Source organism: Pseudomonas sp., from assembly GCF_035277045.1.
Lineage (GTDB): Bacteria > Pseudomonadota > Gammaproteobacteria > Pseudomonadales > Pseudomonadaceae > Aquipseudomonas.
Genome location: NZ_DATELE010000281.1, coordinates 1 through 55,254, shown reverse-complemented (window position 1 = coordinate 55,254; position 55,254 = coordinate 1). Strand labels below are relative to the sequence as shown.

The window sequence follows — 55,254 nt, the reverse complement described above, 5'->3', positions numbered from 1 at the left end:
TGAGCCTCCCTCTCGCAGGCTTACTTTGATCTGCCATGGGCCCTACACTTGCGCTGGCCGGGCGGCCCTCTACGCCGCCTCCCTCCAACCTGCAACGAGTAAACCATACTATCGCCGGAACAATTCTCAGGTTTCCTGATCGCCGCAATGCTCATCACCGCCACGCCGGGCCCGGACAACCTGATGGTGCTGGGCATGGGGATTTCCAAAGGCCGCAAGCAGGGCATCATGTTTGGCCTCGGCTGCGCGATGGGGTGCCTGAGCCATACGCTGCTGGCGGTGGTGGGCATCAGCGCCCTGATCGCGGCGTCGGCCGTTGCGTTCACCTTGCTCAAGGTGGTGGGCGGGCTGTATCTGATCTGGCTGGGCTTCAACGCATGGCGTAGCGCTGGCGCGGTGAACGTCAAGGCGGTGGGCCCGGTGGAAACGTCGTTGGCGAGGCTGTTTTTCAAAGGCTGCTTCGCCAATGCGATCAACCCCAAGGTGGTGCTGTTTTTCCTGTCGTTCCTGCCGCAGTTCGTGGTCGCCGAGCACGGCCAGGTCGGCGCGCAAATCGCCGCGCTTGGGCTGACCTTCACGGTGCAGGCGGCTGTGCTGTTTGGGTTGCTCGGCTACTTCTCGGGGAGTATCGGCCAGTGGCTGAACCGCAAGCCTGCGGCGGGGGTGATTCTTGACCGGGTGGCTGGCACGGTGTTCATGGGGTTGGGGTTGAAGCTTATCTTTACCCGATAGCTGCCTCGTACCACTACATGGCCGAAATCTACAATCACTGGGGCATTTTCGGACATACAGTACAGAGTCCTGAGCTGCGCCTGTGGCGACAGCGAATGATTCCAGGCGAGGCTTTCACAGCGGGGCTTCGCCTACTGCCACGGAGAATGCGAACGTGCGGTTCATCGGTTCTGAACAGATTCAATCGGTACTCGAGTGGGAGGGCGTGCTTGACGCGCTCCACCAGGCTCACCTCGGCCAGCGGCCGCTTGCCGACAGTTATTTCATTGGTGATGCGGCCTACGGTCTGTTCAGCCGCGGGGTGGTGATGCCCGGCCGCGGCGCGGGGGTGAAGATCGCCTCGATGTGCCCGGCCAACGCGCAGGCATCACCGCCACGGCCGACCGAATACGCCGCCTTCCTGGTTATCGACGAGATCAGCAAAGCGGTGGTCGCGGTGCTGGATGGTCCTTCTATTACGGCCTGCAAGACTGCCGCCGATTCTGTCCTCGCCGCACGGTACCTGAGCCGGAAAGACAGCGAAGTGCTGCTGGTGCTCGGCGCCGGCCCGGTGGCCAGGGCCTTGACCGACGCCTATCTGCACATCCGCCCCTCGATTCGCGAAGTGCTGTTGTGGAACCGCTCGCCGCAGAAGCTTGAGGCGGCGCGCGAACAGCTCAGCCAGCGCGGGATTGCGGTGTCCATTGTTGACGACCTGGATGCGGCAGTGGCCCGCGCTGACATCATCAGTGCCGCGACAAGCAGTGCTTCGCCCCTGATCCACGGGCGTCACGTGCGCCCTGGCACGCATGTCGACCTGGTCGGTGGTTTCCGGCCTGACATGCAAGAGGCCGACACCGATCTGCTCGGCAAGGCTCGCGTGTTCGTCGATGATCGCCAGTCGGCGGTGGTGGCGGGGGATATCTGCAGTCCGATCGAACGCGGGGTGCTGCGGGAAGCTGATATCGAAGGGGACCTGTTCGACATCTGCCAGAAAAGAGACCTCGCCCGCGCGGGTGATGAGATCACCGTGTACAAAAATGCCGGCGGAGCGCATCAGGACCTGGTGGTGAGTCAGTATGTGATTTCTCGGCTCTGAACCTGCGCGGGGCACGTCTGAGAGCAACTGTCTTCTGCCGAGGTAATCACAGCCCCCGGCCCGGCAACGCCGGGCCCTGTGGGAGCGTGCCTTGTGCCGCGAAACGAGGGCAGAGCCCTCGCCGGGGCGCAGAATTATCGTGTTGTGCGGTAGTGGCAGGGGACACTGAATGCAGCCCGCTGCCCCCTTGTAGCGCCTATACGATTTTGGGGCCGCTGCGCAGCCCATCGCGGCACAAGGCGCGCTCCCACAATGTCCTAACTGCGCCGGTCAGGGCGAAAAGAGGATTCCTTTCATCCCCCATCAGACTCCCATGGACGGTCAACCACCATGACACACAGCTACCAAGGAAGCTGCCTCTGCGCAGCTGTCCGCTACGAACTCCTCATGCCGCCCAAAGCGGTGAGTCACTGCCATTGCAGCCAATGCCGCAAAGGCCACGGGGCGGCGTTCGCAACATACGGCAGCGTCCCGCGCAGCGAGTTTCGAATCCTCAGCGGCGCAGAGAACATCACAGCCTATGCATCTTCCGAAGCCGTGCTTCGCCAGTTCTGCTCGCACTGCGGCTCAACCCTGTTCTGGTCGAAGTCCCAGGGCGATCATGCCGACTGGATTTCTGTCGCGCTGGCTACGCTCGACACGCTGTTCATTCCGACGAAGCAAAGGCATGTGCATGTGGAATTCGGGACTACTGGGTAGTTCTCCAAGGATGTTATGGAAGTACAGCGCCTCTGCTACTCGACCAGCTCGACGTAATTGGACTCACCACCGCCAGTCGCGCCGGACAACCACCCCCAGACAAAGTGAAGCGTCGTGCGCCCAGCCTGATCAGCGCCCACCGTGCCGCGCGACCAACCGGCGAGAATCTCGCCATCGGTGGTGATGCAGTGGTAGAGAAGCTCGATGGTATCCGGGCCTGTGACTCGGCCAACCTGGTGACCTGTGCGGATTCGGCCGCCTTGGTAGGTGCCGGTGATAGCGCGGTCTTCGACAAGGTAATGGAAGACTGTGTCTGATCCGGAGAGACCTTGGGAGTTGTTGGCTACTATGAAGCGGCGATTGTGAAGGCGTTGGTTGAGCTGGGGGAAAGCGTTTTCCATGAGGGTGTGTCCTTACTCGAAGCAATCCATTCATTTGATGTGCACCGTGAGCCGCGCAGCACGGTTATGTGAAACGCTGGCGAAGCCTACCCCGCAAGGGCAAGACCATACTGTCCAAGGTAACTGCCTAGCCTCGGCCTAGCATTGGTCCACACTCTTGATCGGCCCGAATCGCTTGAATGTACATTTCAACCGCATCGTTCGAGGTAGTCCTTTTTCGACGTTCACACGTCGAAGCTGATCGATTGTGACGTCTGGATCAGCCGAGGCGGCCGCGGAACTTGCGCACGATCCGGCAAGACAGACCTTGTGGACTACCAATTTGATAGCCTTGGCGTCATCCACGTGCTGCCCTTTCCCATTAGCGGCAGTATTGGAAACAGTGGTAAGTGCGTTAGCGGCACTGTTACCAACAACACCGGAATTTTCACAGGAATGTAGAGCGGCGCAGACAGCCAAGGAGCTTAGTACAGACAATCCGGTACCCAGCACAGTATCAGCCATCGCTCCGCTGTTTTCGACGTAATCCGCTGCCGGGCCTGCGTAAAGTTCGGTGACGGAATAGGTGACCCTGGCGTTTCCGTCATCAGCAACCTTGTAACCTGCTGCTTTCAAGCTCGAATTGACGCTCCGAGCAATGTCGTCGCGCCCATCGGTGGAGATAGCGCTTACAGTACCCGACCAGCTGTCAGCGTCCTGCAGATAGCGATTCACAAACGCCGATTGAACATGAATCGGACCGTCATCGAAGACAGCCAGCCTGTTGGGAGAACTACATCCCCCTAAGGCAGCGACCATGAACAACACGGGAAAGAGCGAACAGGTTTTGCCCTTCAAAACACGAGCCTCGATGGATTAGGGTAATCGGCATAGGATACTGGCCTTATGCCATTGGAACTACTTTCTAAAAGACCGTTTGCTGTGAAAGAAGTGAACTAGAACATACGCCATCATGACGTTAATCAACGCCACCAGCACGCTTCTCAGAAACGACTCGACTAGCGACATTTCACCAAGGCCATGAAGCAAGGCCGTCTGGCAAACCAGGATCAGCGTACAGACACCCGCGACGCGCCAGTATCTTTTGCGCGCCAACGCCGGGGTTGTTACACCGACACAGATCAGGCCCCAGAGGCCGCTCAAGATGGAAAGTCCGTTAAACACCATGCTGTCTCTTCCCTGAGGCATTCAAAAGAACGGATCTTACACGGCCTTCCAATCGACGCCACCAGGTGTAAAGCAGCCGTTCGCCGAGGACGTAGCGCGAGCTGCCGCTGTAATGGGGGTAAACCTGATGGATCAGTCGCCTCGGTCAAAGCCAGACCGCATCCCAATGTGGATAGTCCCCCAGCCGCTTCACCAAGCCCGCCCGCAGCGGGTTCATCACGATGTACCGGGCCAATGTCTGGATATCATCCTCACGCCTCAACGCCCGGTCGTGAAAACCCTGCTGCCACAGCTTCCCCGTCCGGTTGCGAGCACGGTTGATGCTGCGAGCGCTCTGGGACTTGACCCGACGCATCAATGTTTTCAAGGTGACGTCCTGTAGTTCGACAAGCCAATGGAAATGATCTGGCATGATCACCCAGGCAAGAGACCGGGCTGAATGCTCGTATTGGGCGCGTCGGAACTGGTCGACCACCAGGCGAGCCGACTGGAAGTGACTGAGCAGAGGAGCGCGGTCTTGAATGACAGTAGTCAAAAGGTAGAGTCTTCCTGGCTCTGAGAACCTGCCGCGGCGAAGTGCTTTTGAATGTGAGAGATCCATTTCACATGCTCCTTGAAGGGTGGTTTCAAGGTAGCCAGCGGCTGGTGGACTTGTGGGATGTCTGTGGCACTGGATGTGTCTGGACCATTCGCTGGCAAGCCAGCTCCCACAGGTACGGCGCCGCCTCCAGGATCAACGCCGTGCCTGTGGAAAACTGGCTTGCCAGCGAAAAGGCCACCCCGACACTGCGCCAACGTCAGTATCAGCACCCTACGTGTGGGAGCTGGCTTGCCAGCGAATGGGCCTCCCAGACACTGCGCCAACCACAGTATCAGCGCCATAACTGTGGGACTGGCCATCAGCTCACAACCCCTTGCTCTTCAGCCGCGCCGCATGCTCCAGATACAGCCGCACCGGGCTCACGTTCCAGCTGGTTATCCCGGCCATCTGGTTCACGGCGTCGAAATGGTCCATGGGGTAGTCCGAGCGGATCACCTTGCCCAGGTGCGAGCTGTAGCGCCCGACCAGTCCATCGTTGGCGTCCTTCTCGTTATAGAACAACTTCGACAACACGATGCTGTTCAGATGACTTGGATCGAGTGGCTGCAAACTTTGAAAGTTCTGCACGATCCCGCTCCAGGAATAGTAATACACGCCGTTTTCAACTTCGTTGCCTTCTCCGCCCCAGGTGGTGGGCAGGCCTTGGGGGTACTGGTGGTTGAAGTCGGCCAGGCCTGCGCTGGTCAGCGATCCGAACGCTGCTTCGGGGTCGATCGGGTTGTGCGGGTGGCCGCTGATGAAGGAGATCAAGGTACCGACCGCGCCCAGCAGGGCCAGCACGAAGGCTTCGGGCAGTTCGCCTGGGGTCAGGGCTTTGTGCAGCTGGTCGGCGATTTCGGAGCCGTGGTTGGGGCAGCTGACCGAGGTGACGGATGCGACCTTTTCCGGGTGCAAGGCGGCGACGTAGCGGGCGGCGAGGGGGCCTTGGCTGTGGCCGATCAGGTTGACCTTGGCGGCGCCTGTTTCGCGCAGGATGCGGTTGACGTGTTCGAGCAGTTTTTTTCCGCGCTCTTCATTGCCGTGGACGGCTGGAATGTTGACGGCGAATACAGTGGCGCCGGCGCGTTCCAGGGCTTCTTCGATTTCGAAGAAGTAGGGATAACCGGCGATTCTATCGAAGCCGAACAGGCCGTGAACCAGAACAATGGGGTATCGGGTGGACGCAACGTTGTCCATGTTCATACCTATTGATAGTGGTGGCTAATGGAATAGATATAACGGACTGCCTGGGCTGTTGCGGGTGAAACGTAGTTTATAAAGTTGGCGGGCGCAAAGGCGCTTGGTCGGCTTCGGACCAACTGCCCTGCGCGCCGGCCACGCTTCAAGCCGGGCGGCGCAGCACCACTACGCGCGACATGGATCGCTGGCAGACTTCGTCGCGCTGGTTGAGCACCAGGCTTTCCACATGGGCGATGCCTCTGTCGGGGCGCGACCGGGAGGGAATGATCTCCTGCACGGTGGTGATGACCCGCAGCACGTCACCGGGCCGCGTCGGTTGGGGCCATCGCACTTCGCTGCCCGCGCCGATCAGGCCGCCGGCCACGGGCAGGCTTTCCACGAGCAGGCGCATGCACACCGCCGCGGTGTGCCAGCCGCTGGCGGCGAGGCCCTCGAAGAACGTGTCCTTGGCGAGCTCAGGGTCGGTATGGAAGGGTTGTGGGTCGAATTCACGGCCGAAAGCCAGGATCTTTTCGGCGTCCATCAGGTAGGTGCCGCTGGTGAAAGTGTCGCCCGGGGACAGGTCCTCCATGTAGAGCGGGGCTTCGGGGGAAGGCTTGGCTTGCATCGGGGTTCTCCGCCGGTGGGTGAGCCTTGATGCTAGGTCTGGAATGGCGGCTTATCAACACTGGCGGTTGGGCGGTGGAGGCGCGGCTGGATCGTCAGAAGGCTGGACGTCGATGGCGCGGTGGAGGCAGGGGGCACCGTATATAGCCAGTGCCCTTTGCAGCGGTTATTCGATTTCAGGGCCGCTTCGCGCCCCAATCGCGGCACAAGGCCCGCTCCCACAGGTTGCTCGGCTGCGCCGGGCACTGCTGCGTCTGGGACTGCGAAGCAGTCCCTTGTGGGAGCGCGCCTAGTGCCGCGATCGAGGGCGGAGCCCTCGCCGGGGCGCATGCCTGTCAGGCCCCTCGGTTGAGGCAGGGAACACTGTCCATACCCAGCGACCCTGCCTCACATCTATCAACCAGCCTCCTGCCCCGCAAGCCCAACCCCGCGAGTACCCGCCCGCGCCCGCCAGGCAAACACCAGCACCATCACCAACCCCAATCCCGCCATCATCGCCCCGGCCAGCGAAATCGCGGGATACCCGAGCCCGGCATTGATCACGGCACCCCCCAGCGCAGCACCGATCGCATTGCCAAAGTTGAACGCGCCAATATTCACCGCAGACGCAAGATTCGGAGCATCCTTGGCCGCATCCATCACCCGCATCTGCAACGGCGGCACCAGGGCAAAGCTGGCAGCGCCCCACACCAGAATCGCCAGTGCGGCCGGCAACGGCCAGCGCATCAGCACCGTGAACGCCAGCAATACCACGATCAACACCGCCAGCGAGACGATCAAGGTCCGGTCAACCGACCGGTCCGCCGCCCGGCCGCCCCAGATGTTCCCCAATGTCAGGCCAACCCCAAAGAGCACCAGCATGGCGGTGATGAAGGTAGTGGAGGCATGCATCTGGCTATGCAGAATCGGCGCGATATACGTGAACACGGTAAACATCGCCCCCGAGCCAACCACGGTCAGCGCCAGCGCAGCCAGCACCGGCCCGCGCCCCAGCACGCGAATCTCGGCCAGCACACCGTCGTTTTTCGGCAGCGGCACATCTGGCAGGGCGTACCACAGGGCGGTCATGGCCAGCACACCAAGCCCGGCGATGCCCCAGAACGCGGTGCGCCATCCCAGCAACTCGCCGAACCAGGTGGCCAGCGGCACGCCGCCAATGGTGGCGAGCGTCAGCCCCATGAACATGGCGGCCACGGCACCGGCGCGCTTTTCAGGAGGCACTACGCTGGCCGCCACGATCGAGCCGATGCCGAAGAATGCCCCATGGTTGAGCGAGGTCACCACACGGGCGATCAGCAGGCTCTGGTAATCAGTCGCCAGCGCCGACATCAGGTTGCCGAGCGTGAAAATGGCCATCAGCCCGATCAACAGCTGGCGCCGTGGCACCTTCACCGTCGCCAGGGTCATCAACGGGGCGCCGATCAGCACGCCCAGTGCGTAGGCGCTGACCAGCAACCCCGCCGTGGGGATCGATACCCCCAGGTCAGCGGCGATGCTGGGCAACATGCCCATGGGGGCGAACTCGGTGACACCGATGCCAAAGGCACCGATGGACAGTGCAACCAAAGGTGGATTGAAACGCATGAAGGACTCCTTATCTGTGCCGCTAATGCTACGATCCGTCCTTTCGAAGCGGTAGCCCGTTTTATGGGCAATCACCTTTGCGCTAGAGGCACAAATGGATGTAAGCGGGCGGTCTGGAGAGATGGAAGTGTTTGCCACCGTGGTGCAGCAGGGCAGCCTGTCCGCCGCGGCGCGGGAGCTTGGCCTGACGCCCTCGGCGGTGAGCCGGATCATCGCGCGTGCCGAGCAACGGCTTGGCACCCGCTTGCTGTTGCGCACCACCCGCGCGATCACGCTCACCGCCGAGGGCGAGGCGTACTTGCGCGGCGCGCGGCGCATTCTGGCTGACCTCACCGAGGTGGAGCAGGCGATCACCGACCAGGGCATGCCCAGGGGCCGATTGCGGGTCAGCGCGGCCCTGGGCCATGGCCGGCTGTCGATCGTGCCCCTGGTGACAGCGTTCAGCGCCCAGTACCCGGAGGTGCTGGTCGACCTCGCGCTGGGGGACGAAGTCGTCGACATTCTTGGTGGCGAGGCTGATGTGGCAGTGCGCTTCGGCCACCTGCCCGACAGTCCCTTGAGCGCGCGCTGCATCGGCAGCACCGGTCAGGTCATCGTCGCATCGCCCGCGTATCTGCAACGTCACGGCACCCCCGGTGCACCTGAAGAGCTGGCCCGGCACAACTGCCTGCGATTCAACTTCCGCCGAGCTGCACCCGATTGGCCGTTTCGCCGCGAGGGCCAGGACTTTTCCCTCAAGGTGAGTGGCAATATCGAATGCAGCAGCGGCGAGGCCCTGGCTCAATTGGCCAGGCTCGGCGCCGGGGTGGCGCGCATCGGGTCCTTCACCGTGGCCGACGACCTGGCGAGCGGCCACCTGGTACCGTTGCTCGAAGCCTTCAACCCCGGGGACCGGGAGCCGGTGCATGCTGTCTTCGTCGGCGGCCCGACTATGCCGGCACGGGTAAGGGTGTTCGTCGACTTTCTGGTGGAGCATCACCGGATGTAAGCCCGCGGTAAACCCGCATCCGGATCAGAGGCGAAGCCGGTGAGAACGACCGCTTGCAACCAAGGCTTTGGCTATTTAACAGGCGCTTGATAGAACTTTTTTCTATTAATCGGTCTATGTGGATGAGCACATCGGCTCGGCAGCTGCGCCTCGCAGTCTTGCTCAGCCAGATGGCCACACGTCCAAATTGCCAAGAGGTTGCCTTCCTCATGAAATTCCATGACCCACGGATAATGCTCTTCGCCCTGTTTGCGTTCGCGGCAGTGGGCTCGGCATCAGCAACACCGATGAAGACCCCAGCCTCTGTGGTAGCCACCGCGCAGACGCCCGCAAATCCCTGGCCAAGCCTGGCCAGCGTGACCGACCGCCAGCCAGGGCCGCTGCTGGCCCATGACGATCGAGACCGGCATGACGGCCGCTGGCACGATCACCGGGACGACCGGCGCCACGACTGGCGCAAGGATCAATGGCGCAGGGAGCAGGCCCGCCGCGAAGCCGAGCGCCGCCGCTATTGGGAACGCCATCATGACCGCGCCATGGGCCATCATCGCGGCGACGATCACCGCTACTATCGCCGCTAGTCCGCTGCCTGGGTCAACGCCGCTCCGCAGGCGCGGCGTTTGACCTCCATGAAGCAAGACTTGAAGTGCGCCAGGGATTGCTTTCAAATCACGGCCTCGACTTTTCCGATAGCAGGGGCCCATGAATTCGCCGCGTAACGATTCGCCCCTGCCTGAAGACCTGCGCGTGTTTCTGACCGTGATCCGCAAGGGTAGCTTCGCGGCCGCCTCCGATGAGCTCGGCGTTTCCCCGGCCTACATCAGCAAGCGCATTCGCGTGCTCGAGGAAGGCCTGGGCACGCGCCTGATCCACCGCACCACACGGCGCATCGCGCTGACCGACGCCGGCGAGCGCGCCCAGCGCTGGGCTGTCCGCATCCTCGATGACCTGGACGACTTCGTGGGGGAAATGAGCAACGTGCGCCAGGAGCCCCGCGGACTGCTGCACATCTGCAGTACCTTCGGCTTCGGCCGCAATCACGTCGCCCCGGCCGTGGCGCAGCTGTCGTCGGCTTACCCGAGTCTGGAAATCCGCCTGGATGTGTTCGATCGGGTGGTCGATATCATCGCCGAAGGCTTTGATCTGGAGATTCGTATCGGCGACGACCTCCCGCCCCAGCACATGGCCCGCAAGCTGGTCGACAACCAGCGGGTGCTCTGTGCCACTCCTGAGTATCTGGAGCAGCGTGGCATTCCTGGCAGCCTCAAGGACCTCGATGGCCACGACTGCCTGGTTCTGAAGGAGCGCAACAATCCCTTTGGGGTTTGGCACCTGCAGTACGAGGGGCGCGAGGAGTCGGTGCGGGTCAATGGGCCACTGTCGTCCAACAATGGCGAGATCGTATTGCAATGGGCGCTGGGAAGCCGTGGGGTTCTGCTGCGGTCGTACTGGGACGTGAAGCCGTTGATCAAGGCGGGCAAGCTGGTGCGGGTGCTGGACGGCTACACCCAGAGCGCCAACATCTGGGCGGTGTACCCCACGCGGCTGGCGGACTCGGCGAAGCTGCGGGTTACCGTGGAGTTTCTCGAGCAGTATTTCCGGGCGTTGGCTGACCGGTAGAACGACATGAGCCCGCAGGGTGGGTTTGTGGGTGGCTACGGGGCCGACCGGTTGGTTGTTTGGCGTTCGGCACCCTGCCATTACCGCGTAAACCGGTAATCCTGCGCCCCGGCGAGGGCTTCGCCCTCGATCGCGGCACAAGGCTGCTCCCACAGGGCCCGGCGCTGCCGGGCCGGGGGCTGGGGGGTACCTCGGTAGAGAGCCTTGTGCCGCGAAATGAGGGCGAAGCCCTCACCGGGGCGCAGGATCACAGGACTGCGCGATGCTGGCAGGGAACACAGACAGCTGCTCCCCCAGCGCCCGGCTACGCCGGGCCAGGGGCTGCGATTCCGGATGGAACACCATACCCCCCACCCCTCAAGCAAAAATCCCAAGCAAAACCGTCGCACCAATCACCGTCGCCGCACCCCCCAACCGGGTCGAGATCTGCGCGAAGGGCATCAGCTCCATACGGTTGGAGGCCGAGAGTATCGCCACGTCCCCCGTACCGCCCAGTCCGCTGTGGCAGCAGGTCACGATGGCGGATTCGATAGGAAACATCTTCAACAGGTTACCCACCAAAAACCCCGCCAGGGTCATGGCGACCACCACCGAGGTGCACACCAGCACATAGCCCACCGAGAACACGTTCATCACGCTGTCCAGCGGCACATAGAGCATCCCCAGGCCGATCATCACCGGCCAGATGAAAGCCGTCGACACCAGTTTGTAGAACTGCTTGCTACCCTTCTCCAGGCGCGAGGGCAAAACCCGCAGATATTTGAACAGCACCGCCACGACGATCATCATCACCGGCCCCGGAATATGCACGATCTTTTCCAGCAGCCCGCCAAGGATGAAGAAGCTGCAGATCAGCAGCACCCCTGCGCCCATGTAGCGGAAGTCGATGGCATCGGTGTCTTCCTTGTCCTTGAACAGGTCGTTTTCTTCGCGGGCGCGAATCAGCATGCCATTGCCGCTGAGGCTGGGCCGCCTGGCGGCGAGGCGCGCCAGGATGCCCGCGCAGATGATGGCGACGATGTTGCCGACGACAGCGGCCGGCACCAGCTGCGCCACATACTGCTCAGGCGTGCCGCCAAGAATATGCGAATAGGCCAGCGACAGCGGCAGGATGCCTTCGCCTATGCCGCCACCAATGATCGGCACGATGATGAAGAAGAACGTGTGGTGCAGCGAATAGCCAAACAGCACGCCCACCAGCATCCCGGCGCTGACCGCGGCCAGGGTGCCGACCACCAGCGGCACGAACATGCGGATCATGCCCTGCACCAGGATGAAGCGGTTCATCCCCAGGATGCTGCCCACCACCAGGCTGGCGATGACGAAGTAAAGGAAGTTGGCATCCTTCATCAGCATCTTGGTGGCATCCAGCGTGGCGCTGCCGAAAAAGCCATGGAACACCAGCACCGACGGCAGCAGCAGGCAGAGGATCGCGCCCCCGCCGATCTCGCGCAGGATGGGCAGGCGCTGGCCGACCTGGCCGAAAAACATCCCCAGCGTCATGATCACCGCCAGGCCGCCAATCATGGTCTTTGGCAGGTAGCCGTAGTGTGCGGAGGCGAACACGATCATCGCGATGCCCAGGAAATACGGCAGGGGTATCACGCCGATTTCGTAGGACAGTAGCCGGCGCAGGGGGGAGGGCGATGCGCTGCTGCGGTCAGCGGCGCTGTCGAGTGTGCTGTTCATTGTCTTTCCTCTGTTGTTCTTGTACGAGGAGGTGTCGAGTGGGCTCGATCACGTATCGAACCCCGCCACGGTCAGGCGGGGTTCGTCTTACCGGGCTCAGGCAAGCCAGGGATTTGCAGCCAGGTGACGCGTTTCGAACTGGCGGATCTGTTCCGTGCGCTGCAGCGTGCTGCCGATGGCGTCCAGCCCCAGCAGCAAGGCCTGCTTGCGCAAGTCATCAAGGGTGAAGTCGATGCAGGCACCGTCGTCGAGGACGATGCGTTGGCCCTCGAGGTCGATGGTGATGCGCGCGCGATCGGGCTCGCTGACCACCTGGCCAAGCTCCTTGTGACTGGCGTCGTCCAGCTGGATCAGCAACACGCCATTGCGCTGGCAGTTGTCGAAGAAAATACCCGCGAAGCTGGTGCCGATGAGGGCGCGGATCCCCAGTTGCCTGAGCCCCCACACCGCATGCTCGCGGCTTGAACCGCAGCCGAAGTTGGGCCCCACGACCAGGAAGCTCGCAGCACTCCACGGCGCCTGGTTGAGCACGAACGCGGGATTTGGCGTGCCGTCCGGCAGGAAGCGCAGGTCGAAGAACAGCCCGCGCTCAAGGCCGTTGCGGTCGATGCCCTTGAGAAACTGCTTGGGCATGATGACGTCGGTGTCGACATTGGCGGCCAGGAAAGGCGCGGCGATGCCGGTTTCACAAGTGAACGGTTGCATGCTCAGGCCTCCTGGACCAGGGAACGGACATCGACAAGGTGGCCCGTCACCGCCGCCGCGGCGACCATGGCAGGGCTCATCAGGTGGGTGCGGGCGCCAGCGCCCTGGCGGCCTTCGAAATTGCGGTTGGTGCTGGAGGCGCAACGGTCTCCGGGGCTGAGCACGTCGTCGTTCATGGCCAGGCACATGGAGCAGCCCGACTGACGCCACTCAAAGCCCGCGTCCATGAACACCTGCGCCAGGCCTTCCTGCTGGGCCCGTTCGCGCACCTGGGTCGAGCCCGGCACGATCATCGCCCGCACGCCAGCGGCCACCTTGCGCCCGCGTACCACGCGCGCCGCGTCGCGCAGGTCTTCGATACGCGCATTGGTGCACGAGCCGATGAAGGCATGGCTGATACGGATGTCGCTCAGCCGCGTGCCGGCTTCGAGGCCCATGTAGCGCAGGGCGCGCTGCAGGTCCTGGCGGCGGATCAGGTCGGTTTCCTGCAGCGGGTCGGGCACGCGGTCGGTGATCAGCGCCGCCTGGTCCGGGCTGGTGCCCCAGGTGACCATGGGCTCCAGGGCGCCGACGTCCAGCTCCAGGTCCTCGTCAAAGACCGCGCCGGGGTCGGTGAACAGCGTCCGCCACTGCTGCAGCGCCTGTTCCCACAGCGCGCCCTTGGGCGCGCGGGGTTTGCTGGCAAGGTACGCGTAGACCTTTTCATCCGGCGCCATGAAGGCACCGCGGGCGCCGGCTTCCACGGCCATGTTGCAGATCGTCATGCGCGCCTCGACGCTCAAGGCGGTGATGGTCGGGCCGCTGAACTCGATCGCGTAGCCGGTGGCGCCAGACGCACCGATGCGGCGGATCAGCGCCATGATGATGTCCTTGGACACCAGCCCCGGGCCCAGCTCGCCGCGCACGGTCACGCGCATCGACTTCAGGCGTTTGTAGACCAGCGTCTGGGTGGCGAGCAGGTGCTCGATCTCCGAGGTGCCGATACCGAAGCCAAAGGCGCCAAGGGCACCGTAGGTGGTGGTGTGGCTGTCACCGGCGGCCACCACCATGCCGGGCAGGATAAAACCCTGTTCGGGCGCGACCACGTGCTCGATGCCCTGGCGCTTGTCCAGCACATCGAACAGCTCGATGCCGAAGTCGCGGCAGTTCTGTTCGAAGTACGTCACCTGCAACGCACCGCCTGCGTCAGGCATGGCGGCGATGCGTTCAGGCGCCGTGGGGTTCACGTGGTCGACCACCGCGAGGGTGCTGGCCGGACGCCACGCCTTGCGCCCGGCTTCACGCAGACCGCTGAAGGCTTGTGGGCTGGTGTATTCGTTGGCGACCTGGCGGTCGATGTACAGCAGCACATGACCCTGGTCGTCCAGGGTGCAAACGGTGTGGGAATCGATGTGCTTCTCGTAAAGGGTCCTGGGGCGGGTCATGGCGGTTCTCACAGGCTTTTTTATTGGCACGTCCGGGGACGTCACGGTGGCGGGTGGGCCAGTGCTGTAAGAGTATTGCGTGCGGTGTGTAGATCAACTGGGTAGGTGTGGAGGGTTGGTTCACGATTTGTGAAGGATCGAGTGCTGAGACGGGGTGTGCCAGTAACCGTTTCCACAGTCTGGAGACTGATGGTGTGTTTCCTCCTTGCATCGCGCAGTCCGGTAATGATCCGCCCCGGCGAGGGCTACGCCCTCGATCGCGGCACAAGACGCGCTCCCACAAGGGACTGCTTCGCAGTCCCAGACGCAGCAGTGCACGGCGCAGCTCTCGCCGGGGCGCATGTGTGCCGGTATATGCGTTTACGACAGAGGGCACAGATGTAGCGCACTCGCGAGCGCGAGTTCACTGGCAGGTGATCGGGCGGTCAAGAAGCTCGGAGGACAGGGCCTTCACCACCGACGCATGCGTACCCGGCACCACCACCACCTGAGCGCACTCCGGCCGAACCTTCCGGAGATACCCCATCCCCAGCTCCGCCTTGATCACCTTGTCATCCGCGCCGACAAAATGCCGCTGGACAATCGTGGCCAGCTTTCCCGTGTCGTCCAGCGGATCCATCGAATCTGCAAGAGGCGAGAGCCTGTCAAGCTTCACCCAGGCAACAGGATCAAGGTTCCCGGCTATCGTCTGGAGCTGCACGACATCATCACGTCGCTCCGCCAGAAGCAGGGCTACCGCTGCCCCACCTGAATAGCCAATCAGCTCGAGCGAAGACGCTCGATACCGGGCTTTCAACGCATCCACCGCCGATTGCATCGACTCGATAACCGCCACGCTGAAGCGCGCATCGGTCCAGAGCGCGCGCTGGCAATTCCGGTTCATGACGAACTGGCATGGCCGCGCCAGATAGACGCCTGGATGACGGGCATCCAGCGCCAGCCGGGTGATGCCGAGGGCATGAGGCGATGGATCGAGACTTGGCTGGGTGGCGGTCGCCCAGGCATGGCCGTCACCTTCTATATAGATTGTCAGGGGCTTGCCCAGGGGCAGGGCTTTGGGCGCCACCACTTGCAGGGGAAACAAGGGGGTCTGGAGAACGCGGGCCTCGGCATCCGAGGCGGACGCGAGGGCCAGGAGCCTGTCTTGCGCGGTCGTGCAGCCCGAGAGATGCAGCAGCGCGAGACAGGCGAGCAGGGGTTTCAACATGTTCCGGGCTCCAGATGATCAGCCCGCCAGAAGGCGGGCTGATCGGCACACAGACACTGGAATCAGAAGTCGTAGCGCACTTTGGCGGTGAACGAGTCCGCGTCGAAGCCGGTCTTCATCAGGCGGTCGTAGCTGCCGCTGAGGGTCACCGCGCCGAGCTTGTAGTCAGCGCCGATGCCCACTTCGTAGCTGTCACGCGCCGGAGTCACGCCGGTGGCAACGAACGAGGTGCCGCCCAGGGTGAAGGCGGAGGTGGTGCTCGATCTGTCGGCGATCAGGTCGTGGTAGCCCATGACCTTGAACTCGGGCTCCAGGGTGCCCTTGCCCAGATCGAAGGATCCGGCGATGCGCACACCTGCACCGATTTCACCCACTTCCAGGCGCTGGTCGCCGGTTTTCAGGGCGGCGGACGAGCCGTGCTCGGTGAAGCCGTCGATCGACAGGTTGGTGTAGCGGGCGGCCACGCGTGGCTCGACCAGAACCGCGTGGTCGAAGTGGAAGCCGTAGCCTGCGATCACGTTCAGGCCGAGCATGTCGCTGTCGTAGCTGCCCTTGGCGGTGGTGCCGGAAACGTAGCGCTTGGAGTCGTTCTTGCCTTTGCCGTAGGACAGGCCGCCGTCGACGAACCAGTTGCCTTCGGTCCAGGTGCTGTAGGCGGTCAGGGTATTGTTTTCGACATCGGTCTTGTTGCCGTTGTCGGAATCGACATCGGTCTTCACGTAGCTGTAGGCCACGCCCAGGACGGTGTTGTCGGTGACCTTGTGATCGGCGCCGATGGCGAAGCCGCGGGAGTCGGCATCGTAGCCGGCAACGCCCGAACGTACGTCCTGGTTGGCCTGGCTGCTGAGGATCTGGAACCAGGCACCGGTACCGTCGAGCGCATCGCCCGACGACTGGCCGGAGCGCAGGCCGGCCGCGCGATTGTTGACCGCGTTGCTGAGCAGGGTGAAGCTCGAGTGCGCGGCCGAGGCAGCGCCGCCGTTGACCTCGGGGGCGAGCGTGCTGGCGACCTTGGCGATGGCTTTGGCGTCGTTGCCCGCGGCGACCAGGGCCTTGAGCACCAGGTCGTCAGGGCTGCGCGTGGCCAGCAGCTCAGCAACGGACATGAAGGACTTGGCTGCGCCCTGGACCTGCGCGTTACCACCACCGCTTTCGATGACGGTGACGGCTTCATCGCCGCCGACCGCGCTGACATTGACGCTCAGCGTCCCGTCCGCCAGAGCGGAGCTGTCGACATTCAGCAGCGCCGAGCTGCTCGTGATGGCGACGTCTGGCGCGATGTTCAGGGTTTGCGCGCTGATCAGGTCATAGTTGACGCCGCCCTTGGCGAAGTCCGAACCCTTGGCGTTGATCACCAAGGTGGAGCCGCTGGCCAGGTTCGCCTCGCCGGTCACGTTCAGCACGGGTTTTCCGGCCTGGGTGTCCACGCTCAGGGGCAGGCCCAGGGTGGCGCCGCTGCGCAGGTTGAACTTGCCGTCGACAGTGGTGTGGGCGTTGTTCAGGGTGAGGGTGGCGCCGTCGGACACTTCGACCCGGTTGCCTTGCATCGCATCGCCGTAGAACTCGGCTGGGCCGATGACATTGATTTCGTCCAGGCCCTTCAGGTCGCCGCGGATGATCGAGGTGCCACGGTCTTCAGTGTTGCCCCAGACCAGGTTGACGCCGTTCTTCACAGGGGTGCCTGCACGGAAATCGTCGCCGCTGCTCTCGACCAGGATGGCGTATTCGCCGCCAGAGATTTCGCCCTTTTCGGCAAGGATCTGCAGGTTTTTCTGGGTGATCAGTTCACCAACGCCAGGGGCAGCGCCCCAGTAACCGTTTTGCATCACGTGGTAGTCGACATCGATACCGACCGCTTCGCCTTTGATGGTGCCGCTGTTGACCACGGCCTGGGTGCCATCGTAGAAGGTGGCGCCGTCGATCAGCATGCCGCGCGAATCTGCGCCGGTCCCCTCGATGGTGCCGGCGTTGTCGACATGGCCCAAGGTGGTGTTGAACATGCCCGCTGCATCGGCATCGAGGTCCAGGCCGACACCGCCACCGCTGATCAGGCCGTCGTTCTGCACCGTGCCGGTGAGCTCGGCGCCGCTCAAGTGCAGGCCGGTCGAGCCTTCGCCGGTGGCAACGATCTGTGCGGACTGGGTGTTGTACAGGCTGACCGCGTCGGTGTGGTCGACCTTCATGGCGTTGGATTCATCACCGTTGGACGTCACCACGCCACGGTTGATGATATCGCCCTGGAAAGGCTGGTAATCGATGTCGCCAAGCTTGCCGGCACCGGTTGTCAGGCCAGTCGAGCCAGCGCCGACGGCCGAGATGGTCGCGGTGTTGACCAGATAGCCATTGATGTCAGCGTCGGCCACGGAGACGGGACCGAGGGTGCCGCTCAAGGTCAGTCCGCGGCTGGAGGAAACCGAGCCTGAGGTGTTGTCGGCGCTATTTGCGAACGCTGGCGCGCTGATGACTGTGGTGATGGCGACTGCCAAGAGGCTCTGCTTGAGGTACATCACTTTCCTTAATCGCATTCCGTTTGTTTTCTTCGATGGACGGAAGGGACAAGGTGCCCGCGTTCCGTCGCATTGGCGGGGCGGAATGTACGGGGATGGGGAGTGTGTGTCAAATTGCCATTATGCTCTAAAGCCTTGATCTAGAGCGGTTATGGAGCTATCCGAAGCTGAAGCGTTGCTGCGCTGCTGGGTGGTGCCATGGTAAAAAATACAGATGGTGTTCCCTGCTTGCACCGCGCATTCCGAAAATCATGCGCCCCGGTGAGGGCTTTGCCCTCATTTCGCGGCACAAGGCCTGCTCCCACAAGACCCGGCGATGCCGGGCCGGGGTGGATTGCCCTCGGAGCGTTGGACACCACAATCCACTTCCCTGGGAACAGGCCATGTCAGGAAATTATCAGACCTTCAACACCAGCTTCCCGAAGTTCTCACCACTGAACAGCTTCAACAGCGTCTCCGGGAAGGTCTCCAGTCCTTCCACCACGTGCTCTTTGCTCTTCACCTTGCCACTGTCCAGCCAGCCGGCGATCTCCTTGGCGGCAGTACCGTAATTGGCGAGGTGGTCGAAGACGATGAAGCCTTCCATGCGCGCGCGATTCACCAGCAGCGCGAGGTAGTTGGCCGGCCCTTTGACCGCTTCCTTGTTGTTGTACTGGCTGATCGCCCCGCAGATCACCACGCGGGCGCGCAGGTTGATGCGCGTCAGCACGGCATCAAGGATGTCACCGCCCACGTTGTCGAAGTACACGTCGACACCTTTGGGGCACTCGCGCTTGAGGCCGTCGAGCACCTCTTCGGCCTTGTAGTCGATGACCCCGTCAAAGCCGAGTTCGTCCTTGAGGTACTGGCACTTCTGCGCGCCACCCGCGATACCGACCACGCGGCAGCCTTTGATCTTGGCGATCTGCCCGACAATGCTGCCGACCGCGCCCGCGGCGCCGGAGATGACGACGGTGTCGCCTTCCTTGGGCTGGCCCACTTCAAGCAGGGCGAAGTAGGCAGTCATGCCGGTCATGCCGAGAGCCGACAGGTAGACCGGCAGCGGCGCCAGGCTGGGGTCGATCTTGTGCAGGCCCTGGGGCTCGCCGACAAAGTAGTCCTGCACTCCGAGGGCGCCGTTGACGTGGTCGCCGACCTTGTAGTCGCTGTGATTCGAGGCAACCACTTCGCCGACACCGAGGGCACGCATGACGTCACCCAGGCCGACCGGGGGGATGTAGGACTTGCCCTCGTTCATCCAGCCGCGCATGGCGGGATCAAGGGACAGGTAGAGGTTCTTGACGACGATCTGGCCGTCGGCCGCTTCGGCAACAGGCACTTCCTCGAAGGTGAAGTCATCGCGGCGCACGGCGCCGACGGGGCGTTTGCTGAGCAGGAAGCGTCGGTTTGTCTGGGTCATGGGAAGGCCTCGAGTGGATGGGCAATGTGTGTAGATAGTCTGTCAGCCGCCGATCGGCAAGGTTCAACGGCCTCGGCGAATGACAAACGATCATTTTCAGTGATTGCGCACGCACTCGACAATCATCCGGCCCTATGGTTGGGCGTGATGATCGAACAGGCAGCTGTCAGCTGCGCCGCGGATTGAGGATCAGCAGGGTCAGCACCCCCGCGACGATGCCCCAGAACGCCGAGCCGATCGAGAACAGGGTCAACCCCGAAGCGGTGACCATGAAGGTGATCAAGGCAGCCTCGCGCTCGCGTGCTTCGCTCATCGCCACGGTCAGGCCGTTGATGATCGAGCCGAACAGGGCCAGGGCCGCGATTGACAGCACCAGCTCCTTGGGCAGGGCAGCGAACAGCGCGGCGAGCGTGGCACCGAAGACGCCGGCGATGCCGTAGAAAATCCCGCACCACACCGCGGCGGTGTAGCGCTTGGACGGGTCTTCATGGGCGTGGGGGCCGGTGCAGATGGCGGCGCTGATCGCGGCAAGGTTGACCCCGTGGGAGCCGAACGGGGCCAGCAGCAGCGAGGCGAAGCCGGTGGCCGAGATCAGCGGCGAGGCGGGCACCTGGTAGCCGTCGGCGCGCAGTACGGCGATGCCGGGCATGTTCTGCGAGGTCATGGCGACGACGAACAGCGGGATGCCGATGCTGATGGTCGCGGCGAGGGAGAAGCTTGGCGTGGTCCACACCGGCGTCGCCACTTCCAGCTGGAAATGGCTGAAGTCCAGCAGGCCCAGCGCGCCGGACAACGCCGTGCCGACCACCAGCGCGGCAAGCACGCAGTAGCGCGGCGACAGGCGCTTGACCAGCAGGTAGCTGAAGAACATGCCGAGCACCAGCAGGGTGCGGTGCTGGGCGGCGACGAAGATCTCGCTGCCGATCTTGAACAGGATCCCGGCCAGCAGCGCCGAAGCCAGGGACGCGGGGATGCGCCTGACCAGACGCTCGAAACTGCCGGTGAGGCCACAGGCCAGTACCAGCACGGCGCAGGTGATGTAGGCGCCGATGGCCTCGGCGTAGCTGACGCCGCCCAGGCTGGTGATCAGCAGTGCGGCGCCGGGAGTCGACCAGGCCACCGTGACCGGGGTGCGGTAGCGCAGCGACAGGCCGATGCTGCACACGGCCATGCCGATGGACAGGGCCCAGATCCACGAGGAAATCTGCGCGCTGGTCAGCCCCGCGGCCTGGCCGGCCTGGAACATCAGCACCAGGGAGCTGGTATAGCCGGTGAGCATGGCGATGAAACCTGCGACCACGGCGGAGGGGGAAGTGTCAGCCAGCGGGCGCAGGGGCGCGGTGGTGGTGGCGGGCATGGGGGACGGTCCTTGTACGGGTAAGCAATTGTTTCAGCGTACCGTGCGAGGGGAGGGGGATTGCGATACAGAGAGGGGGTGATTCGCCCGTACAGTCGATCGCGGGCCGCCGATGCCAACAATGGCTATGGGCCACGATGGCAACCCCCACAGCAAATTCAGACCGCGGAGAACCGCTGATCCAGATACGCGATGATCGCCTTGGACTCATACATCCAGGTCGTCTTGCCGTCCTCTTCGATCCGCAAACACGGCACTTTCACCCGGCCACCGCCTTCGAGCAGGGCCTGGCGGTGCACGGGGTCGTTCTTGGCATCACGCAACGCCACCGGCACGTTCAACCGGTGCAGGGCGCGGCGGGTCTTGACGCAGAACGGGCAGGCGTGGAACTGGTACAGGCTGAGCCCGCGCGCCTGCTGCTCGACCAGGGCCTGGGCGGCGGGGGCGCGCTTGCGCTTGGCGGGGCGGCTGATCCAGTCGCCGAACACGATGAGCTGGCCGAGGCCAACCCGCAGGGCTTTGACGATCATGGCAACTCCTGATCTTTCATCAATGCAGAAAAAAGCCGACCACAAGGGTCGGCTCCTGGCCCAGGCCGATCACTTGATCAGGCTGAGAAACTCCATGCGCGTGGCGGCATTGTCGCGGAACGCACCGAGCATCACCGAGGTGACCATGCTCGAGTTCTGCTTCTCGACACCGCGCATCATCATGCACATGTGCTTGGCCTCGATGACCACGGCAACACCAACGGCGCCGGTCACCTGCTGGATCGCCTCGGCGATCTGGCGGCTCATGTTTTCCTGGATCTGCAGGCGGCGGGCGTACATGTCGACGATCCGCGCAACCTTGGACAGGCCCAGCACCTTGCCCGACGGCAGGTAGGCGACGTGGGCCTTGCCGATGAAGGGCAGCAGGTGGTGCTCGCACAGCGAGTACAGCTCGATGTCCTTGACCAGGACCATTTCGCTGTTGTCGGAGCTGAACAGGGCGCCGTTGGTGACGTCTTCCAGGGTCTGTTCATAACCGCGGCAAAGGTACTTCATGGCCTTTGCAGCCCGCTTTGGCGTGTCGAGCAGGCCCTCGCGGGAGATGTCCTCGCCAATCTGGCCGAGAATCTCGGTGTAGTTCTGTTCCAGGGACATGGATCCTAACCTGTGGGGAATATTCGCAAAGGCGAAGGGTACGGCGGCAATGCCAACGCTGCAAGCGCGGCGTTACTCGTCGCGTCCATCGAGCATGGTTCGCTTGAGCATCACATACACCGCGCCAGTGCCGCCGTGACGGGGCTGGCACGAGGTGAAGCCGAGCACTTGCGGGTGCTGGCGCAACCAGGTGTTGACGTGGCTCTTGATCATCGGCCGCTTGCCATCCAGGCGCGCGGCCTTGCCGTGGGTGACGCGCGCGCAGCGCACTTCCAGGCGGGTGGCCTCGGCGATGAAGGCCCACAGCGTCTCGCGGGCCTTCTCCACGCTCATGCCGTGCAGGTCGAGGCTGCCTTCAAAGGGGATCTGCCCGAGCTTGAGCTTGCGCAGCTGGGTTTCCTGCACGCCGTCGCGGCGCCATTCGAGCGCGTCCTCGGCACCGACGTCGATGACGAACTGGTCCGACAGCCCGTCGATCACCAGCGCCTGGCCAGTGCTCACGGTGGCGTTCTGGCGCAGGCCTGCCAGCTGCTTGCGGTCAGCCTTGGGCTTGCCAGTCTCGGCGCGGTCGTGCCTGATCGGCTTGACGCCCCGCACCTCGCTGCGGAACAGGGAAAAATCGTCGTCTTGCATGCATGCCTCCACCTGGGCGGCGTAGTTTACGCGAGACCTCGGCGTCGTCGTACAGTCAATCGTGCTTTTTCATCAGGTGCGGGGAGAGGTTGAGCTCGCGGCCGCGGCGCAGGCGGATACGGCTGCGCCGCCAGAAACGCACACCAAGGTAGAGCAACAGCAGGCCCGCCCCCAGGAGGATGAGCGCGAGCGGGCGGTTGGCGTTGAGTTCGGCGAGGGCGGCGTAGTTGCCCAGCAGGCCGGCGAAACCGGCCATGGCCAGCAGGATGCCGAGGGTCGCCAGCAGGGCGGAGAGGGCGGCGGCCAGGCGTGCGCCCCAGTTGCCGGGTTCGCGTTGGCGCAGGCGCTTGGCGTCGAAACCATCGGAGCGTTTCATCGCGACTTCCTCAGTGGATATTCGAGGTTGGATTCGCCGCCTGCCCACCGGTTCCGCCCGGGCTGCCGGGCGGTCGCCGATCAGATCAGGCTGGCCGTGGGGGCCACGCAAGCGAAGTTGTCGGCCATCACGGCCATTTCGCCCTGGTGGATCTGCGCGGCCGGAATGAGCGTGTCCTTGTAGGCCAGGTCGCGGGTCGCCGAGGCGTCTTCGACCAGGGTGCAGCGATAACCATAGTCCTTGGCGCGGCGCACCGTGGTGCTGACGCTCGAATGGCTCATGAATCCGCAGACAATCAGGTCCAGGGTGCCGAACTGCTGCAGGGTCTCGTGCAGGTCGGTGTTCTTGAACGCGTTGGGCATGCGTTTTTCGATCACGGTCTCGTCGCCACGGGGCTCAAGGCCCGGGATGAACTCGCCGCGGCTGCCCTGGGGGTCGAACAGGCCGCCCACGGTGCCCAGGTGCCGGACATGGACAATCGGGCGACCGGCCTTGCGCGCGGCGTCGATCAGCTTGGCGATGTTGGCCACGGCCTCATCCATGCCCGAGAGCGCCAGCGGACCGCTGAGGTATTCCTTTTGCGCATCGATAATCACCAGGCTGGCTTGGCTCAGCTTGGCCGGCGGATAGGCGCGGCCAGTGAGGTGGAACATCGTCGTTGGAACGGACATCAAGGGCTCCTTTGGATAGGGCTTTTGCCGGCTATTGTCCCTTGCCTTGACGCCGTTGGGAATGCTTGACAGTGCAACCTGCATGATTGCTGGCCTGCGGGCTCATCGCAGGGCACGGCGACGACCATTTAGCCGGCAGGGCTGTTAGACTTTCGCACTGTATTCAAAGGAGTTTGCCGTGATCACTTCTCGCCTGCGCACCCTGCGCGACCATATCCGTTGGGCGGTCAGCCGCTTCCATGAGCACGAGCTGTTTTTCGGCCACGGTGCCGACAATGCCTGGGACGAAGCGCGCATGCTGGTGCTGGGCGCCGTGCACCTGCCGTGGGAGGTGGCCGACAGCTACCTGGACTGCCAGCTCGAGGACGATGAGCGCGTGCGCCTGCAGCACCTGCTCAAGCGGCGCATCGATGACCGCATCCCGGCGGCCTACCTGCTGGGCGAGGCCTGGTTCTGCGGCATGTCGTTCAAGGTCGACGAGCGCGTGCTGGTACCGCGTTCGCCGATTGGCGAGCTGATCGAAAAACGCTTCGAGCCATGGCTGGGCCAGGAACCTGCGCGGATCCTCGACCTGTGCACCGGCTCTGGCTGCATCGGGATCGTGGCCGCCGATGTGTTCCCCGAGGCCGAGGTGGTGCTGGCGGACCTGTCGTTCGAAGCGCTCGAGGTCGCCAACCAGAACATCGAGCGCCATGGCCTGGAGGAGCGGGTGTATACCGTGCAGGGCGACGGCTTCGCGGGGTTGCCGGCGCAGCGCTTTGACCTGATCCTGTCCAACCCGCCGTATGTCGACGCCGAGGACTTCGCCGACATGCCTGCCGAGTACCATCACGAGCCCGAGCTGGGCCTGGCATGCGGCAGCGACGGCCTGGACCTGGTCCGGCGAATGCTGGCCGAGGCCGCGGATCACCTGACCGAGAAGGGCTTGCTGATCGTCGAGGTCGGCAACAGCCAGGTGCATGTCGAGTCGCTGTACCCCGAGGTGGACTTCGCCTGGCTGGAGTTCGAGCGCGGCGGGCATGGCGTGTTCATGCTGACGGCCGAGCAGTGCCGGCAGCATCAGGCGGTGTTTGCTTCGCGGGTTTGAAAGCCGGAAGACCGAACTGCACCGTAAGTAGATGACCGCATCCTGTGGGAGCGGGACAAGCCTGCTCCCACAGGTGCCGTGAGCTACGCCGAGAGGTGTGAGTCCAGGTGAAAGACAGTTGCTCCCGCACGTACCTACCGCGTAGCCATCCAGATCAGCAACCCCGCCTGAAACAGCGCGAACGCCACCAGGCAGGTGATGGTGAATCGCAATCCGCCATCCTCGCGCTGGTACTTGGCGACCCGCTCATCCCGCTCGCGCAGCTGCACTTCCTTTTCCTGCAGGTTCTGCTCGGCCTGCTGCAGCATCCCGGCGGCATCGATGATGTCCACGCGCTGCACTTTGTCGGTGTTCCAGCCACCTTTCAGGTGGCCGACCGGCACCGCTTCGAAACTGCCCTTGAGGTGCTGGGTGTCGGCATACGTGACCTCCAGTCCGTGGCTGCGCAGCAGGTGGTCGCGGCGCAGGCGGCTGTCTTCGTTGAGGGCGTCCTTGCTGGGCAGCGCCATGCCCTGGAGCTGGTAATGCGGCCATCTGCGCTGGGCCCACTGCACCGCGTGGGCGACGAGAAAACGGCCCAGGCCGCGGCTCAACGGCTCGAGCTGCAGGCCATGGTCGTCGCCAATGCGCACGCGCTGCTCGGCATGGTCGACCCAGACGTCCAGCTGGTTCTGTTCCTTGCGGGTTTTCTGGCCGGGCAGGCGGATGTCCAGGCGCAGCAGGCTGTGCGCCTTGTCGTGCCGCTCGGCCTGGCCGAACTGCACGAAGCGCAAGGGCCGCGCGCCGCTGCTGCGGTCGGTGGGCAAGGGCGCCAGGCGCAGGAGCTGGAACTGCTCGGCAGCCACCTCGGCCCAGGGCAGGGGGGCGGCTTGCGGGGCCTCGGTCGCGTCGGGGGCGGCGTCAGTCATCAGGGGGTGTCCGGTTCGTCCTCAATACCGCGTTATCGGCCGAAGCGCCCAGGACCTGAGACCGATTGCCTCAGGTGCGCGGCAATGCACGGATAAATGCGACGATCCGCGTGCCCAGTTCGCTTGCCAGCGGCAGTTCGGGATTGTTGTAGCTGTCGCGCTGTTCGCTGATGTCTCGCGGGCTGATGCGCAGCATGTGGTTCATGCCGTTGATCAGCGCGAGCGTCGCGTCAGGCTTGGCGGCCTGCAGGCGCTGGGCGTCCTCGACTTCGACCTGCACGTCATTGCGGCCCTGGACGATCAGCGCCGGCACCTTGAGCCGGGCGAAGGCTGCCGCCGGGTTCTGGCGGAACAACGAGATCAGGTAAGGCTGCACGCTGGGCCGGAACACCTCGCGCAGAGGGCCGGGCACGTCAAGGCTGGTCTGGCCGGCTTGGAGGTGGTCCATCAGCACGTTGCCCCGGGCCAGGTCATCGGGTTTCAGGCGCTGGGCGAGCTGCTCGCGCAGCACCTGGTCGACCGGACGACCGCTGCCGGCCAGGGTGATCACGGCGCTGGCGCCGGCCTGTTCGGCGGCAAGGCTGGCGATCAGCGCGCCCTCGCTGTGGCCCAGGACGATCAGCGGACCGAAGCGCGGGTCGGCCTTGAGTTTCTGCCCCCAGGCCACCGCATCGGCCACGTAGCGCTCGACGCTGAGGTCGCGTTCGTCCGGCGTCGCCGGCTGGCTCGCGGCCACCCCGCGCTTGTCGTAGCGCACGCTGGCGATGTGCTGGCGGGCGAGCAGCAGGGCCAGTTGCTTGAGGTTGTCGATGCGCCCGCCGGCCGGGTTGTTGCCATCGCGGTCGGTCGGGCCCGAGCCCGCGATGATCAGCACCACTGGCGGCGGCGTGTCGTCGCGCGGCAGCAGCAGGCTGCCCTGCAGGGTGCCCTGGTCGGTGTCGAGGCTGATCGGACGTTGCAGGACGGTGGGCGCGGCGGCCTGGGCGAGACTGGCGCAGAACAGCAAAAGCAGGGCGGCGAGGCGTGACTTCATGGGGGTACTGTCAGGGGGGATGGTGGTTCGACTCGGCGGGCGGGAGAAGGTTCGGGGTGCTTGTCGTGGGGGGGATCGTACTGCTTCGCGGAGCGGGCGCTTCGAAGAGCGCCACAACCCGCAAGTCCGCGTATACTCCCCACCTTTCCCAAATTCAGGCTGATTCGCGGAGCGTCCTGCATGTCCGGCAATACCTACGGCAAGCTGTTCACTGTCACCACCGCTGGCGAAAGCCATGGCCCGGCGTTGGTCGCCATTGTCGATGGGTGCCCGCCGGGCCTCGAGATTTCGCTGGCCGACCTGCAGCACGACCTCGACCGGCGCAAGCCGGGCACCAGCCGGCACACCACCCAGCGCCAGGAAGCGGACGAGGTCGAGATCCTCTCGGGGGTCTTCGAGGGCCGCACCACGGGCTGCTCGATCGGCCTGCTGATCCGCAACACCGACCAGAAATCCAAGGACTATTCGGCGATCAAGGACCTCTTCCGTCCCGCCCACGCCGACTACACCTACCACCACAAGTACGGCACCCGCGACTACCGGGGCGGTGGCCGCAGTTCGGCGCGCGAGACCGCCATGCGCGTGGCCGCCGGCGCCATCGCCAAGAAATTCCTCGCCACCCAGGGCATCGTGGTGCGCGGCTACATGAGCCAGCTGGGCCCGATCGAGATCCCGTTCAAGACCTGGGATTCGGTCGAGGAAAACGCCTTCTTCAGCCCCGACCCGGCCAAGGTGCCGGAGCTCGAGGCTTACATGGACCAGCTGCGCCGTGACCAGGACTCGGTCGGCGCGAAGATCACCGTGGTCGCCGAAGGCGTGATGCCGGGCCTGGGCGAGCCGATCTTCGACCGCCTGGACGCCGAGCTGGCCCATGCCCTGATGAGCATCAACGCGGTCAAGGGCGTTGAAATCGGTGCCGGCTTCGCCAGCGTGGCCCAGCGCGGCACCGAGCACCGCGACGAGCTGACGCCCGAAGGCTTCACCAGCAACAACGCCGGCGGCATCCTGGGCGGGATTTCCTCCGGCCAGCCGATCGTCGCGCACCTGGCGCTCAAACCGACCTCCAGCATCACCGTGCCGGGCCGTTCGATCGATGTCGATGGCAATCCGGTCGACGTCATTACCAAGGGCCGTCACGACCCCTGCGTTGGCATTCGTGCCACGCCGATCGCCGAGGCGATGATGGCCATCGTGCTGATGGACCACCTGCTGCGCCACCGCGCGCAAAACGCCGATGTGCGGGTCGCGACCCCCGTGCTGGGCCAGCTTTGAGCGCGCGCGCGGGCATTGCGGCCACGGTTCGCTGAGCCGTGGCGCCGATTCCCTACTGGCGACTGTCCAGTTTCTACCTCTGCTACTTCGCCTTGCTCGGCGCCACGGCGCCGTTCCTGGCGCTGTACTTCGACCACCTCGGCTTTTCACCGGCGCGCATTGGCGAGCTGGTGGCCATTCCCATGCTCATGCGCTGCATCGCGCCTAACCTGTGGGGCTGGCTGGGGGACCGCAGCGGGCAGCGCCTGCTGATCGTGCGGGTGGGCGCGCTGGCGACACTGGCCACGTTCTCGCTGATCTTCTTCGCCAAGAGCTATGCCTGGCTGGCGCTGGTGATGGCCTTGCATGCCTTCTTCTGGCACGCGGTGCTGCCCCAGTTCGAGGTCATCACCTTGGCGCATCTGCACGGGCAGACCTCACGCTACAGCCAGGTGCGGCTGTGGGGCTCGATCGGCTTCATCCTCACCGTGGTCGGTCTTGGCCGGTTGTTCGAATGGCTGAGCCTGGACGTCTATCCGGTGGCGCTGGTGGTGATCATGGGCGGGATCGTCCTCGCCAGCCTCTGGGTGCCCAATGCGCACCCGCCCGAGCAGGCCGAGCGCGGCGACCGCGGCGGTTTTCTCAGGCAACTGATGATGCCTGGCGTGGCGGCGTTCTATGCCTGCGTGGCGCTGATGCAGCTCAGTCATGGCCCGTACTACACCTTCCTGACCCTGCACCTTGAGCAGCTGGGCTATGCCCGCGGCACCATCGGCATGTTGTGGGCGCTGGGGGTGGTGGCTGAAGTGCTGGTGTTTCTGGTGATGAGCCGGATCTTCGCGCGGGTGTCGATCCGCCGCGTGCTGCTGGCAAGCTTTCTGCTCGCGGCGGTGCGCTGGGTGTTGCTGGGCAGCTTCGCCGAACTGCCGGCGGTGCTGCTGCTTGCCCAGGTCATGCACGCCGCGACCTTCGGCAGCTTCCATGCCGCCGCCATCGCCTTCGTGCAATCGAGCTTCGGCGCCCGTCAGCAAGGGCAGGGGCAGGCCCTGTACGCGGCGCTTGCCGGGACCGGCGGTGCGCTGGGCGCATTGTATTCGGGCTACAGCTGGAAACTGTTGGGCCCCGACTTCACCTTTGGTATGGCCAGCGTCGCGGCGCTGCTCGCAGCCGTTATCATTGCCACCCGCATGAAAGAAACCAGGAACCCCTCATGAGCATCCTGAGCGTTTATCCCGACTCCAGTCCCGAGGTGCCGAACAAGGTACTGACCCACCACGACGACATCGCCAGCACCCTGGCCGAGCATGGCGTGCGCTTCGAGCGGCGCCAGGCGAGCGTGTTCGAGGGGGATGCGGTCGCGGCCCACAGTGAGCAGGTCGACAGCCTGATGACCGAGCAGGGCTATGTGAGCCACGCGGTGCTCAGTCATGAAGACGAGTATCAGGGGCTGGGTGACGAGTACGTGCTCGAAGCCCAGGAATTGTGCTGGTTCGTGGCCGGGCGCGGGCAGGTGAACCTGCACATTGAAGGGTATGTGTACGCGATAGTGTGCGAAAAGCACGATCTGGTGGTGATACCGGCAGGTACGCGGCGGTGGGTGGACCTGGGTGAGCATCCACGGTGCGTGGCGATCCGGTTGTTCAGTGGCGATGCGCGGTTCGCTTACACCGGTGACGCGATAGCCCAGTTGTACCCGCGCCTGGACGATTGAGGTCTATTCCCCGAATCTGACAGTCACTGTGGCAACCACAGGATGCTTACAGCGTTCCCTGCCTCTACCGCGTTACCCGATAATCCTGCGCCCCGGTGAGGGCTTCGCCCTCATTTCGCGCGGTCCGGCGTTCCGGCACAAGGCACGCTCCCTCAGGGCCCGGCGATGCCGGGCTGGGGGATGGGAGTAGCTGGGTATGAGGCAGTTGGCGAAACTCAGCGATAGGTCGGCAACGCGAACCGTTGCTGGCTCTGCAGCATCGAGATGGTCGGCAGCTCGCTGGCCTGTTCGGCAAGGTCGCGGCGGATGGCGCTGATCGCCCAGGACAGCTGCTCGGCACTGTGCATCTGGGAATACGACAGCACGCGACGGGTCACCTTGCCATCAGCCCCACGCAGGGACAGCAGGATGCCGCCATCAGGACGCGGTTGGGTAGCGACTTGGAAGGCAGCGAATACCGAGGCGAATTTTTCCTGAATGAGGTCCATGACAGCTCCTGGCAAGTTGATTTGCAGACATGCAAGGATGTTTGCAGTGACCGTGCCAGCTTTTGAAAGCTGAAAAAACCTATATAAAACAATGAGTTAGCGGTTATTTGAAAATACCGCCCCGTGCATTGTGCATGCTCGTGCATTTTGCACAGTGCATTTTGCATGGTGATAGCCATGCTCTGTCAGCCCCATTGATTTGGAACCTTTGACCCCGAGGCCTGCCTGACTAAGACTTGGGCTTTGCCATGTGCCAGGAGGTTCCGAATGTCCGACCAACGTCAACCCGCTCCCATGACCGAAGACGAGGCCGCTGCGTTCGCCGCCGAGGTCTTCGATCGCGCCCGCCAGGGCGACGCGCAGATGCTCGAGCGTCTGCTGGCCAGCGGCCTGACGCCGAACCTGCGCAACCACAAGGGCGACACCCTGCTGATGCTGGCCAGCTACCACGGCCATCACGAAGCCGTGCGCGTGCTGCTCGCCCACGGCGCCGACCCGCTTGTCGCCAACGACAACAACCAGCTGCCGATCGCCGGCGCGGCCTTCAAGGGCGACCTGGAAATGATCCGCCTGCTGGTCGAGCATGGCGTGGCGGTCGATGCCGCCGCCGGTGACGGGCGCACCGCGCTGATGCTGGCCGCGATGTTCAATCGTCTGGAGATCCTCGAGTACCTGCTGGCCAACGGCGCCAACGCGGCGCACCGCGACGCCCGCGGCGCCTCGGCGCTGGATGCCGCGCGCACCATGGGCGCCACGGACGCCGCCGACCGGCTGGCGTCGCTGGCCTAACCTGAACGGGGCATTTGCGGCTATCCTTGGCGCCTTTTTTCCAATGCCGCAGGGCCCCGTCATGACTACCCCATTGCTCGAACTCATCAGCCTGATCGGTGCCGGCTGCATGCGCCCGGAGGACATCGAGCGCATCGCCGACGAAGCCGCCCAGGCCTACGCCGACCCAGCCGCGTTTCTCGCCGCCAACCCCGACATCAACTACGACGACAGTTTCCCGATTCCGCTGGGAGAGTGGATCGTAGTCGGCAGCCTGCCCGACACCGTGCTGTTCCAGGCCGACACCTACCCGGACCTGTTCGGACAGATCAAAGGCTCGTTCGACAAGAGCATCGCCTTCACCCTCAATCCCAAGCAACTGGCCAAGACCGAGGCGCTGACCGCGCTCAACCGCATCCAGGTGCAGATGAGCGCCCTGAACAAAGAGGCAGGCGGCTACGTGCTGGTGAACTTCAGCCAGTTGCTCGATGACGAGCTGCAGGTGGTGCTGGTCGCCCAGAACGACCTGGCGCGGGTGCTGGAACTGTGCGCCGAGGCCGGCATCGCCGCGGCGCCCTCCCTCGAGGCGCTACGCGTCGCCGTTCACGTCTAGGCCGTTCACCGCTAGCCCAAGGCGGTATCCAGGAACATCATCACCGCGAACCCGCCCATCAGGCCGATGGTGGCCGCGCTCTGGTGGCCGTTGCGGTGGGTTTCGGGGATCACCTCATGGGACACCACGAAGATCATCGCGCCCGCCGCCAGGCCCATGCTGATCGGGTAGGCGAGGGCGAAGCCGGTGGAGATGCCCAGGCCGATGATCGCGCCAAGGGGTTCCATCAGGCCGGAGCCGATGGCCACCAGCGCCGCGCGCAGGTTCGAAAGGCCGGTGGCGCGCAGGGCCAGGGCAACGGCCAGGCCCTCGGGAATATCCTGGATGGCGATGGCCGTGGTGAGCGGCAGGCCGATGTTCAGGTCGCCGTTGGTGAAGCTCACGCCGATGGCCATGCCCTCGGGCAGGTTGTGCAAGGTGATCGCCAGCACGAACAGCCACACCCGGTTGATCCGCGCCGCGTTCGGGCCCAACGGGCCGGTGCTTTCATGTTCATGGGGCGTGACCCGCTCAAGGCCGAGCATCAGCAACACGCCCAGACCCATGCCGAACACCACGGTCAGCGCGGCGGCCGGCCCGTTGCCGGTGATCTCCCGCGCGGCATCGAGACCCGGCAGGATCAGCGAGAACGAGCTGGCGGCCAGCATCATTCCCGCCGCGAAGCCCAGCATCACATCCTGGCTGCGCGCGCTGATGTCGCGCATCACCACCGCCAGCACCGCGCCCAGCGCAGTGGCGCCAAAGCCGCCCAGGCCGCCGAGCAGGGCCAGGTGCAGGTTGTGCGCGTGGTCACCGTTGACCGCGTTCCACATGCTGGCCAGCAGCAGGATGACAATGGCCAGCAAGCTCAGGCCCAGGCCCGCGGTGACCCAGGGCGTGCTGCGGGCATGTTCGCGCCACAGCGCCCAGAAAGAGGAGGAGGGGGCGACGCTTTCGACGTGAGCTGGGGGCATGCGAACCTCGTGCGATCTTTGGTTACAGTTTAAACATCGACTGTCACCCATCGACAAGGATTCCCTCTATCGGATCGATAGCGCGCTATGCTGAGCAGCACGCGCAACGGTTGGAGGTGCCGGCATGGGTTCCACATTCAACGGCCTGGTGGGCCTGATCATTCTCGCGCTGGATATCTGGGCGATCCTCAACGTGGTCAAGAGCAGCGTGGGAACAGGGGCGAAGATTCTCTGGGTCTTGCTGATCCTGCTGTTGCCGGTGCTGGGCCTGATCATCTGGGCGATCGCCGGGCCACGGGGCATGGTGCGGCCCTGAGCGGGCGATGAACAAAATTTTCACACCCGATTTCCGACAATCCGCGCCGCGCAATGCTGCCATCGCCCAATTGTCGTGCCAAGCCACGTCAGTTGAGGCACATTACGCCCCCTCGTAAACCCGGATACCAGGATCAAACCATTCATGGCCAACACGGATGCCTTGAAGCAACGGGGCGTGCCACGCCCGTTCTCGCCGACGCTCAAATCTCACCTGGCCTACACGCTGCTGTGCGCCTTGGTGATCATGTTCATGCTCAGCCTGGTGCGCCTCGGCTTGCTGGTCTACAACAGCGACATGATCGGCGACACGCCCTACTTGACCGTTGCCGAGGGCTTCCTCAACGGCCTGCGCTTCGACCTGCGCGTGGTGGTCTACTTGAGCATCCCGCTGCTGCTGGCGATGCTCTCGCCGTGGGCCATGGCCAGGCGCTGTGTCTTCCGGGCGTGGCTGACCCTCGCCGCCAGCGCGGTGATGTTCCTCGGCCTGGTCGAGATGGACTTCTACCGTGAGTTCCACCAGCGCCTGAACGGCCTGGTCTTCCAGTACATCCAGGAAGACCCGAAAACCGTCATGAGCATGCTCTGGTACGGCTTCCCGGTGGTGCGCTACCTGCTGGCCTGGGTCTTCGGCACCTGGCTGCTGAGCCTGCTGTTCAAGGGCATCGACCGCCTGACCCGTGGCGAGACCGCCGCCGTTACCCCGTGGTACAACCGCCTCGCGGTGTTCATGGTCATCCTGCTGCTGGCCGTGGTCGCCGCCCGCGGCACCCTGCGCCAAGGGCCGCCGATGCGCTGGGGCGACGCCTTCACCACCGACTCGAACTTCGTCAACCAGCTAGGCCTGAACGGCACCCTGACCTTGATCGATGCCGCCAAGAGCCGCTTCGGCAAGCACCGCTCCAATGTCTGGAAGGCCACCCTCGACCCCGAGGTGGCCCAGCAAAGCGTGCGCGACCTGCTGCTGACCCCCAACGATCGCCTGGTCGATGCCGACAGCGCCGCGATCCGCCGCGACTTCACGCCGCCCGCCGAGCGCAGCCTGCCGATCAAGAACGTGGTGGTGATCCTCATGGAAAGCTTCGCCGGTCACTCGGTGGGCGCCCTGGGCAGTCCGAACAACATCACCCCCTACTTCGACAAGCTGGCCAAGGAGGGCCTGCTGTTCGACCGCTTCTTCTCCAACGGCACCCATACCCACCAGGGCATGTTCGCCACCATGGGCTGCTTCCCCAACCTGCCAGGCTTCGAATACCTGATGCAGACCCCGGAGGGCGGTCACAAGCTGTCGGGCCTGCCAGCACTGCTGAGCGCGCGCGACTTCGATGACGTGTACGTCTACAACGGCGACTTCGCCTGGGACAACCAGTCCGGTTTCTTCGGCAGCCAGGGCATGACCACCTTCATCGGCCGTAACGACTTCGTCAATCCGGTGTTCTCCGATCCGACCTGGGGTGTCTCCGACCAGGACATGTTCGACCGCGCCGCCCAGGAGCTTGCCAGCAACTACGGCAAGAAGCCGTTCTACGCGCTGCTGCAGACCCTGTCCAACCACACGCCGTACGCGCTGCCCAAGGACCTGCCGGTCGAGCCGGTCACAGGCCAGGGCCGCCTCGACGAGCACCTGACCGCCATGCGCTACTCCGACTGGGCGCTGGGGCAGTTCTTCGAGAAGGCGCGCAAAGAGCCGTACTTCAACGAGACGCTGTTCGTGATCGTCGGCGACCACGGCTTCGGCAACAACCAGCAGGTCACCGAGCTGGACCTGGGCCGCTTCAACGTGCCGCTGCTGCTGATCGCCCCGGGCATCCAGGGCAAGTTCGGCGCGGTCGACCACACCGTTGGCACCCAGGTCGATATCGTCCCGACCATCATGGGCCGCCTGGGCGGCGAGACGCGTCACCAGTGCTGGGGCCGCGACCTCCTCAATCTGCCGGCGGGCGACCCGGGCGTGGGCATGATCAAGCCCTCGGGCAGCGAGCAGATCGTCGGCCTGGTGCAGGGTGACCGCATCCTGATCGAGTCCAAGGACATGACTCCGCGCCTGTACCGCTACCAGCTGGGTCGCGAGTTCAAGGCCGAACTGATCGAAAGCCCGGACCAGCCCGAGATGCTGAAGAAGCTCGAGGCCTACATCCAGACGGCGACCAAGAGCCTGCTGGACAACACCGCCGGGGTGGTCCACGGCAAGCCTGACTAAGCGCGCCTGCGTGCAAGGGCTCGCCGGACGACCGGCGGGCCTTTTTTTTTGTCCGCACGGCAATTCGTGCTGAACATTCAAATGAGGTGAAGGGTCAAGCAATAACCAGCTGCATTCACTGTTGTTCTTTGATTGAGGGCTATTCAATGAAAGAGTGGGAAGTCATCTTCGCCAACCAGAAAGGCGAGCCGACCTCGTTGTTGATTTCCTCGGAGCAGCAACCTAGCGAGGAGGAGGCCGCACGGGTCATCCGCTCGCAGCTGTTCCCGCTGCTGGATGAACTGGACCTGAATGACTTCGAGGACCGAGCCCATTCCCCTACCGCGCGCTGGCTGAAGGAGCAGAACGGCGTGACCATCAGCTCCATCTCACCGCGGCCGTGAGCATGCGCGTGCTGGCGCAGGGTGGAGGCCAGAGCTAGCCTGCACCCTGCGTGGGTCCTGTCAGCAGGCCGCGCTTCACGTTCGCGTCTCGTATCAGCTCGACTGCCTGGCCCGTTCAAGGCGCCCAGGCAGGTGCCCCGTGCACCGAAAGTCTATCCATTGCATTGCCGGAGGACGAAGCATGAGCAGCCATAACGACGACATCAGCAGCAATGTTCTTCGCCAGATGAAAGCTGGCGGTTTCGATTTCACCCGCATTCACCCGATCGAGTTCTATGCCGTATTCCCGGACGAAGACATGGCGCGCCGGGCCGCGGGCAAGTTCCGTGGCGAGTCGCTCAAGGCGCAGGTGCGCGAGCTCGACGATGGAGGCTGGCACCTGGAACTGAGCAAGGTGATGTTCGCCACCTATGGTGGTATCGGCGAGTTCGAGCAGGACTTCGAGTCGGTGATCGGTCCGCTTGGCGGTGAGGTGGAAGGCTGGGGGGTGAAACAGGAGCGGCCGGTGGCCTGATCTGCAATCGGTGTCGCCCCCTTCGCTGGCTTGCCAGCGAAGGGGGCACCACCCCTCTCAAGGCCGCCGCGCAGCCATATGCCCCAGATAGGCAATCACCGCATCCAGCTCGGCATCACTCAGCACCTGTTCCCCAAACCCGGGCATCTTCGCCTGCGGCCAGTGCCGCAGGCTCTGCGGATCACGTATGAACCGGCGCAGGTACCCCGGCTGGAAGTACTCCGTGGGATTGTGCGGCACATTCAGGTCCGGCCCTAACTGCGCGTCTCCAGCCCCATTGAGGCGGTGGCACGCCAGGCAGTTCTGCTGGAACAGCGCAAACCCCAATCGAACCGGATCATCCTCGGCCAAGCCGGCTGCCGGTAACAGCGCGGGAAAACGCTCGGCCACCGTCGCCAGCCGTCGAATACTCGCCACCTGGAACGGCCACTGTTCCGGGCGAATCCCGCTGGCCTGCGGCTCGGTCCACACCAGGTAGAACGGCCCGGCGCTGGGCTTGCCCTTGCCCAGCGCTGGCCAGGGGTGGGCGGGGTCTTCAATGGCCAGCCACGCCCGCGCCGGGCCTGCCTGCAGCAACGGGCCGGCCGGCATCTCGGCGGCAAAGCCATCGAGCGCCACGGCTTGCAGGTGCTCGCCTTCATTCACGCCCTGGAGCAACGCGGAAACGGGCACGGCCCGGTAGCGCATCGGCCGCTTGTAGGTGACATCCTGCGCGATGCTGATGTCTTGCGCCTGCGGGTGGGCAAGCAGGGCTTCGGTCTGCCAGTGGCGGGCACCGTCGCCCAGGTCGAGGGTCAGCTGCGCCGCCACGGCTGGCAGGCAGATGAACGACAGCAGCAGGGCAAGGCAGCGGCGCATGGGCAGTCTCCAACCAAAGGGCCGGCAGATTACCTGTGTGTGGCGCGGCGGCGCCACCTGCGCGTCAACCGAATAGCCGCGTCAGGTTCGGCAGGATGAGCAGCAAGGTGGTGGCGAACAGAATGAGTCCGGCCTGGCGAAATTTTGATTGTCTGAACATGGCAAACCGCCTATTTGTTGTTATTCCTGAGTGCCTGATGGCTTCCCTGTCGAGCGGGTCGATAGCAGTCGGCGCCCCCTGACGCCCCATGACTGCTTGCCTCTCCTGTGGATATAAACCACCCGGCGAGTCGACGTTACCCATCCGTGAGAACCATTTGTTATATCGGTATCAAACACTGCGTTATTACCGTTATGAATCCGCCTGAACACCGAGGTGCATCCGCCCACTAGAGAGGCGCGGCCCTCGCAGGCATCAACCTTCACTTCAGTCGCCGTTCGTCAGTGCATCCTACTTGCTTGTGGCGCGCATTCGCGGCAGGCTTCGCAGGGTTATCCCGTCAATGTCGTTCAGGAATATCCCTATGTCGCTACGCATTTGCATCCTGGAAACCGATGTCCTGCGACCCGAGCTGGTCGAGCAATACCAGGGCTACGGAAGGATGTTCGAGCAGCTGTTTTCACGTCAGCCGATCGCTGCCGAGTTTCGCGTGTACAACGTGATGAATGGCGAATACCCCGACGCGAACGAAGTCTTCGATGCCTATCTAGTGACCGGCAGCAAGGCGGATTCGTTCGGTTCCGATCCGTGGATCGAAACACTGAAGGCTTATCTGCTGGAGCGCTATGCGCGCGGCGACAAGTTGCTGGGCGTCTGCTTCGGCCATCAGCTGCTGGCGCTGCTGCTGGGGGGCAAGACCGAACGCGCGAGCCAGGGCTGGGGCGTGGGGGTTCATCGCTATCAGTTGGCCGCCCATGCGCCCTGGATGGACCCCCAGGTCTCCGAACTGACGCTGCTGATCAGCCATCAGGACCAGGTGACGTCGCTGCCCGAAGAGGCCACGGTGATCGCTTCGAGCGACTTCTGCCCGTTCGCGGCGTACCACATCCGCGACCAGGTGCTGTGTTTCCAGGGGCACCCGGAGTTTGTCCATGACTACTCGCGTGCATTGCTCGATGCCCGCCAGCAGCACTTGGGGGATGAGGTGTACCAGCGGGCACTGGCGAGCTTGTCGGAAGGGCACCAGGGCGACCTGGTCGGGGAGTGGATGCTGCGCTTCGTGGGGCATCCGGGCAAGGACGGGGCAGCCTAACCGCCTGGGGCCGCCCAGCGGCCCCGCAGTTTCCGGTTTAAAGCCATCCCGACCGCTTGAAGCTCGCGAACAGCGCCGTGCAGCCCGTGGCGACCAGCCCCAGCACCGCGAAATACCCGTAGTGCCAGGTCAGTTCGGGCATGTTCTCGAAATTCATCCCGTAGATCCCCGCCACCGCCGTCGGGAACGCCAGGATCGCCGCCCAGGCGGCGAATTTGCGCTGCAGGATGCTCTGGCGCGAGGCCTCCAGCAGCATGCCGATCTCGATGGTCTGGCTGGCAATGTCCTTGATGCTGGCCAGGTCCTCCATCTGCCGCGTCACATGGATCTGCACGTCGCGAAAGTACGGGCGCATGTTCTTGTCGATGAACGGGAATTTGAGGCGCTGCAGCTCCTCGCTGACCTCGACCATGGGTGCCACGTACCGGCGCAGGCGCAGGATGTCACGGCGCAGGCTGTGCAGGCGCTGGATGTCGGTTTCCCTGAGCGAGTCGCTCAGCACGCTTTGCTCCAGTGCTTCGATCTCGTCATGTATCGCCTCGCTGACCGGCTGGTAGTTCTCGGTGACGAAGTCGAGCAGGGCGTACAGCACGAAATCCTCGCCGTGTTCGAGCAGCAGCGGGCGCGCCTCGCAGCGCTGGCGCACCAGGGCGTAGGACTTGGAGTGGCCATTGCGGCAGGTGATGACATAGCCGTTGCCGGCGAAGATGTGCGTCTCGATGAACTCCAGCCGCCCTTGGTCACGCACCGGTGAATAGGTGACGATGAACAGCGCGTCGCCGAAGGTCTCGAGCTTGGGCCGGCTGTGCTTTTCCAGCGCGTCCTCGATGGCCAGTTCATGCAGGTTGAACTGGCGCTGCAGGGTGGCGAGCAGTTCGGCGTTGGGCTCTTCCAGCCCGATCCAGACGAAGTGCCCGGGCTTGCTCGCCCACTGGCTGCCTTCGTCGATGCTGATGTTGGTGACTTTCCTGCCGGCGCTGTACACCGCCGCTGCGACGACTCGACCCATGGGTTGCTACTTCCTCGGTTGATCCCGCCTACAGCTTGGTCGGTGTGGCGCAGGAGAGCAACCGCTCAGGGCGGGACACGTTTGGTGGCGATCAGCCCAAGGGTGCCTGGTCGAGCGCGATGGCTTCGTCCAGGCTGTCCAGCAGCGCCTTGCGTACCTTGAGCTTGGTGTTGCGGTGCGCCAGCATGTTGAGCTTCTTCAGCTCGCGGGCGGCGGCCAGGGCGGCGTCCTGCAGTTGCTCGGCCGGCACCACCTTGTCGAGAAAGCCGGCGTCCACGGCGGCGTGCGGGTTGAACACTTCGGCGTTGATCACCGCGCGGTGGAAAGCTGCGCGGCGCAGGCGGTCGCGGGCCAGCTCGATGCCGGCGTGGTGCATGGTCATGCCGATCTGGACTTCGTTGAGACAGATCTTGAACGGACCCTCGACGCCGATGCGGTAGTCGGCCGACAGCAGCAGGAACGCGCCCTTGGCCACCGCGTTGCCTGGGCAGGCGACCACGATGGGGAAGGGGTGCGAGAGCATCCTGCGGGCAAGGGTGGAGCCGGCGGTGACCAGCGCGACGGCCTCCTTGGGGCCGGAGGTCATTACCTTGAGGTCGTAGCCGCCGGAAAGGATGCCCGGCTGGCCGGTGAGGATCACCACGGCGCGGTCGTGCTGGGCGCGGTCCAGGGCGGCGTTGAATGCCGTGATGACCTCGGGCGAGAGGGCGTTGACCTTGCCGTTGTTCAGGGTCAGCGTCGCGATGCCGTCTTCGGCGTGGTAGGTGATGAGCTCGCTCATGACAGGGTCCTCTGGGTGGCGTGCTGCCGACGTTACTGACCCATTGGCGCCAGGTAAAGCACCCAGCAGAAGCACGTCCTATATTGGCAGCATTGCCACGTTGGCTTAAGCGCATGAAAATTCTGAAAAAAACCTTTGCCATCCGGAAAGCTTTCGACTACATTAGCGCGCCTCGACAGGCTGAATAGCTTGAAGAGATACGGTGAAGTGTCCGAGTGGCTGAAGGAGCACGCCTGGAAAGTGTGTATACAGGAAACTGTATCAAGGGTTCGAATCCCTTCTTCACCGCCATATTCGACGAAAGCCCCCGTACCGAAAGGTGCGGGGGCTTTTTGTTTGCCTGGATTTCAGGGTGCAGCCAAATCCTGTTGGGGGACGGCTGTCCTTGCACCCTCCCACCATTGCACAACCCTACAATCCTCTGCCCCGGCGAGGGCGGAGCCCTCGCCGGGGCAGAGGATCACCAGATTGCGCGATACCGGCAGGGAACACAGCCAATTGCCCCCACAGACTGGGCCTAAAAATTCACTTGCGCACTGACCCGCGCAGTCCGGGGCGCGCCCTGGAACGCGTAGTTGTCACCCAGATAATCCCCGACATCCCGCCAGTACCGCTTGTCCAGCACGTTATCCACCGTCAACCGCCACACCGTCTCATACCCCGCCACCCGCGTGCGGTAACGGCTGCCGAGATCAAACACGGTATACCCCCCAGCCTGCACGCTGCCGGCCTGGTCGGCATACTTGCTGGCGCTATAGCGGGCGCCCGCGAGCAGGGCCAGGCCGGGGACCGGCAGCTGGTAGTCCGCCTGCAGCGCAGCGCGCAGGTTCGGCACGTTGAGCGCCTGATGGCCTTCGTAGGCTTCGGTGCCGCTGCCTTTGACCCGGGCACGAATAGCCGCGGCGCTGGCGTGCACCTGCAGGCGTGAGGTGAGCCAGCCGCTGGCGCCCAGCTCCAGGCCGGTGTTCTTCTGCTGACCCTGCTGCACGTAAGTGAACCCGCCGTCACCCTCGGGACGGGCGTACTGGTTGGCCTGGCGGATCTGGAACAACGCCGCGCTCAGGCTCAGCCGCTCCCAGTCCCGCTTGATGCCCAGCTCCAGCTGGCGCGACAAGGTCGGCGCGAGGATCTGCGCGGCATTGCTGGCAAACCACGGCGCCGTGCTGCCGGCGGACAGGCCCTTGCTGTAGCTGGCATAGAGCGTCGTGTCCTCGCGCGGTTTGTAGATCAGCGCGGCATTTGGCAGCAACTGGTACTCGCGGGTGTGGCGGCCAGCCGTGCCGTCCTCGTCCCAGGTCTGTTCGTCCAGGCGCACTTCGCGGGCCCCGATCACGGTCTGCCATCGATCGTTGAAGGTGATTCGGTCGCTGATGAACAGTCCGTACTGGCGGCTGTCCAGGCGGCGGGTGCTGGCGCCCACGGAGCGCTCGGACGGCTCGACGGCAGGGGCGTCGGCACCGATGTTGCCACTGCCGACCAGCTCGTTGTAGTAGGGCCGCTGGTCGAGCGTGCGGCGCTGGGCGCTGGCGCCCAGGGTCAGGTCGTGGCCGAGCCCGAAGGCTTCGAAGCGGCCACGCAGCGCCGCCTGGGTCTCATCGATGCGCCGGGTGTCGTCCGGGCTGCGGTAGTCGTAGATGTCGTAGTCGCCCTCGGGGCTGAAGTGCGAGACCCAGCCATCCTCGCTGCCCCAGGCAAACGCGCTGTAGTCGTCGATCACCACCTGGCTGCGCGAGGCGCTGAGGTTGCCGGTCCAGGCATCGTTGAAGCGGTACTCGAAGCGCGCGCCGAGGTTGAACGAGTCGATTTTCACCGGCTTGGCCCAGCGCTGGTAGGCCAGGCGATCCTCGGGGTCGACCCCATGGGGCAGGGCAGTGCCACCGAGAAGCTGGTAACCGGGCACCGAACGCTGCTCGCGCTGCTGGTAGTCGGCGTCGAGCTGCAGCGTGGCGTCCGGGCTGATCTGCCAGTCGAAGGCCAGGGAGGCAAAATCGCGTCGGCCGTCGGCGTGGTCGACGTAGGAACGGATGTCCTCATGGGCCAGGTTGGCGCGCAGGCCGAACTGACGCTCGCTGCCAAACCAGCCACCCAGGTCGGTGGCGATGTAGCGCTCGCCCTGCTCATTGCTCGACACGCTGACGCTGCGCACGTCCTCCGGGCGCTTGGTCACGTAGTTGACCAGCCCGCCGGGCTCTGACACACCGCTCTGCAGGCCGGACAAGCCCTTGAGCAGTTCGACCTGCTGCTTGTTCTCGAGCGCCACGTTCTGCTCGCCGGCGATGATCTGGCCATTGATCTTGTAGCTGTTGGCGGCGCTGAGCTCGAAGCCGCGCACGTTGACGTTCTCGTAGTAGCCGATCGGCGCGTAGCTGTCACCGACCGAGGCATCGCTCTGCAGCACCTCGCTGAGCTTGCGCACCTGGCGGTCCTGCAGCAGCTGCTCGCTGAACACGCTGACCGACGCCGGAGTGTCGAGCAGCGGCGCCGCCTGCAGGCCCGTCACGCTGGCCTGGCGAGCCTGGTAGCCCTGGTCGCCGGACACTTCCGAGACCTGCAGGGGGTCGAGCGTGACACTGTCCTGGGCAAGGGTCGCGGTACTCGGCAAGGCCAGGCTCAGGCTGAGCAGGCTCGACGGCAGGCAGGGACGGGACAGGGTCATGCGAAGGCTCCTTGGCAGCCGGGCAGGGGCAAAGGGGCGGCATGTTAACAGGCCAGCAGCGGCCATCGCCGTTGTTTGCTGCGTTTCATGCAACAAACGAACGACGTGGGAGCAGTCTGTTCAGTTGGCTGAGGGAGGCAGCTGGCGCCTGCGCCAGGTGTTGTCGATTTTCGACCAGGTCTTGCCATCGGTGATCGCCAGGAGCTTGCGGCCGTCCTTGAAGGTGGCCAGGAACGTCACTTCCTCCTCCTTGCCCCCAAGCCAGAGGCCGGCCAGCAGGCCGACCGGCCCTGCCACCAGCGCCCCGGCCACGCCCCAGCCCAGGGCGCTGCCGATACTGCGGCTGGACTCCTGGTTGGCGACCTTGAGGTCGCTGATCCGGGCCAGTGAAATGCGCTCCCCTGGTGAGGGGCTGCGGGTGGTCTTGAGTGTCAGCGCTCCATTGCGATATTCCGCTTCCCCTTGCAAGAAATCGCCGGATTGAACCGTGAGTCTTGTCATCGTTCCGTCCTGTCAGTGTGCCCATTGACAGCGCTTAATGAGCAACGATGAAGCGGGCAAGTCAATCGCCAGGCGACGGAGGGTGCTGGGGGATTGTATGGCTTGGGGGCGGCGGGTGATGCTCGTGAGAGCGCACACCCCCAAAGCCACTCCTGACCACCTATCTAGCCACCCCGGACAACTCTGCCTTCCCCCTCGACCGCCTGCGCTCCGCCACACCCCACGCCGCCAGCGCCACCGCGCCGATCACCAGGCCGGCCACGACGATCCCCATCCAGCCGTACCGCTGGAACAACTGCGTGCCGAGCAGCGAGCCGATCGCGCCACCGATGAAGTAGCAGGTGATGTATCCGGCATTGAGCCGTGTGCGTGCCTCGGGCTTCAGGGCGATCACGGCGTTCTGGTTACTGACATGCACCAGCTGCACCGCCAGGTCGAGCAACAGCACGCCAACCAGCAGCGCCACCAGCGAATGCTGCGCAAAGCCCAGCGGCACCCAGGACAGCAGCAGGATCACCAGCCCGACCGTGGTGCCCAGCGAGCCCTTGCCGCGGTCTGCCAGGCGTCCGGCCCAGTTCGCCGACAGCGCCCCGGCCGCGCCGGCCAGGCCGAACAGGCCGATCACCCCGTCCGAATACTGGTACGGCTCGCGCGCCAGCAGAAATGCCAGCGGGGTCCAGAACAGCGCGAACAGGCAGAACGACAGCAGCCCCAGCAGCGACCGCAGGCGCAGGACGGGCTCGTCCACGAACAGGCGAAACACCGATGCGATCAGGGCCGGGTACCGCAGCCCGGCATGCTGGTGATGCTCGGGCAGCTTGCGGTACAGGGCAATGGCGCACACGGCCATCAGGCCGGCCGCCAGCAGGTAGATGCTGCGCCAGCCGCCCAGCTCGGTCATGAAGCCCGCGGCGGTGCGCGCCAGCAGGATCCCCAGGAGCAACCCGGTCATCAGCGTGCCGACGGCGCGGCCGCGCTGATCCGGGGCGCTGAGGGCCGCGGCCATGGGTACCAGGATCTGCGCGACCACCGAGAACAACCCGGTGAGCACCGTGCCCAGGATCAGCCAGGGCAGGCTGGGCGAAAAGGCGCTGATCAGCAATCCGGCGGTGGCGATCGCGATCATGCTGACGATCAGCCGGCGCTGCTCGAACAGGTCGCCCAGCGGTGCCAGCAACAGCAGGCCGGCGCCATAGCTGAGCTGCGCGGCAATCACGATGCTGCCGGCGCTGGCGGTGCTCAGGCCAAAGTATTCGGCGATGCTGTGCAGCAAGGGTTGGGCGTAGTAGTTGCTCGCCACGGCCAGGCCGGTGGCGGTCGCCATCAGCAGGATCAGGGCGCGGCTCAAGGGCGGGTGGGTCATGGGCAGTCTCGTTGCGGTGAAGAAGAAAGAATCATTGGGCGGCGATCACCACCTGCAGTTGGGTGACACCTGCCAGCACCAGGCTGACCTCGTCGTCGACCCGCTTGCCCAGCAACACCTGGCCGAGCGGGGAGCGCGGGGTGATGACGGTGATCTGCCGGTCGCCTTCGCCGATCTTCAGGCCGGCGGCTTCGGGTCCCAGGAACAACTGACGCGGGTGGCCCTGCTGGTCCTCCAGGGTGACCAGGTTGCTGATCTGGATGCCGCGCGCCGGGTCGTAGTCGCGGGACACGAGCTGCTGGTAGGCGAGAAGTGCCTGGCGAATCTCGGCGGCGCGCCGGGCCTGGCCGGTGGCCAGGTAGGAGGCCTCCAGCCCCAGGGTGTCGTACTTGTTCTCGGCGATGTTCTCTTGCGCGGTGGCCGCTTCGTACGCGGTCTGGGCGGCGCGCTGGAGCAACAGCATGTCGTGCTCGAGGGCTTCGATGATACGGTGCAGCAGGTCGGCCTTGTTCATGGTCGGTAGCAATGCTCCAGGACGTTGGCCTGGCTCTTGTCGGAAGGGGCGGTGCGGTCCTGTTGCAGCCAGAACTGGCAGGCCGGGTTGTTCAGGGTGCGCGGCCGGATATGGGTGGGCTCCTGGGCCTGCTGCTGTTCCTGCTGTTGCAGGATGGCGTTGTAGCGTTCGAACATCTGCGCCTGGGCATCGGGTGCCGGTGCGGCGATGGCCGGGGCCAGGGCCTGGGCCACGGGCCGGACCTGCTCGGGCCACAACTGCCACGCCAGCCACAGGCTCAGGGCGATGGCCACGGCACCCAGCCACAGGCCGAGGGCCACGCAGATGATCAGCTGCAAGGGCTTGAAGGTGATGTTCAGGGAATGTGGGCGGGGCATGGGACAGGCCTCCTGGCAGGGCAGGGCGTCATTGTCGCACGGCCTGCCCGGGATTTTTCGGCCATGGCGCTTTCGCCCGTGAGAAATTATCCGCAGAATCGGCGGTTTTTCCGCCCGGCGCGAGGATGCGGCATGAAAACCACCTGGGACATCTTCTGCTCGGTCGTCGACAACTACGGCGACATTGGCGTGACCTGGCGCCTGGCCCGGCAGCTGGCCGCCGAGCACCAGATGGCCGTGCGCCTGTGGGTGGATGACCTGGCGCCTTTCGTGCGCCTCTGCCCGCAGGCCGACGCGGGCGCCGCCGCTCAGTGGCAGCAGGGTGTCGAAGTGCGTCAGTGGCCCGCCGCCTGGCAGCCGGCTGTTCCGGCCGACGTGGTGATCGGCGCGTTTGCCTGCCAGTTGCCTGCCGAATACGTCGAGGCCATGCGTGTGCGCCCAACCCGTTCGCTCTGGCTCAACCTTGAGTACCTCAGCGCGGAGGACTGGGTCGAAGGCTGCCATGGCTTGCCGTCGCCGCAGCCCAACGGCCTGCGCAAGGTGTTCTTCTTTCCGGGCTTCACCGAAAGAACCGGCGGGCTGCTGCGTGAAGCCTCGCTGCTGGCGCGGCGCGAGGCCTTCGAGCAGGACCCGTCCGCGCGTTCGGCATTCCTGCAAGGGCTGGGCGTGCGGCCGCGGCCGGGCGTTCGGTTGATCTCGCTGTTCGCCTACGAGAACCCGCAGCTGGGGAACTGGCTCGACGCCCTGGCCACCGCCGATCAGCCCAGCCATGTGCTGGTGCCCGAAGGTCGGATCCTGGGGGATGTCTGTGGCTGGCTGGGCGAGCCGCTGCTTGGGGTCGGCGAGGTGCGCCAGCGCGGCGCGCTGACCATGCAGATTCTCCCGTTTGTCAGCCAGGACGACTACGACCGGTTGCTGTGGAGCAGCGACTTCAATGCCGTGCGCGGCGAGGATTCGTTCGTGCGCGCGCAGTGGGCGGCCAGGCCGATGCTCTGGCATATCTACCTGCAGGAGGACAATGCCCATTGGGAAAAGCTCGACGCCTTCCTGGCCATTTACCGGCAGGGATTGTCGGCGCCGGCCGAGGCGGCGCTGGTCGGGCTCTGGCGCGCCTGGAACATGGACCGCGACCCGGGGCCGGCCTGGCGCGAGGCGCTGCTCCACTGGGACGAGCTGCGCCAGCACGCCCGCCAATGGTGCGCGCGCCTGGCCGCTCAGCCGGACCTTGCCATGGCGCTGGTACACTTTTACCGAAATTGGATATGATACGCGGCCTCGATTTTTGTAAATCCATCCAAATTCGGATATCTCGCATGAAAACTGGTAAAGAACTCAAACCCGGTACCGTCCTGCGGATCGACAACGACCCGTGGCTGGTTCAGAAAGCTGAATTCACCAAGTCGGGCCGTAACAGCGCGATCATGAAGACCAAGCTGAAGAACCTGCTGACCGGCTACAAGACCGAAACCGTATACGGTGCGGACGACAAGATGGACGACGTGATCCTGGATCGCAAAGAAGCGACCCTGTCGTTCATCAGCGGTGACACCTACACGTTCATGGACACCAGCGACTACACCATGTACGAGCTGAACGCCGAAGACATCGAAGCCGTTCTGCCGTACATCGAAGAAGGCATGACCGACGTCTGCGAAGCCGTGTTCTTCGAAGAGCGCCTGGTATCGGTTGAACTGCCGACCACCATCAGCCGTAAAGTCACCTACACCGAGAACTCGGCGCGTGGCGACACTTCCGGCAAGGTCATGAAGCCAGCCAAGCTGAGCAACGGCACCGAGATCCAGGTTGCCGACTTCATCGAAATCGACGAGATGATCGACATCGACACTCGCGATGGCAGCTTCAAGGGCCGTTCCAAGAAGTAATCTTCTTGGTGACTGCGAAAAACCCGGCCTGTGCCGGGTTTTTTTTATGGCGCAAATTCTCCTGGCTTAGTGGGGGATTCCTGCCACCCAACGCAACCCCAGCCCCCGGCCTGGCCCGGCATAGCCGGGCCGATCACAAACTCTTCTGCAACTGCGCCCGCAACTCCAGCAACTCGGCCTGCAACTCTTGCAATCGCTCGACACTACGCCCACTAGCCGCCTGGATACACGGCGGAACCCGCCGGGCCTGCTGCTGCAATTCGCGGCCTTGCTCGGTCAGCTCGACCAGCACCACGCGCTCGTCCTCGCGGCTGCGGGTGCGGTTGAGCAATCCTTCGGCTTCGAGCCGCTTGAGCAGCGGGGTCAGTGACCCCGGGTCGGTCAGCAGCCGGTGGCTGATCTCGCCCACGGTCAGGCCGTCCTGCTCCCACAGCACCAGCATGGCCAGGTATTGCGGGTAGGTCAGCCCCAGCGCCTGCAACAGCGGCTTGTAGACCTTGGTCATCAGCAGTGAGGTGGAGTGCAGGGCAAAGCAGACCTGATTGTCCAGCAGCAGCTCGTCACTCGTGGCGCGGGGGTCGGCGTTCATGCAGGTCCTTGAAATCGATAGATAGGAAAGTCTGGCGCTCAAGCGTGTGCTGCACCTACTGCCAGCGGAGCTCGCTGCGCAAGGCCAGGTCCCACGGCGGCACCGGACTGAAACGGCTCTTGAGGAATTCGAGCAGCAATCGGCTCCGAGAGTTCGTTTCATGTTCAAGTCGAAGCGCGTAAATGCCACTGGTTTCGGGGTCAGGCAGGCCGCTGTCGCAAAACAGTGGCACCAGTTCGCCACGCAGCAGGTAGTCGCTGACCAGCCAGGTGGGCAGATGGGCAATGCCCAGGCCTGCCAGCGCGCCGAACAGCAGGGTCTCGGCATTGTTGGCGGTCATGCGCATGCGCGTGGGGCGGTACAGGCGCACTTGGTCGTCGAGGCTGAAGCGCCAGGCGAAGGGTGGGGCAAGGCCATCCCAGTCGAGGCCGTCGTGGCCGGGCAGCTCGCTGGGGCAGGCGGGCAGGCCGCGGCGGGACAGGTAGTCCGGGCTGGCGCAGGCGATCCTGACCATGTAGGCCAGGGGCGTGGCGACCAGCCGGGTGTCGGCCAGCGGGCCGGCGCGCAACACCAGGTCGACCTCCCCAAGATGGCTGCCGTGCATGTCGACGAAACTGTCGATCAGCCGCAACTGGACATCCAGGCCCGGGTAGGCCACCAGGAAATCGGCGATGGCCGGCGCCAGGTGACGTCGGCCAAAGGCCGCGGGGGCATCGATGCGGATCAGGCCCTCCGGCGCGTTGCTCAGCGACACCGCCTCGGCTCGCGCCAGACGCAGTTCCTCGACGATCCGCCGGGCGCGTTCGGCGAAGGCGATACCGGCGGTTGTCGGCCGCACGGCATGGGTGCTGCGCACGAACAGCCGGCTGCCCACGGCGTTTTCCAGCGTGTCGATGCGCCGTGCCACGGCCGATGGCGTCAACGGGTAACGCCGGGCAGCCGCGGAGAAACTGCCGGTTTCAAGCACATCCAGGAACAGGCCGAGCTGCTCGGTGAGGATATCGGGGTTCATCAGATCACCTGCTTTTGCCAATCACGCACAGCCATTGTGCGCGGCTGTGCGTTTCCCCGCCAGCCCGGCACCGGTAGCATGCGCGCATGGATTGAGCGGATTAGAGGCACTGATGATCGAGTGGGTGATGTACATCGGATTGGGCGCCATGCTGGGCACCGTGGGCGGCCTGTTCGGGATTGGCGGGGGATTGATCGCGATTCCGGCGCTGGGCGTGCTGTTCGGGCTTGACCAGCAACTGGCCCAGGGCACGGCGCTGGTGATGGTGGTGCCCAACGTGCTGCTGGCGTTGTGGCGCTACCACCAGCGCAACCGCATCGAGCTGCGCCATGCGCTGCCGCTGGCGGTGTGCAGTTTTGTCTTCGCCTGGTTTGGTTCGATCTGGGCGGTGGGCATCGATGCGCAGGCCATGCGCATGGGCTTCGTGGCCTTTCTGGTGGTCCTGGCTGCCTGGAACGTGGCGCGGATGTTCATGCGCAGCGCGGCGCCCAGCCCCGAGCTGCGCTACGGCTGGCCTTGGCTAGCGGTGCTTGGCAGCTTTTCAGGGTCGATGGGCGGGCTGTTTGGGGTGGGCGGCGCGGTGGTTGCCACGCCGGTGCTGACCAGCCTGTTTGGCACCACCCAGGTGGTTGCCCAAGGGTTGTCCCTGGCGCTGGCGGCGCCAAGCACCACCGTGACCCTGCTCACCTATGGCTGGCACCACACGGTTGACTGGCACATGGGCCTGCCGCTCGCGGTGGGTGGCCTGATGAGCATCAGCTGGGGTGTGAAACTTGCCCACGCGCTGCCCGAGAAAGCCTTGCGCTCGCTGTTCTGCGGTTTCCTGATCGTCTGCGCGGTCATGCTGGCCTGCAAGCTCTAGGCGGCGAAGCCCTCGATGATGTAGTCCGCCATGCAGTCGGTGATCGGCGACTGGGTGTGCGGGTTGCGCAGCAGCATCACATTGGCCAGCGGCAACTGCGGCAGGCCCTCGTTTTCGCCGATGACGCGCAGGTTGCCGCCGATCAGGCTCTGCAACTGCGCGGTGACCGCAAGGCCTGCGCTGACAATGGCGAAGATCGCCGCCAGGCTCGGGCTGGTGTAGGCCAGCCGGTACTCCACTTCCTGGGTGTCCAGCGCATTGCAGGCCCACGCGCGGCAGAAGCAGTCGGTGTTGAACATCGCCAGCGGCATCGGGCGCTGGTCCTGCGGACAGAAACCCTGGGCCGCCGCCCACACCAGGCGCTCCTGGCGCAGCAGCTGGCCGACCTCCGATCCCGGCTCGCGGGTGACGATGGTCAGGTCCAGGTCCTGGCGCATCAGCAGGTGTTTCGACGGTTCGCAATGCACCTCCACCTGCACCAGCGGATAGGCCTGGGCAAAGCTTGAGAGGATGCCCGGCAGAAAGCGCATGGCGTAGTCGTCCGGCGTGCCGATACGCACCAGCCCGACCATGTGCGGCATGCGCAGGGTATTGAAAACCTCGCCTTGCAGCTTGAGGATGCGCCGCGCGTAGCCCAGCAGCACCTGGCCTTCGGCGGTCAGGCGCACCTGGCGGCCCTCGCGCTCGAACAGCTGGCGCTGCAGGACATCCTCCTCCAGCCGCTTCATCTGCATGCTCACGGCCGACTGGGTGCGGTTGACGACCTCGCCGGCACGGGTGAATCCGCCTTGTTCGGCGATCGCCACGAAGGTGCGCAGCACATCGGAATCGAGGCTCTGGTACTGGGACATTGCATCAATCTCCTGCATGCGATGCATCAGAAACATTCGTTGGATTGATCTTAAGCCCGGCGCGACACTGACGCCATCCAACACGGAGGGCTTCAAGATGAAAGGTCAAAGTAGCTTGAGTGTGTACCTGAAACGTCCGGCGCGCTGGGTGGAGCTGTACCGCCAGCGTCGGCAGCTGGCCGGCCTGAGCGATGCGGCGCTGGCGGACCTTGGGTTGAGCCGGGCGGATACCTTGCAGGAGGTGGAGCGGCCGTTCTGGGATGATCCGCTGGCCAGGTGATAGCGGTCTTCCTTGTATTCTGCTGTGATGCTGATGGCCTCTTCGCTGGCAAGCCAGCTCCCACAGGTACAGCGCAGATCTCGGAGGTAGCGCCGTAAACTGTGGGAGCTGCGGTTCGGCGCTCCGACTTGCCAGCGAAGAGGCCCGCTCAGACACCCAGGAACCTCACCGCCGAACTTGCTTCAACGTCTCCGCGATCATGAACGCCAGCTCCAGCGACTGATCGGCATTCATCCGCGGGTCGCAGTGGGTGTGGTACCGGTCAGACAACGCATCTTCGGTGATCGGACGGGCGCCGCCAATGCATTCGGTGACGTTCTGCCCGGTCATCTCGATATGGATACCGCCGGCATATGATCCCTCGGCCTGGTGCACCTGGAAGAACTGCTTCACCTCGCTGAGGATCTGCGCGAAGTCGCGCGTCTTGTAGCCGCTGCTGGCCTTGATGGTGTTGCCGTGCATCGGGTCGGAACTCCACAGCACCTGGCGGCCTTCGCGCTCGACGGTGCGGATCAGCCCGGGCAGGTGATCGCCGACCTTGCCGGCGCCCATGCGCACGATCAGGTTGAGACGGCCTGGGTCGTTCTCGGGGTTGAGGCGGTCGATCAGGCGGATCAGTTCTTCAGGGTCCATGCTCGGGCCGACCTTGACCCCGATCGGGTTGCGCACCCCGCGCAGGAACTCGACATGGGCGCCATCGAGCTGGCGAGTGCGGTCGCCAATCCACAGCATGTGCGCCGAACAGTCGTAGTACTCGCCAGTCAGGCTGTCGCTGCGCACAAAGGCTTCTTCATAGTTGAGCAGCAGGGCTTCGTGGGCAGTGAAGAAGCTGGTCTCGCGCAGCTGAGGCGAGCTGTCCATGCCACACGCGCGCATGAAGGCCAGGGTCTCGTCGATGCGGTCGGCCAGCTGGTGGTATTTCTGGGCAAGGGCCGAGTTGGCGATGAAGTCCAGGTTCCACTTGTGCACCTGGTGCAGATCGGCGAAACCGCCCTGGGCGAAGGCGCGCAGCAGGTTGAGGCTGGCGGTGGCCTGGTGGTAGGCCTGCAGCAGGCGCTCGGGATCGGGGACGCGGCTCTTTTCATCGAAGCCGATGCCGTTGACGATATCGCCGCGATAGGCCGGCAGGGTGACGTTGCCCAGCGTCTCATCGTTCGCCGAGCGCGGTTTGGCGAACTGCCCGGCCATGCGGCCGACCTTGACCACCGGGCAGCCGGCGGCAAAGGTCATGACGATCGCCATCTGCAGCAGCACCTTGAAGGTGTCGCGGATCTTGGCGGCCGAGAACTCGGCGAAGCTTTCGGCGCAGTCGCCACCCTGCAACAGGAACGCCCGGCCCTGCGTCACCTCGGCGAACTGGCGGCGCAGCTCGCGGGCTTCGCCGGCGAACACCAGCGGCGGGTAGCTGGCCAAGGTCTGCTCGACCTTGTGCAGGTGCGCGGCATCCGGGTAGGTCGGTTGCTGCTGGATCGGCAGGGCGCGCCAGCTGTCAGGAGTCCAGGGTTGGTTCATCACAGGCTCGGTCTGGTGGGAAGGGTACGTGAATCCATGTTACCAGCTGCCAGCGCGCTTGTTGCAGTGGCGGGCTTGGCGGACAATGCGGGTCTTTGCCTGGATGGCATGAGGGCGGGAGACGTATGGCAGGTGAACGGGAAGAGCGGCTGCTGGCCCAGGTGCAGGACGCGTGGGGCACCATCAGCGTGCTCGAGGTCGAGGACTACCGGTTTCTGGAGTTTGGCGAGGCCATCGAGCAGAGCTGCGTGTTCACCGCCGATCCCAGCTGGCTGGAGTATGACTATACCCGCGCCATGCTGGTCGGCGCGCTGTGCCATGAACGACCCGAGAGCGCGCTGTTTCTGGGGCTCGGCGCTGGCACGCTGACCCAGGCCTGCCTGAAGTTCCTGCCGCTCGATGACGTCGAGGCCATCGAGCTGCGGCCCGACGTGCCGCGTCTGGCCATGGAGTTCATGGGGCTTGATGACGACCCGCGGCTTTATGTACGCGTGGGCGATGCGCTTGAGCTGCTGCCCAGCGCCGAGACGGCCGATCTGATCTTTGTCGACCTTTATACCGACCACGGGCCCGGGGTAGGGCACCTGGCATGGGGGTTCCTGGAGGACTGCCAGAAGAAACTCAACCCGGGAGGCTGGCTGGTGATCAACCAGTGGGCCGGGGAAGACGGCAAGCCGCTGGGGGCGGCGTTGTTGCGCGGGCTTTATCACCGGCATTACTGGGAATTGCCGGTGAAGGAGGGGAACGTGATCGTGGTGGTTCCGGCGGACCTGGAGCAGGGGCTGGACAAGGAGGCGCTGCTGGCGCGGGCTGAAGCGCTGGCGCCGCGGTTGGGGTATTCGCTGGAGTCGCTGATCGCGCAGTTGCGCCCCGCGACCTGAGTTGCCTGGAGTGGGGCTGCTGCGCAGCCCATCGCGGCACGAGGCCGCTCCCACAGGCGCCGATCACCCCTTCATGGATAAACCGTTTCAGCCACCGCACTCGCAGCGAAATATTTCTCACCGTTCCCCACGATTTCAGATATAGTACGCGCCGGTCTTTTAGCGGACCTTAAATTCAGGTGGTGCAAATCCTCTGATCAGCCTCGGCTGCGTGTCCGCTAGGTAGACCGTCCCAAGACGTTCCCATTTTCAATCGTTTTCGCAAATCCCCGCCGCCAAAGCTGCCTGGGTGACCTTCGGGTCTTTCAAGGCATGTGCAGTTTTGGAGCATGGGTCTTTGCGGATGCACCTAGAGGCAGACCCATGACCCAGGAAACCGGCGGATTCGCCGCTCTCGATCTCAACCCGAGTATTGTTGCCGCTGTCGTAGCCACTGGCTATGAAGAGCCATCGGCCATCCAGCAACAGTCGATCCCGATCATCCTCGCCGGTCACGACATGATCGGCCAGGCGCAGACTGGCACCGGCAAGACCGCTGCCTTCGCACTGCCGATCCTCAGCCGTATCGACACGAGCAAGCGCGAACCGCAAGCCCTGATCCTTGCGCCAACCCGTGAGTTGGCGCTGCAAGTAGCCACCGCTTTCGAAACCTACGCCAAGCAGATGCCGGGCGTTAACGTGGTGGCCGTGTACGGTGGTGCCCCAATGGGCCCACAACTCAAAGCAATCCGCAATGGCGCGCAAATCGTCGTGGCCACCCCGGGCCGTCTCTGCGACCACCTGCGTCGCGACGAGAAAGTCCTGTCGACCATCAAGCACCTGGTGCTCGACGAAGCCGACGAAATGCTCAAGCTGGGCTTCATGGACGACCTCGAAGTGATCTTCAAGGCCATCCCGGAAACCCGTCAGACCGTGCTGTTCTCGGCCACTCTGCCGTCCTCGATCCGTAGCATCGCCGAACGTCACCTGCGTGACCCCAAGCATGTGAAGATCCAGACCAAGACCCAGACCGTGACCGCGATCGACCAGGCTCACCTGATGGTCCACGCCGACCAGAAGATCCCGGCCGTGCTGCGCCTGCTGGAAGTCGAGGAATTCGACGCGCTGATCGCCTTCGTGCGCACCAAGCAAGCCACCCTGGACCTCGCCAGCGCGCTGGAAGCCAAGGGCTACAAGGCTGCCGCGCTGAACGGCGACATCGCCCAGAACCAGCGTGAGCGCGTGATCGAGTCGCTCAAGGATGGCCGCCTGGACATCGTTGTCGCCACCGACGTCGCTGCCCGTGGCCTGGACGTGCCGCGCATCACTCACGTGTTCAACGTTGACATGCCGTACGACCCGGAGTCCTACGTTCACCGTATCGGCCGTACTGGCCGTGCCGGTCGCGAAGGCCGTGCGCTGCTGCTGGTCACCCCGCGTGAGCGCCGCATGCTGCAGGTCATCGAGCGTGTGACTGGCCAGAAGGTTGCCGAAGCCCGTCTGCCCAATGCCCAGGCCGTGCTGGATGCCCGCATCAAGAAGCTGACCGCAAGCCTCGCACCGCTGGTGGCCGATGCCGAAGCCAGCCATGGCGACCTGCTCGACCGTCTGACCGCTGACCTGGGCTGCAGCCCGCGCGCCCTGGCCTCGGCCCTGCTGCGCAAGGCCACCAACGGTCAGGCCCTGAGCCTGGCGGCTGTGGAAGGCGAACAGCCTCTGGTGCCGACCTACTCGCCGCGTGAGCGTACCGCTGGTACCGGCGAGCGCAGTGAGCGTAGCGACCGTGGCGAGCGTGAGCGTCGTGCGCCAATGCCGCTGGGCGAAGGCCGTGCGCGTTGCCGTACTGCCCTGGGTGCCCGTGACGGCATCGCCGCCAAGAACCTTCTGGGTGCGATCCTCAATGAAGGTGGCCTGGCCCGCGAAGCCATCGGCCGCATCCAGGTGCGTGACAGCTTCAGCCTGATCGAGCTGCCAGAAGACGGTCTCGAGCGTCTGCTGACCAAGCTCAAGGACACTCGCGTCGCAGGCAAGCAGCTCAAGCTGCGCCGGTACCGCGAGGACTGATCCGGTCCACGCTGAATAAAAAATCCCCGACTGGTTC

Annotated in this window: 57 protein-coding genes, 1 tRNA gene and 1 pseudogene; 24 read left to right on the top strand and 35 right to left on the bottom strand. The window is 64.4% G+C overall.

The window, feature by feature from the left end; genetic code table 11:
- Positions 1-147: 147 nt before the first annotated feature.
- The 3 genes from VJS90_RS19795 to VJS90_RS19785 all read left to right on the top strand — a co-directional run bounded on the left by VJS90_RS19795 (position 148) and on the right by VJS90_RS19785 (position 2,509).
- Positions 148-732 carry a LysE family translocator gene (locus VJS90_RS19795; RefSeq protein ID WP_324123324.1) on the top strand — a complete coding sequence of 195 codons (585 nt, stop codon included), beginning with the start codon at positions 148-150 and terminating at the stop codon, positions 730-732.
- Between the two features lie 154 nt (positions 733-886).
- Entirely contained in the window at positions 887-1,810 is a 924-nt protein-coding gene (locus tag VJS90_RS19790) for an ornithine cyclodeaminase (RefSeq protein WP_324123323.1), read from the top strand.
- A 330-nt stretch (positions 1,811-2,140) separates the two neighbouring features.
- Positions 2,141-2,509, top strand: a complete 369-nt coding sequence (locus VJS90_RS19785; protein ID WP_324123322.1) for a GFA family protein — start codon at positions 2,141-2,143, stop codon at positions 2,507-2,509.
- Between the two features lie 35 nt (positions 2,510-2,544).
- On the opposite strand, the gene VJS90_RS19780 is transcribed toward VJS90_RS19785, so the two are convergent.
- The 6 genes from VJS90_RS19780 to VJS90_RS19755 all read right to left on the bottom strand — a co-directional run bounded on the left by VJS90_RS19780 (position 2,545) and on the right by VJS90_RS19755 (position 8,047).
- Entirely contained in the window at positions 2,545-2,910 is a 366-nt protein-coding gene (locus VJS90_RS19780) for a hypothetical protein (RefSeq protein ID WP_324123321.1), read from the bottom strand.
- Positions 2,911-3,048: 138 nt separating this feature from the next.
- The gene (locus VJS90_RS19775) at positions 3,049-3,747 is read right to left on the bottom strand and encodes a hypothetical protein (protein WP_324123320.1); all 699 of its coding nucleotides are present in this window, start codon (positions 3,745-3,747) and stop codon (positions 3,049-3,051) included.
- A 475-nt stretch (positions 3,748-4,222) separates the two neighbouring features.
- The gene (locus tag VJS90_RS19770) at positions 4,223-4,678 is read right to left on the bottom strand and encodes an REP-associated tyrosine transposase (RefSeq protein WP_324123319.1); all 456 of its coding nucleotides are present in this window, start codon (positions 4,676-4,678) and stop codon (positions 4,223-4,225) included.
- A 303-nt stretch (positions 4,679-4,981) separates the two neighbouring features.
- Positions 4,982-5,854 (bottom strand): triacylglycerol lipase, encoded by an 873-nt coding sequence (locus tag VJS90_RS19765; RefSeq protein WP_324123318.1) that lies wholly within the window; start codon positions 5,852-5,854, stop codon positions 4,982-4,984.
- A gap of 145 nt (positions 5,855-5,999) precedes the next feature.
- Positions 6,000-6,464 carry a MaoC family dehydratase gene (locus VJS90_RS19760; RefSeq protein ID WP_324123317.1) on the bottom strand — a complete coding sequence of 155 codons (465 nt, stop codon included), beginning with the start codon at positions 6,462-6,464 and terminating at the stop codon, positions 6,000-6,002.
- Between the two features lie 395 nt (positions 6,465-6,859).
- Positions 6,860-8,047: an MFS transporter gene (locus VJS90_RS19755; protein ID WP_324123316.1), complete on the bottom strand. Its 1,188-nt coding sequence runs from the start codon at positions 8,045-8,047 to the stop codon at positions 6,860-6,862.
- Positions 8,048-8,141: 94 nt separating this feature from the next.
- Between VJS90_RS19755 and VJS90_RS19750 the strand changes: the two genes are divergently transcribed.
- From VJS90_RS19750 to VJS90_RS19740, 3 genes are all read left to right on the top strand, one after another.
- Positions 8,142-9,035, top strand: coding sequence for a LysR family transcriptional regulator (locus tag VJS90_RS19750; protein WP_324123315.1), 894 nt, complete (start codon positions 8,142-8,144; stop codon positions 9,033-9,035).
- 287 nt (positions 9,036-9,322) lie between these two features.
- Positions 9,323-9,616, top strand: a complete 294-nt coding sequence (locus tag VJS90_RS19745) for a hypothetical protein (RefSeq protein ID WP_324123314.1) — start codon at positions 9,323-9,325, stop codon at positions 9,614-9,616.
- 121 nt (positions 9,617-9,737) lie between these two features.
- The gene (locus VJS90_RS19740) at positions 9,738-10,655 is read left to right on the top strand and encodes a LysR substrate-binding domain-containing protein (RefSeq protein ID WP_324123313.1); all 918 of its coding nucleotides are present in this window, start codon (positions 9,738-9,740) and stop codon (positions 10,653-10,655) included.
- Positions 10,656-11,012: 357 nt separating this feature from the next.
- Here VJS90_RS19740 and VJS90_RS19735 read toward each other — a convergent pair whose 3' ends face one another.
- The 12 genes from VJS90_RS19735 to VJS90_RS19680 form a co-directional block, all read right to left on the bottom strand.
- A complete protein-coding gene (locus VJS90_RS19735; RefSeq protein WP_324123312.1) occupies positions 11,013-12,344 on the bottom strand; it encodes a 2-hydroxycarboxylate transporter family protein in 1,332 nt (443 codons plus the stop codon).
- Positions 12,345-12,440: 96 nt separating this feature from the next.
- Positions 12,441-13,055: a 3-isopropylmalate dehydratase small subunit gene (gene leuD / locus VJS90_RS19730; protein WP_324123325.1), complete on the bottom strand. Its 615-nt coding sequence runs from the start codon at positions 13,053-13,055 to the stop codon at positions 12,441-12,443.
- Complete coding sequence (gene leuC, locus VJS90_RS19725) at positions 13,052-14,473, bottom strand: 3-isopropylmalate dehydratase large subunit (RefSeq protein WP_324123311.1); 1,422 nt, start codon at positions 14,471-14,473, stop codon at positions 13,052-13,054. The genes leuD and leuC overlap by 4 nt, the downstream gene beginning before the upstream one ends.
- Positions 14,474-14,876: 403 nt before the next feature.
- Positions 14,877-15,680, bottom strand: coding sequence for an alpha/beta hydrolase (locus tag VJS90_RS19720; protein WP_324123310.1), 804 nt, complete (start codon positions 15,678-15,680; stop codon positions 14,877-14,879).
- A 62-nt stretch (positions 15,681-15,742) separates the two neighbouring features.
- Entirely contained in the window at positions 15,743-18,187 is a 2,445-nt protein-coding gene (locus VJS90_RS19715) for an autotransporter outer membrane beta-barrel domain-containing protein (protein ID WP_324123309.1), read from the bottom strand.
- A 397-nt stretch (positions 18,188-18,584) separates the two neighbouring features.
- On the bottom strand, positions 18,585-19,586 hold the full coding sequence (locus VJS90_RS19710) for an NADP-dependent oxidoreductase (protein WP_324123308.1): 1,002 nt from the start codon (positions 19,584-19,586) through the stop codon (positions 18,585-18,587).
- Between the two features lie 166 nt (positions 19,587-19,752).
- A complete protein-coding gene (locus VJS90_RS19705; protein ID WP_324123307.1) occupies positions 19,753-20,943 on the bottom strand; it encodes a benzoate/H(+) symporter BenE family transporter in 1,191 nt (396 codons plus the stop codon).
- Between the two features lie 158 nt (positions 20,944-21,101).
- A complete protein-coding gene (locus tag VJS90_RS19700; RefSeq protein WP_324123306.1) occupies positions 21,102-21,473 on the bottom strand; it encodes a glutaredoxin family protein in 372 nt (123 codons plus the stop codon).
- Between the two features lie 69 nt (positions 21,474-21,542).
- Positions 21,543-22,088 carry a GTP cyclohydrolase I FolE gene (gene folE, locus VJS90_RS19695; protein WP_324123305.1) on the bottom strand — a complete coding sequence of 182 codons (546 nt, stop codon included), beginning with the start codon at positions 22,086-22,088 and terminating at the stop codon, positions 21,543-21,545.
- Between the two features lie 72 nt (positions 22,089-22,160).
- Positions 22,161-22,721 (bottom strand): Smr/MutS family protein, encoded by a 561-nt coding sequence (locus tag VJS90_RS19690; protein ID WP_324123304.1) that lies wholly within the window; start codon positions 22,719-22,721, stop codon positions 22,161-22,163.
- 55 nt (positions 22,722-22,776) lie between these two features.
- Complete coding sequence (locus VJS90_RS19685; RefSeq protein WP_324123303.1) at positions 22,777-23,097, bottom strand: hypothetical protein; 321 nt, start codon at positions 23,095-23,097, stop codon at positions 22,777-22,779.
- A gap of 80 nt (positions 23,098-23,177) precedes the next feature.
- Positions 23,178-23,768 carry a cysteine hydrolase family protein gene (locus VJS90_RS19680; protein WP_324123302.1) on the bottom strand — a complete coding sequence of 197 codons (591 nt, stop codon included), beginning with the start codon at positions 23,766-23,768 and terminating at the stop codon, positions 23,178-23,180.
- A 178-nt stretch (positions 23,769-23,946) separates the two neighbouring features.
- On the opposite strand from VJS90_RS19680, the gene prmB reads away from it, so the two are divergent.
- Positions 23,947-24,855, top strand: coding sequence for a 50S ribosomal protein L3 N(5)-glutamine methyltransferase (gene prmB, locus VJS90_RS19675; protein WP_324123301.1), 909 nt, complete (start codon positions 23,947-23,949; stop codon positions 24,853-24,855).
- A gap of 134 nt (positions 24,856-24,989) precedes the next feature.
- Here the strand turns inward: prmB and VJS90_RS19670 are convergent, their stop codons facing one another.
- Entirely contained in the window at positions 24,990-25,763 is a 774-nt protein-coding gene (locus VJS90_RS19670; protein ID WP_324123300.1) for a hypothetical protein, read from the bottom strand.
- Positions 25,764-25,833: 70 nt separating this feature from the next.
- Complete coding sequence (locus VJS90_RS19665; protein ID WP_324123299.1) at positions 25,834-26,796, bottom strand: alpha/beta hydrolase; 963 nt, start codon at positions 26,794-26,796, stop codon at positions 25,834-25,836.
- A gap of 180 nt (positions 26,797-26,976) precedes the next feature.
- Between VJS90_RS19665 and aroC the strand changes: the two genes are divergently transcribed.
- The 3 genes from aroC to VJS90_RS19650 are packed head-to-tail and all read left to right on the top strand — an operon-like array spanning position 26,977 to position 29,758.
- Positions 26,977-28,068 (top strand): chorismate synthase, encoded by a 1,092-nt coding sequence (aroC, locus tag VJS90_RS19660; protein WP_324123298.1) that lies wholly within the window; start codon positions 26,977-26,979, stop codon positions 28,066-28,068.
- 38 nt (positions 28,069-28,106) lie between these two features.
- Entirely contained in the window at positions 28,107-29,261 is a 1,155-nt protein-coding gene (locus VJS90_RS19655) for an MFS transporter (RefSeq protein ID WP_324123297.1), read from the top strand.
- Positions 29,258-29,758 carry an acireductone dioxygenase gene (locus VJS90_RS19650; protein ID WP_324123296.1) on the top strand — a complete coding sequence of 167 codons (501 nt, stop codon included), beginning with the start codon at positions 29,258-29,260 and terminating at the stop codon, positions 29,756-29,758. The genes VJS90_RS19655 and VJS90_RS19650 overlap by 4 nt, the downstream gene beginning before the upstream one ends.
- Before the next feature lie 215 nt (positions 29,759-29,973).
- On the opposite strand, the gene VJS90_RS19645 is transcribed toward VJS90_RS19650, so the two are convergent.
- Complete coding sequence (locus tag VJS90_RS19645) at positions 29,974-30,246, bottom strand: DUF3509 domain-containing protein (protein WP_324123295.1); 273 nt, start codon at positions 30,244-30,246, stop codon at positions 29,974-29,976.
- A 267-nt stretch (positions 30,247-30,513) separates the two neighbouring features.
- Between VJS90_RS19645 and VJS90_RS19640 the strand changes: the two genes are divergently transcribed.
- Together VJS90_RS19640 and VJS90_RS19635 are read left to right on the top strand one after the other, a co-directional pair.
- Entirely contained in the window at positions 30,514-31,035 is a 522-nt protein-coding gene (locus VJS90_RS19640; RefSeq protein WP_324123294.1) for an ankyrin repeat domain-containing protein, read from the top strand.
- 61 nt (positions 31,036-31,096) lie between these two features.
- Entirely contained in the window at positions 31,097-31,627 is a 531-nt protein-coding gene (locus tag VJS90_RS19635) for a hypothetical protein (RefSeq protein WP_324123293.1), read from the top strand.
- Between the two features lie 11 nt (positions 31,628-31,638).
- Here the strand turns inward: VJS90_RS19635 and VJS90_RS19630 are convergent, their stop codons facing one another.
- On the bottom strand, positions 31,639-32,580 hold the full coding sequence (locus VJS90_RS19630) for a ZIP family metal transporter (protein WP_324123292.1): 942 nt from the start codon (positions 32,578-32,580) through the stop codon (positions 31,639-31,641).
- Between the two features lie 124 nt (positions 32,581-32,704).
- On the opposite strand from VJS90_RS19630, the gene VJS90_RS19625 reads away from it, so the two are divergent.
- The 4 genes from VJS90_RS19625 (at position 32,705) to VJS90_RS19610 (ending at position 35,992) form a co-directional block, all read left to right on the top strand.
- Positions 32,705-32,896 (top strand): PLDc N-terminal domain-containing protein, encoded by a 192-nt coding sequence (locus tag VJS90_RS19625; protein ID WP_324123291.1) that lies wholly within the window; start codon positions 32,705-32,707, stop codon positions 32,894-32,896.
- Positions 32,897-33,040: 144 nt separating this feature from the next.
- Positions 33,041-35,095, top strand: coding sequence for an LTA synthase family protein (locus VJS90_RS19620; RefSeq protein WP_324123290.1), 2,055 nt, complete (start codon positions 33,041-33,043; stop codon positions 35,093-35,095).
- 146 nt (positions 35,096-35,241) lie between these two features.
- Entirely contained in the window at positions 35,242-35,478 is a 237-nt protein-coding gene (locus VJS90_RS19615) for a hypothetical protein (RefSeq protein WP_324123289.1), read from the top strand.
- 181 nt (positions 35,479-35,659) lie between these two features.
- Positions 35,660-35,992, top strand: a complete 333-nt coding sequence (locus VJS90_RS19610) for a ribonuclease E inhibitor RraB (protein ID WP_324123288.1) — start codon at positions 35,660-35,662, stop codon at positions 35,990-35,992.
- A 57-nt stretch (positions 35,993-36,049) separates the two neighbouring features.
- On the opposite strand, the gene VJS90_RS19605 is transcribed toward VJS90_RS19610, so the two are convergent.
- Complete coding sequence (locus VJS90_RS19605) at positions 36,050-36,850, bottom strand: cytochrome c (RefSeq protein WP_324123287.1); 801 nt, start codon at positions 36,848-36,850, stop codon at positions 36,050-36,052.
- Between the two features lie 64 nt (positions 36,851-36,914).
- Complete coding sequence (locus VJS90_RS19600; protein WP_324123326.1) at positions 36,915-37,154, bottom strand: hypothetical protein; 240 nt, start codon at positions 37,152-37,154, stop codon at positions 36,915-36,917.
- A gap of 220 nt (positions 37,155-37,374) precedes the next feature.
- Here VJS90_RS19600 and VJS90_RS19595 point away from each other — a divergent pair, with 220 nt between their 5' ends.
- The gene (locus VJS90_RS19595; RefSeq protein ID WP_324123286.1) at positions 37,375-38,103 is read left to right on the top strand and encodes an amidotransferase; all 729 of its coding nucleotides are present in this window, start codon (positions 37,375-37,377) and stop codon (positions 38,101-38,103) included.
- 37 nt (positions 38,104-38,140) lie between these two features.
- Here VJS90_RS19595 and VJS90_RS19590 read toward each other — a convergent pair whose 3' ends face one another.
- Entirely contained in the window at positions 38,141-39,112 is a 972-nt protein-coding gene (locus tag VJS90_RS19590; protein WP_324123285.1) for a magnesium and cobalt transport protein CorA, read from the bottom strand.
- A gap of 91 nt (positions 39,113-39,203) precedes the next feature.
- Positions 39,204-39,893, bottom strand: a complete 690-nt coding sequence (locus VJS90_RS19585; RefSeq protein ID WP_324123284.1) for a crotonase/enoyl-CoA hydratase family protein — start codon at positions 39,891-39,893, stop codon at positions 39,204-39,206.
- Between the two features lie 201 nt (positions 39,894-40,094).
- Here VJS90_RS19585 and VJS90_RS19580 point away from each other — a divergent pair.
- Positions 40,095-40,184 (top strand) — tRNA-Ser (locus VJS90_RS19580).
- Positions 40,185-40,410: 226 nt separating this feature from the next.
- Here the strand turns inward: VJS90_RS19580 and VJS90_RS19575 are convergent.
- The 5 genes from VJS90_RS19575 to VJS90_RS19555 all read right to left on the bottom strand — a co-directional run bounded on the left by VJS90_RS19575 (position 40,411) and on the right by VJS90_RS19555 (position 45,304).
- Positions 40,411-42,549 (bottom strand): TonB-dependent siderophore receptor, encoded by a 2,139-nt coding sequence (locus VJS90_RS19575; RefSeq protein ID WP_324123283.1) that lies wholly within the window; start codon positions 42,547-42,549, stop codon positions 40,411-40,413.
- Between the two features lie 120 nt (positions 42,550-42,669).
- The gene (locus VJS90_RS19570) at positions 42,670-43,050 is read right to left on the bottom strand and encodes a hypothetical protein (protein WP_324123282.1); all 381 of its coding nucleotides are present in this window, start codon (positions 43,048-43,050) and stop codon (positions 42,670-42,672) included.
- A gap of 160 nt (positions 43,051-43,210) precedes the next feature.
- On the bottom strand, positions 43,211-44,413 hold the full coding sequence (locus VJS90_RS19565) for an MFS transporter (protein WP_324123281.1): 1,203 nt from the start codon (positions 44,411-44,413) through the stop codon (positions 43,211-43,213).
- 31 nt (positions 44,414-44,444) lie between these two features.
- Positions 44,445-44,927, bottom strand: a complete 483-nt coding sequence (locus tag VJS90_RS19560) for a transcription elongation factor GreAB (protein ID WP_324123280.1) — start codon at positions 44,925-44,927, stop codon at positions 44,445-44,447.
- Positions 44,924-45,304: a hypothetical protein gene (locus VJS90_RS19555; protein ID WP_324123279.1), complete on the bottom strand. Its 381-nt coding sequence runs from the start codon at positions 45,302-45,304 to the stop codon at positions 44,924-44,926. Before VJS90_RS19555 ends, VJS90_RS19560 begins: the two co-directional genes overlap by 4 nt.
- A 132-nt stretch (positions 45,305-45,436) precedes the next feature.
- Here VJS90_RS19555 and earP point away from each other — a divergent pair, with 132 nt between their 5' ends.
- Both earP and efp read left to right on the top strand, forming a co-directional pair.
- Positions 45,437-46,570 (top strand): elongation factor P maturation arginine rhamnosyltransferase EarP, encoded by a 1,134-nt coding sequence (gene earP / locus VJS90_RS19550; protein ID WP_324123278.1) that lies wholly within the window; start codon positions 45,437-45,439, stop codon positions 46,568-46,570.
- Between the two features lie 47 nt (positions 46,571-46,617).
- Complete coding sequence (efp, locus tag VJS90_RS19545; RefSeq protein WP_324123277.1) at positions 46,618-47,187, top strand: elongation factor P; 570 nt, start codon at positions 46,618-46,620, stop codon at positions 47,185-47,187.
- Between the two features lie 133 nt (positions 47,188-47,320).
- Here the strand turns inward: efp and VJS90_RS19540 are convergent, their stop codons facing one another.
- The gene (locus VJS90_RS19540) at positions 47,321-47,776 is read right to left on the bottom strand and encodes a MarR family transcriptional regulator (RefSeq protein ID WP_324123276.1); all 456 of its coding nucleotides are present in this window, start codon (positions 47,774-47,776) and stop codon (positions 47,321-47,323) included.
- 55 nt (positions 47,777-47,831) lie between these two features.
- Positions 47,832-48,788, bottom strand: coding sequence for a LysR family transcriptional regulator (locus VJS90_RS19535; protein WP_324123275.1), 957 nt, complete (start codon positions 48,786-48,788; stop codon positions 47,832-47,834).
- Between the two features lie 112 nt (positions 48,789-48,900).
- Here VJS90_RS19535 and VJS90_RS19530 point away from each other — a divergent pair, with 112 nt between their 5' ends.
- The gene (locus tag VJS90_RS19530; RefSeq protein WP_324123274.1) at positions 48,901-49,650 is read left to right on the top strand and encodes a sulfite exporter TauE/SafE family protein; all 750 of its coding nucleotides are present in this window, start codon (positions 48,901-48,903) and stop codon (positions 49,648-49,650) included.
- Here VJS90_RS19530 and VJS90_RS19525 read toward each other — a convergent pair.
- Positions 49,647-50,501 carry a LysR substrate-binding domain-containing protein gene (locus VJS90_RS19525; protein WP_324123273.1) on the bottom strand — a complete coding sequence of 285 codons (855 nt, stop codon included), beginning with the start codon at positions 50,499-50,501 and terminating at the stop codon, positions 49,647-49,649. The genes VJS90_RS19530 and VJS90_RS19525 overlap by 4 nt on opposite strands.
- Positions 50,502-50,598: 97 nt before the next feature.
- On the opposite strand from VJS90_RS19525, the gene VJS90_RS19520 reads away from it, so the two are divergent.
- Complete coding sequence (locus VJS90_RS19520) at positions 50,599-50,781, top strand: DUF1127 domain-containing protein (RefSeq protein ID WP_324123272.1); 183 nt, start codon at positions 50,599-50,601, stop codon at positions 50,779-50,781.
- Between the two features lie 165 nt (positions 50,782-50,946).
- Here VJS90_RS19520 and VJS90_RS19515 read toward each other — a convergent pair whose 3' ends face one another.
- Entirely contained in the window at positions 50,947-52,293 is a 1,347-nt protein-coding gene (locus VJS90_RS19515; protein ID WP_324123271.1) for a class II 3-deoxy-7-phosphoheptulonate synthase, read from the bottom strand.
- A 125-nt stretch (positions 52,294-52,418) separates the two neighbouring features.
- Between VJS90_RS19515 and VJS90_RS19510 the strand changes: the two genes are divergently transcribed.
- Entirely contained in the window at positions 52,419-53,174 is a 756-nt protein-coding gene (locus VJS90_RS19510) for a spermidine synthase (protein WP_324123270.1), read from the top strand.
- A 329-nt stretch (positions 53,175-53,503) separates the two neighbouring features.
- Positions 53,504-55,217 (top strand): annotated as a pseudogene (locus VJS90_RS19505) (DEAD/DEAH box helicase).
- The last annotated feature ends 37 nt before the right edge of the window (positions 55,218-55,254 follow it).

Bases quoted from the DNA above. Each gene is read 5' to 3' on its own strand.
- VJS90_RS19785 (WP_324123322.1), top strand. From the start codon at position 2,141: ATGACACACAGCTACCAAGGAAGCTGCCTCTGCGCAGCTGTCCGCTAC.
- VJS90_RS19585 (WP_324123284.1), bottom strand. From the start codon at position 39,893: ATGAGCGAGCTCATCACCTACCACGCCGAAGACGGCATCGCGACGCTG.
- VJS90_RS19650 (WP_324123296.1), top strand. From the start codon at position 29,258: ATGAGCATCCTGAGCGTTTATCCCGACTCCAGTCCCGAGGTGCCGAAC.
- VJS90_RS19760 (WP_324123317.1), bottom strand. From the start codon at position 6,464: ATGCAAGCCAAGCCTTCCCCCGAAGCCCCGCTCTACATGGAGGACCTG.
- VJS90_RS19755 (WP_324123316.1), bottom strand. From the start codon at position 8,047: ATGCGTTTCAATCCACCTTTGGTTGCACTGTCCATCGGTGCCTTTGGC.
- VJS90_RS19710 (WP_324123308.1), bottom strand. From the start codon at position 19,586: ATGACCCAGACAAACCGACGCTTCCTGCTCAGCAAACGCCCCGTCGGC.
- VJS90_RS19635 (WP_324123293.1), top strand. From the start codon at position 31,097: ATGACTACCCCATTGCTCGAACTCATCAGCCTGATCGGTGCCGGCTGC.
- VJS90_RS19540 (WP_324123276.1), bottom strand. From the start codon at position 47,776: ATGAACGCCGACCCCCGCGCCACGAGTGACGAGCTGCTGCTGGACAAT.
- VJS90_RS19575 (WP_324123283.1), bottom strand. From the start codon at position 42,549: ATGACCCTGTCCCGTCCCTGCCTGCCGTCGAGCCTGCTCAGCCTGAGC.
- VJS90_RS19645 (WP_324123295.1), bottom strand. From the start codon at position 30,246: ATGGACCTCATTCAGGAAAAATTCGCCTCGGTATTCGCTGCCTTCCAA.
- VJS90_RS19515 (WP_324123271.1), bottom strand. From the start codon at position 52,293: ATGAACCAACCCTGGACTCCTGACAGCTGGCGCGCCCTGCCGATCCAG.
- VJS90_RS19555 (WP_324123279.1), bottom strand. From the start codon at position 45,304: ATGCCCCGCCCACATTCCCTGAACATCACCTTCAAGCCCTTGCAGCTG.
- VJS90_RS19605 (WP_324123287.1), bottom strand. From the start codon at position 36,850: ATGCGCCGCTGCCTTGCCCTGCTGCTGTCGTTCATCTGCCTGCCAGCC.
- VJS90_RS19665 (WP_324123299.1), bottom strand. From the start codon at position 26,796: ATGAAGTCACGCCTCGCCGCCCTGCTTTTGCTGTTCTGCGCCAGTCTC.
- VJS90_RS19780 (WP_324123321.1), bottom strand. From the start codon at position 2,910: ATGGAAAACGCTTTCCCCCAGCTCAACCAACGCCTTCACAATCGCCGC.
- leuC (WP_324123311.1), bottom strand. From the start codon at position 14,473: ATGACCCGCCCCAGGACCCTTTACGAGAAGCACATCGATTCCCACACC.
- VJS90_RS19680 (WP_324123302.1), bottom strand. From the start codon at position 23,768: ATGTCCGTTCCAACGACGATGTTCCACCTCACTGGCCGCGCCTATCCG.
- VJS90_RS19770 (WP_324123319.1), bottom strand. From the start codon at position 4,678: ATGGATCTCTCACATTCAAAAGCACTTCGCCGCGGCAGGTTCTCAGAG.
- VJS90_RS19715 (WP_324123309.1), bottom strand. From the start codon at position 18,187: ATGTACCTCAAGCAGAGCCTCTTGGCAGTCGCCATCACCACAGTCATC.
- VJS90_RS19640 (WP_324123294.1), top strand. From the start codon at position 30,514: ATGTCCGACCAACGTCAACCCGCTCCCATGACCGAAGACGAGGCCGCT.
- VJS90_RS19740 (WP_324123313.1), top strand. From the start codon at position 9,738: ATGAATTCGCCGCGTAACGATTCGCCCCTGCCTGAAGACCTGCGCGTG.
- VJS90_RS19630 (WP_324123292.1), bottom strand. From the start codon at position 32,580: ATGCCCCCAGCTCACGTCGAAAGCGTCGCCCCCTCCTCCTCTTTCTGG.
- VJS90_RS19690 (WP_324123304.1), bottom strand. From the start codon at position 22,721: ATGCAAGACGACGATTTTTCCCTGTTCCGCAGCGAGGTGCGGGGCGTC.
- efp (WP_324123277.1), top strand. From the start codon at position 46,618: ATGAAAACTGGTAAAGAACTCAAACCCGGTACCGTCCTGCGGATCGAC.
- VJS90_RS19745 (WP_324123314.1), top strand. From the start codon at position 9,323: ATGAAGACCCCAGCCTCTGTGGTAGCCACCGCGCAGACGCCCGCAAAT.
- VJS90_RS19670 (WP_324123300.1), bottom strand. From the start codon at position 25,763: ATGACTGACGCCGCCCCCGACGCGACCGAGGCCCCGCAAGCCGCCCCC.
- VJS90_RS19590 (WP_324123285.1), bottom strand. From the start codon at position 39,112: ATGGGTCGAGTCGTCGCAGCGGCGGTGTACAGCGCCGGCAGGAAAGTC.
- VJS90_RS19750 (WP_324123315.1), top strand. From the start codon at position 8,142: ATGGATGTAAGCGGGCGGTCTGGAGAGATGGAAGTGTTTGCCACCGTG.
- VJS90_RS19535 (WP_324123275.1), bottom strand. From the start codon at position 48,788: ATGAACCCCGATATCCTCACCGAGCAGCTCGGCCTGTTCCTGGATGTG.
- VJS90_RS19520 (WP_324123272.1), top strand. From the start codon at position 50,599: ATGAAAGGTCAAAGTAGCTTGAGTGTGTACCTGAAACGTCCGGCGCGC.
- VJS90_RS19600 (WP_324123326.1), bottom strand. From the start codon at position 37,154: ATGGGTAACGTCGACTCGCCGGGTGGTTTATATCCACAGGAGAGGCAA.
- VJS90_RS19625 (WP_324123291.1), top strand. From the start codon at position 32,705: ATGGGTTCCACATTCAACGGCCTGGTGGGCCTGATCATTCTCGCGCTG.
- VJS90_RS19560 (WP_324123280.1), bottom strand. From the start codon at position 44,927: ATGAACAAGGCCGACCTGCTGCACCGTATCATCGAAGCCCTCGAGCAC.
- VJS90_RS19685 (WP_324123303.1), bottom strand. From the start codon at position 23,097: ATGAAACGCTCCGATGGTTTCGACGCCAAGCGCCTGCGCCAACGCGAA.
- VJS90_RS19610 (WP_324123288.1), top strand. From the start codon at position 35,660: ATGAGCAGCCATAACGACGACATCAGCAGCAATGTTCTTCGCCAGATG.
- VJS90_RS19720 (WP_324123310.1), bottom strand. From the start codon at position 15,680: ATGTTGAAACCCCTGCTCGCCTGTCTCGCGCTGCTGCATCTCTCGGGC.
- VJS90_RS19620 (WP_324123290.1), top strand. From the start codon at position 33,041: ATGGCCAACACGGATGCCTTGAAGCAACGGGGCGTGCCACGCCCGTTC.
- VJS90_RS19700 (WP_324123306.1), bottom strand. From the start codon at position 21,473: ATGATCGTCAAAGCCCTGCGGGTTGGCCTCGGCCAGCTCATCGTGTTC.
- VJS90_RS19570 (WP_324123282.1), bottom strand. From the start codon at position 43,050: ATGACAAGACTCACGGTTCAATCCGGCGATTTCTTGCAAGGGGAAGCG.
- VJS90_RS19735 (WP_324123312.1), bottom strand. From the start codon at position 12,344: ATGAACAGCACACTCGACAGCGCCGCTGACCGCAGCAGCGCATCGCCC.
- folE (WP_324123305.1), bottom strand. From the start codon at position 22,088: ATGTCCCTGGAACAGAACTACACCGAGATTCTCGGCCAGATTGGCGAG.
- earP (WP_324123278.1), top strand. From the start codon at position 45,437: ATGAAAACCACCTGGGACATCTTCTGCTCGGTCGTCGACAACTACGGC.
- VJS90_RS19795 (WP_324123324.1), top strand. From the start codon at position 148: ATGCTCATCACCGCCACGCCGGGCCCGGACAACCTGATGGTGCTGGGC.
- aroC (WP_324123298.1), top strand. From the start codon at position 26,977: ATGTCCGGCAATACCTACGGCAAGCTGTTCACTGTCACCACCGCTGGC.
- VJS90_RS19765 (WP_324123318.1), bottom strand. From the start codon at position 5,854: ATGGACAACGTTGCGTCCACCCGATACCCCATTGTTCTGGTTCACGGC.
- VJS90_RS19525 (WP_324123273.1), bottom strand. From the start codon at position 50,501: ATGTCCCAGTACCAGAGCCTCGATTCCGATGTGCTGCGCACCTTCGTG.
- VJS90_RS19510 (WP_324123270.1), top strand. From the start codon at position 52,419: ATGGCAGGTGAACGGGAAGAGCGGCTGCTGGCCCAGGTGCAGGACGCG.
- VJS90_RS19595 (WP_324123286.1), top strand. From the start codon at position 37,375: ATGTCGCTACGCATTTGCATCCTGGAAACCGATGTCCTGCGACCCGAG.
- VJS90_RS19705 (WP_324123307.1), bottom strand. From the start codon at position 20,943: ATGCCCGCCACCACCACCGCGCCCCTGCGCCCGCTGGCTGACACTTCC.
- VJS90_RS19615 (WP_324123289.1), top strand. From the start codon at position 35,242: ATGAAAGAGTGGGAAGTCATCTTCGCCAACCAGAAAGGCGAGCCGACC.
- VJS90_RS19565 (WP_324123281.1), bottom strand. From the start codon at position 44,413: ATGACCCACCCGCCCTTGAGCCGCGCCCTGATCCTGCTGATGGCGACC.
- VJS90_RS19530 (WP_324123274.1), top strand. From the start codon at position 48,901: ATGATCGAGTGGGTGATGTACATCGGATTGGGCGCCATGCTGGGCACC.